55 protein-coding genes and 1 pseudogene (1 of these 56 running past the window's edge) are annotated in these 53,394 nt (G+C 73.7%); 34 read left to right on the top strand and 22 right to left on the bottom strand.

Annotated elements, in window-relative coordinates; all coding sequences use genetic code 11:
• Positions 1-974: glycine/sarcosine N-methyltransferase (locus D450_RS0111750; RefSeq protein WP_017538860.1), on the bottom strand; the 974-nt coding region annotated here is incomplete at its 3' end.
• Positions 975-1,484: 510 nt separating this feature from the next.
• On the opposite strand from D450_RS0111750, the gene D450_RS0111745 reads away from it, so the two are divergent.
• Positions 1,485-2,801: an aminotransferase class I/II-fold pyridoxal phosphate-dependent enzyme gene (locus tag D450_RS0111745; RefSeq protein WP_017538859.1), complete on the top strand. Its 1,317-nt coding sequence runs from the start codon at positions 1,485-1,487 to the stop codon at positions 2,799-2,801.
• A 122-nt stretch (positions 2,802-2,923) separates the two neighbouring features.
• On the opposite strand, the gene D450_RS0111740 is transcribed toward D450_RS0111745, so the two are convergent.
• The 3 genes from D450_RS0111740 to D450_RS0111730 all read right to left on the bottom strand — a co-directional run bounded on the left by D450_RS0111740 (position 2,924) and on the right by D450_RS0111730 (position 6,349).
• Positions 2,924-3,556: an AAA family ATPase gene (locus D450_RS0111740; RefSeq protein ID WP_026128500.1), complete on the bottom strand. Its 633-nt coding sequence runs from the start codon at positions 3,554-3,556 to the stop codon at positions 2,924-2,926.
• A complete protein-coding gene (locus D450_RS0111735) occupies positions 3,553-3,969 on the bottom strand; it encodes a TFIIB-type zinc ribbon-containing protein (RefSeq protein WP_083932608.1) in 417 nt (138 codons plus the stop codon). Before D450_RS0111735 ends, D450_RS0111740 begins: the two co-directional genes overlap by 4 nt.
• A gap of 73 nt (positions 3,970-4,042) precedes the next feature.
• A complete protein-coding gene (locus D450_RS0111730; RefSeq protein WP_017538856.1) occupies positions 4,043-6,349 on the bottom strand; it encodes a glycosyl hydrolase in 2,307 nt (768 codons plus the stop codon).
• A 292-nt stretch (positions 6,350-6,641) separates the two neighbouring features.
• On the opposite strand from D450_RS0111730, the gene D450_RS0111725 reads away from it, so the two are divergent.
• Entirely contained in the window at positions 6,642-7,328 is a 687-nt protein-coding gene (locus D450_RS0111725; RefSeq protein ID WP_026128499.1) for a hypothetical protein, read from the top strand.
• Positions 7,329-7,445: 117 nt separating this feature from the next.
• Positions 7,446-8,081 (top strand): hypothetical protein, encoded by a 636-nt coding sequence (locus tag D450_RS0111720; RefSeq protein ID WP_017538854.1) that lies wholly within the window; start codon positions 7,446-7,448, stop codon positions 8,079-8,081.
• Positions 8,082-8,105: 24 nt separating this feature from the next.
• Here D450_RS0111720 and D450_RS0111715 read toward each other — a convergent pair whose 3' ends face one another.
• Positions 8,106-8,759 carry a CAP family protein gene (locus tag D450_RS0111715; RefSeq protein ID WP_017538853.1) on the bottom strand — a complete coding sequence of 218 codons (654 nt, stop codon included), beginning with the start codon at positions 8,757-8,759 and terminating at the stop codon, positions 8,106-8,108.
• A gap of 297 nt (positions 8,760-9,056) precedes the next feature.
• Between D450_RS0111715 and D450_RS0111710 the strand changes: the two genes are divergently transcribed.
• Both D450_RS0111710 and D450_RS34620 read left to right on the top strand, forming a co-directional pair.
• Positions 9,057-9,983: a GH12 family glycosyl hydrolase domain-containing protein gene (locus D450_RS0111710; RefSeq protein WP_017538852.1), complete on the top strand. Its 927-nt coding sequence runs from the start codon at positions 9,057-9,059 to the stop codon at positions 9,981-9,983.
• Between the two features lie 13 nt (positions 9,984-9,996).
• Positions 9,997-10,530: a DUF6653 family protein gene (locus D450_RS34620; RefSeq protein WP_241483126.1), complete on the top strand. Its 534-nt coding sequence runs from the start codon at positions 9,997-9,999 to the stop codon at positions 10,528-10,530.
• An 88-nt stretch (positions 10,531-10,618) separates the two neighbouring features.
• On the opposite strand, the gene D450_RS0111700 is transcribed toward D450_RS34620, so the two are convergent.
• The 6 genes from D450_RS0111700 to D450_RS0111675 form a co-directional block, all read right to left on the bottom strand.
• The gene (locus D450_RS0111700) at positions 10,619-11,284 is read right to left on the bottom strand and encodes a DUF4360 domain-containing protein (protein WP_017538850.1); all 666 of its coding nucleotides are present in this window, start codon (positions 11,282-11,284) and stop codon (positions 10,619-10,621) included.
• A gap of 262 nt (positions 11,285-11,546) precedes the next feature.
• The gene (locus D450_RS0111695; RefSeq protein ID WP_017538849.1) at positions 11,547-12,356 is read right to left on the bottom strand and encodes a siderophore-interacting protein; all 810 of its coding nucleotides are present in this window, start codon (positions 12,354-12,356) and stop codon (positions 11,547-11,549) included.
• A gap of 215 nt (positions 12,357-12,571) precedes the next feature.
• Positions 12,572-13,207, bottom strand: a complete 636-nt coding sequence (locus D450_RS0111690) for a hypothetical protein (RefSeq protein ID WP_017538848.1) — start codon at positions 13,205-13,207, stop codon at positions 12,572-12,574.
• Positions 13,198-13,779, bottom strand: a complete 582-nt coding sequence (locus D450_RS0111685; protein ID WP_017538847.1) for a hypothetical protein — start codon at positions 13,777-13,779, stop codon at positions 13,198-13,200. The genes D450_RS0111690 and D450_RS0111685 overlap by 10 nt, the downstream gene beginning before the upstream one ends.
• A 97-nt stretch (positions 13,780-13,876) precedes the next feature.
• Positions 13,877-14,407, bottom strand: coding sequence for a hypothetical protein (locus D450_RS0111680; RefSeq protein ID WP_017538846.1), 531 nt, complete (start codon positions 14,405-14,407; stop codon positions 13,877-13,879).
• A 459-nt stretch (positions 14,408-14,866) separates the two neighbouring features.
• Complete coding sequence (locus D450_RS0111675) at positions 14,867-15,451, bottom strand: TetR/AcrR family transcriptional regulator (RefSeq protein ID WP_017538845.1); 585 nt, start codon at positions 15,449-15,451, stop codon at positions 14,867-14,869.
• A gap of 92 nt (positions 15,452-15,543) precedes the next feature.
• Between D450_RS0111675 and D450_RS0111670 the strand changes: the two genes are divergently transcribed.
• Positions 15,544-16,557, top strand: a complete 1,014-nt coding sequence (locus D450_RS0111670; RefSeq protein WP_017538844.1) for an alpha/beta hydrolase — start codon at positions 15,544-15,546, stop codon at positions 16,555-16,557.
• A 4-nt stretch (positions 16,558-16,561) separates the two neighbouring features.
• Here the strand turns inward: D450_RS0111670 and D450_RS34615 are convergent.
• Together D450_RS34615 and D450_RS34610 are read right to left on the bottom strand one after the other, a co-directional pair.
• A pseudogene (locus tag D450_RS34615) lies at positions 16,562-16,726 on the bottom strand (DUF397 domain-containing protein); the annotation flags it as partial.
• On the bottom strand, positions 16,723-16,878 hold the full coding sequence (locus D450_RS34610; protein WP_241483125.1) for a Scr1 family TA system antitoxin-like transcriptional regulator: 156 nt from the start codon (positions 16,876-16,878) through the stop codon (positions 16,723-16,725). The gene D450_RS34610 and the pseudogene D450_RS34615, both read right to left, overlap by 4 nt.
• On the opposite strand from D450_RS34610, the gene D450_RS34605 reads away from it, so the two are divergent.
• Together D450_RS34605 and D450_RS0111660 are read left to right on the top strand one after the other, a co-directional pair.
• Positions 16,861-17,241, top strand: a complete 381-nt coding sequence (locus tag D450_RS34605; RefSeq protein ID WP_241483124.1) for a hypothetical protein — start codon at positions 16,861-16,863, stop codon at positions 17,239-17,241. The two genes, D450_RS34610 and D450_RS34605, sit on opposite strands and share 18 nt — an antisense overlap.
• Before the next feature lie 91 nt (positions 17,242-17,332).
• A complete protein-coding gene (locus D450_RS0111660) occupies positions 17,333-18,703 on the top strand; it encodes an HNH endonuclease signature motif containing protein (RefSeq protein WP_017538842.1) in 1,371 nt (456 codons plus the stop codon).
• A 332-nt stretch (positions 18,704-19,035) separates the two neighbouring features.
• Here the strand turns inward: D450_RS0111660 and D450_RS0111655 are convergent, their stop codons facing one another.
• Positions 19,036-19,500 carry a carboxymuconolactone decarboxylase family protein gene (locus D450_RS0111655; protein ID WP_017538841.1) on the bottom strand — a complete coding sequence of 155 codons (465 nt, stop codon included), beginning with the start codon at positions 19,498-19,500 and terminating at the stop codon, positions 19,036-19,038.
• A gap of 84 nt (positions 19,501-19,584) precedes the next feature.
• On the opposite strand from D450_RS0111655, the gene D450_RS0111650 reads away from it, so the two are divergent.
• Complete coding sequence (locus tag D450_RS0111650; protein ID WP_017538840.1) at positions 19,585-20,466, top strand: sigma-70 family RNA polymerase sigma factor; 882 nt, start codon at positions 19,585-19,587, stop codon at positions 20,464-20,466.
• A gap of 109 nt (positions 20,467-20,575) precedes the next feature.
• Positions 20,576-21,493 (top strand): Vgb family protein, encoded by a 918-nt coding sequence (locus D450_RS0111645; RefSeq protein WP_017538839.1) that lies wholly within the window; start codon positions 20,576-20,578, stop codon positions 21,491-21,493.
• A gap of 18 nt (positions 21,494-21,511) precedes the next feature.
• Here D450_RS0111645 and D450_RS0111640 read toward each other — a convergent pair whose 3' ends face one another.
• Positions 21,512-21,976: an Lrp/AsnC family transcriptional regulator gene (locus D450_RS0111640; protein ID WP_017538838.1), complete on the bottom strand. Its 465-nt coding sequence runs from the start codon at positions 21,974-21,976 to the stop codon at positions 21,512-21,514.
• A 94-nt stretch (positions 21,977-22,070) separates the two neighbouring features.
• On the opposite strand from D450_RS0111640, the gene D450_RS0111635 reads away from it, so the two are divergent.
• Positions 22,071-22,556, top strand: coding sequence for a rhodanese-like domain-containing protein (locus D450_RS0111635; RefSeq protein WP_017538837.1), 486 nt, complete (start codon positions 22,071-22,073; stop codon positions 22,554-22,556).
• Here D450_RS0111635 and D450_RS0111630 read toward each other — a convergent pair.
• Positions 22,542-23,276: a winged helix-turn-helix domain-containing protein gene (locus tag D450_RS0111630; RefSeq protein WP_017538836.1), complete on the bottom strand. Its 735-nt coding sequence runs from the start codon at positions 23,274-23,276 to the stop codon at positions 22,542-22,544. The genes D450_RS0111635 and D450_RS0111630 overlap by 15 nt on opposite strands.
• A gap of 64 nt (positions 23,277-23,340) precedes the next feature.
• Between D450_RS0111630 and D450_RS0111625 the strand changes: the two genes are divergently transcribed.
• The 4 genes from D450_RS0111625 (at position 23,341) to D450_RS0111610 (ending at position 26,450) form a co-directional block, all read left to right on the top strand.
• Positions 23,341-24,252 carry a cytochrome P450 gene (locus D450_RS0111625; protein ID WP_017538835.1) on the top strand — a complete coding sequence of 304 codons (912 nt, stop codon included), beginning with the start codon at positions 23,341-23,343 and terminating at the stop codon, positions 24,250-24,252.
• Positions 24,221-25,078, top strand: coding sequence for an isocitrate lyase/PEP mutase family protein (locus tag D450_RS0111620; protein WP_017538834.1), 858 nt, complete (start codon positions 24,221-24,223; stop codon positions 25,076-25,078). Before D450_RS0111625 ends, D450_RS0111620 begins: the two co-directional genes overlap by 32 nt.
• 307 nt (positions 25,079-25,385) lie before the next feature.
• Positions 25,386-25,637, top strand: a complete 252-nt coding sequence (locus D450_RS0111615) for a hypothetical protein (RefSeq protein WP_017538833.1) — start codon at positions 25,386-25,388, stop codon at positions 25,635-25,637.
• 147 nt (positions 25,638-25,784) lie between these two features.
• Positions 25,785-26,450, top strand: coding sequence for a DUF6069 family protein (locus D450_RS0111610; protein ID WP_017538832.1), 666 nt, complete (start codon positions 25,785-25,787; stop codon positions 26,448-26,450).
• A gap of 7 nt (positions 26,451-26,457) precedes the next feature.
• On the opposite strand, the gene D450_RS0111605 is transcribed toward D450_RS0111610, so the two are convergent.
• Positions 26,458-27,687: an ROK family transcriptional regulator gene (locus tag D450_RS0111605; RefSeq protein WP_017538831.1), complete on the bottom strand. Its 1,230-nt coding sequence runs from the start codon at positions 27,685-27,687 to the stop codon at positions 26,458-26,460.
• A gap of 109 nt (positions 27,688-27,796) precedes the next feature.
• Between D450_RS0111605 and D450_RS0111600 the strand changes: the two genes are divergently transcribed.
• From D450_RS0111600 to D450_RS0111510, 19 genes are all read left to right on the top strand, one after another.
• Entirely contained in the window at positions 27,797-28,912 is a 1,116-nt protein-coding gene (locus D450_RS0111600; RefSeq protein ID WP_026128498.1) for a Gfo/Idh/MocA family protein, read from the top strand.
• Positions 28,909-30,438, top strand: coding sequence for a sugar ABC transporter ATP-binding protein (locus D450_RS0111595; protein WP_017538829.1), 1,530 nt, complete (start codon positions 28,909-28,911; stop codon positions 30,436-30,438). The genes D450_RS0111600 and D450_RS0111595 overlap by 4 nt, the downstream gene beginning before the upstream one ends.
• Positions 30,435-31,493: an ABC transporter permease gene (locus D450_RS0111590; RefSeq protein WP_017538828.1), complete on the top strand. Its 1,059-nt coding sequence runs from the start codon at positions 30,435-30,437 to the stop codon at positions 31,491-31,493. The genes D450_RS0111595 and D450_RS0111590 overlap by 4 nt, the downstream gene beginning before the upstream one ends.
• A complete protein-coding gene (locus tag D450_RS0111585; RefSeq protein ID WP_017538827.1) occupies positions 31,490-32,533 on the top strand; it encodes an ABC transporter permease in 1,044 nt (347 codons plus the stop codon). The genes D450_RS0111590 and D450_RS0111585 overlap by 4 nt, the downstream gene beginning before the upstream one ends.
• A gap of 4 nt (positions 32,534-32,537) precedes the next feature.
• On the top strand, positions 32,538-33,743 hold the full coding sequence (locus D450_RS0111580) for a substrate-binding domain-containing protein (RefSeq protein ID WP_017538826.1): 1,206 nt from the start codon (positions 32,538-32,540) through the stop codon (positions 33,741-33,743).
• The gene (locus D450_RS0111575) at positions 33,743-34,651 is read left to right on the top strand and encodes a sugar phosphate isomerase/epimerase family protein (protein WP_017538825.1); all 909 of its coding nucleotides are present in this window, start codon (positions 33,743-33,745) and stop codon (positions 34,649-34,651) included. The genes D450_RS0111580 and D450_RS0111575 overlap by 1 nt, the downstream gene beginning before the upstream one ends.
• Before the next feature lie 133 nt (positions 34,652-34,784).
• A complete protein-coding gene (locus D450_RS0111570; protein ID WP_017538824.1) occupies positions 34,785-38,249 on the top strand; it encodes a ThuA domain-containing protein in 3,465 nt (1,154 codons plus the stop codon).
• A gap of 98 nt (positions 38,250-38,347) precedes the next feature.
• Positions 38,348-39,352, top strand: coding sequence for a sugar phosphate isomerase/epimerase family protein (locus D450_RS0111565; RefSeq protein WP_017538823.1), 1,005 nt, complete (start codon positions 38,348-38,350; stop codon positions 39,350-39,352).
• A gap of 307 nt (positions 39,353-39,659) precedes the next feature.
• Positions 39,660-40,334, top strand: coding sequence for a hypothetical protein (locus D450_RS0111560; RefSeq protein WP_017538822.1), 675 nt, complete (start codon positions 39,660-39,662; stop codon positions 40,332-40,334).
• A 108-nt stretch (positions 40,335-40,442) separates the two neighbouring features.
• Complete coding sequence (locus D450_RS0111555; protein WP_338037970.1) at positions 40,443-41,510, top strand: inositol-3-phosphate synthase; 1,068 nt, start codon at positions 40,443-40,445, stop codon at positions 41,508-41,510.
• Positions 41,510-42,370: an SCO3242 family prenyltransferase gene (locus tag D450_RS0111550; protein ID WP_017538820.1), complete on the top strand. Its 861-nt coding sequence runs from the start codon at positions 41,510-41,512 to the stop codon at positions 42,368-42,370. Before D450_RS0111555 ends, D450_RS0111550 begins: the two co-directional genes overlap by 1 nt.
• Positions 42,367-43,242 carry a sugar phosphate isomerase/epimerase family protein gene (locus tag D450_RS0111545; RefSeq protein WP_017538819.1) on the top strand — a complete coding sequence of 292 codons (876 nt, stop codon included), beginning with the start codon at positions 42,367-42,369 and terminating at the stop codon, positions 43,240-43,242. Before D450_RS0111550 ends, D450_RS0111545 begins: the two co-directional genes overlap by 4 nt.
• A gap of 173 nt (positions 43,243-43,415) precedes the next feature.
• Entirely contained in the window at positions 43,416-44,108 is a 693-nt protein-coding gene (locus D450_RS0111540) for an EboA domain-containing protein (protein ID WP_017538818.1), read from the top strand.
• A complete protein-coding gene (locus tag D450_RS0111535) occupies positions 44,108-45,001 on the top strand; it encodes a TatD family hydrolase (RefSeq protein ID WP_017538817.1) in 894 nt (297 codons plus the stop codon). Before D450_RS0111540 ends, D450_RS0111535 begins: the two co-directional genes overlap by 1 nt.
• A 5-nt stretch (positions 45,002-45,006) precedes the next feature.
• Positions 45,007-46,200, top strand: a complete 1,194-nt coding sequence (eboE, locus tag D450_RS0111530; protein ID WP_017538816.1) for a metabolite traffic protein EboE — start codon at positions 45,007-45,009, stop codon at positions 46,198-46,200.
• Complete coding sequence (locus tag D450_RS0111525; RefSeq protein WP_017538815.1) at positions 46,200-47,600, top strand: alkaline phosphatase family protein; 1,401 nt, start codon at positions 46,200-46,202, stop codon at positions 47,598-47,600. Before eboE ends, D450_RS0111525 begins: the two co-directional genes overlap by 1 nt.
• A 35-nt stretch (positions 47,601-47,635) precedes the next feature.
• A complete protein-coding gene (locus D450_RS0111520) occupies positions 47,636-48,658 on the top strand; it encodes a sugar phosphate isomerase/epimerase family protein (protein WP_017538814.1) in 1,023 nt (340 codons plus the stop codon).
• A gap of 151 nt (positions 48,659-48,809) precedes the next feature.
• Positions 48,810-49,757, top strand: coding sequence for a beta-ketoacyl-ACP synthase III (locus tag D450_RS0111515; protein WP_017538813.1), 948 nt, complete (start codon positions 48,810-48,812; stop codon positions 49,755-49,757).
• 104 nt (positions 49,758-49,861) lie between these two features.
• Positions 49,862-50,437: a hypothetical protein gene (locus D450_RS0111510; protein ID WP_152520826.1), complete on the top strand. Its 576-nt coding sequence runs from the start codon at positions 49,862-49,864 to the stop codon at positions 50,435-50,437.
• A gap of 13 nt (positions 50,438-50,450) precedes the next feature.
• Here D450_RS0111510 and paaE read toward each other — a convergent pair whose 3' ends face one another.
• The 5 genes from paaE to paaA all read right to left on the bottom strand — a co-directional run.
• A complete protein-coding gene (paaE, locus tag D450_RS0111505; RefSeq protein ID WP_017538811.1) occupies positions 50,451-51,560 on the bottom strand; it encodes a 1,2-phenylacetyl-CoA epoxidase subunit PaaE in 1,110 nt (369 codons plus the stop codon).
• An 86-nt stretch (positions 51,561-51,646) separates the two neighbouring features.
• The gene (gene paaD / locus D450_RS0111500) at positions 51,647-52,153 is read right to left on the bottom strand and encodes a 1,2-phenylacetyl-CoA epoxidase subunit PaaD (RefSeq protein ID WP_017538810.1); all 507 of its coding nucleotides are present in this window, start codon (positions 52,151-52,153) and stop codon (positions 51,647-51,649) included.
• A complete protein-coding gene (gene paaC, locus D450_RS0111495) occupies positions 52,150-52,962 on the bottom strand; it encodes a 1,2-phenylacetyl-CoA epoxidase subunit PaaC (RefSeq protein WP_017538809.1) in 813 nt (270 codons plus the stop codon). The genes paaD and paaC overlap by 4 nt, the downstream gene beginning before the upstream one ends.
• On the bottom strand, positions 52,959-53,240 hold the full coding sequence (gene paaB / locus D450_RS0111490; protein WP_017538808.1) for a 1,2-phenylacetyl-CoA epoxidase subunit PaaB: 282 nt from the start codon (positions 53,238-53,240) through the stop codon (positions 52,959-52,961). The genes paaC and paaB overlap by 4 nt, the downstream gene beginning before the upstream one ends.
• Before the next feature lie 22 nt (positions 53,241-53,262).
• Positions 53,263-53,394: the 3' portion of a 1,2-phenylacetyl-CoA epoxidase subunit PaaA gene (gene paaA, locus D450_RS0111485; protein ID WP_017538807.1), read on the bottom strand. It continues 846 nt past the right edge of the window; 132 of the gene's 978 nt are visible here — the last part of the coding sequence; its start codon lies beyond the right edge, outside the window; its stop codon occupies positions 53,263-53,265.

The following is a 53,394-nucleotide window of genomic DNA, read 5'->3' as shown; positions in this document are numbered from 1 at the left end:
CGCGGGGACCCGCCGTAGCCGGCGCCCACGTCGATGACCTGGGTGTCGGGGCCGATCTCCACCTTGCCGGCCATCCGCTCCACGGTGCGGCGGCTCGCCTCGGCGATGTCGCCGTCCGGGGAGTCGTACAGGCCGACGTGGATGTCGGTGCCGCCCCAGATCGTGTGGTAGAAGGTGTCGGCGTCCGAGGAGTTGTAGTACTCCCGGGCGGTGCGCACCGCCGCCGAGTAGTTCCCGGAGAGGTCGTCCTCCCGCAGGTAGGCCTTCTCGGCGATGTGGATGAAGAAGTCCGGCTCCTCACCCTGGTGGGTCTCCTGGAAGTCCCCGTAGGTGTCCACCTTCTGGAAGCCCACCTCGCGCAGGAGCCGCCGCGTGTAGTTCTTGCGCAGCGGGAACATGTTGAGGTGGTACTCGGACTTGTCCGGGAACCGGTAGACGAAGCGCGCGAGGCCCTCGTCGACGTGCTCCGGCTCGGCGGACACCTCCTCACCGCAGTAGTAGTACGTGTGCTTGTTCCCGTACTTGCCGTCCAGCAGGGCGTCGTAGTTGCGCTGGTCGATGATCAGTACGCCGTCGTGCTTGAGCATGGCGTAGAACTCGGCCAGGGCCTTGCGGCGGTCCCGCTCGGAGAACAGGTGGGTGAACGAATTGCCCAGACAGATGATCGCGTCATAGGTCCCGTGCACGTCGCGGTTGAGCCAACGCCAGTCGGCCTGGACGACGCGCAGGATGTGCCCGCCGTAGGCCATCCCGTTGTGGAACGCCTTGGCGAGCATCTCAGGGCTTCCGTCAGCGCTGACGGTGTCGAACCCCTCTTCGACCAAGCGCACCGAGTGAAAGCCGGTTCCGGCCGCGACATCGAGCACCTCGCGGACCCCGCGCTCCTTGAGCTGGTCCACGAAGAAGCGCCCCTCGCTCTCGTAGCGGCGCTTCCAGTCGATGAGCTCGTCCCACTTGTCGACGAACCCGGTCACGTATTCGGCTTTGTAGTGGTCGGTGTCGCGAACGGCTAGCGGGTCGTCTCCAAATCGCTGCTGATCCTGCCCTTTAATAGGTCGACTCCTCACACTAGAACACCCTTCGCTCGTCCGGCACACGACGGCGAGGGTGAAACTTCGCGTATGACCCATTGAAAAGCATGACCCCACCCCCACTTCAAGTGGGCAAGACCGCGAACACGGCTTATCCGCAGGTCAGAGCGGACAAATTCGTTGAGCGAACCCCCTGCACACAGCCCCGCGGAGCCGCCCGGCGGCCACCCTGGGCGCGTAGTCGATCATTACGGGCCACCGCCGAAGAACCGCAGGACGCAACGCATTGCGCAGCACGCAATGAAGAATTGATGAAAAACACCCCGAAAATAAGAGTGAATCGCGGATGTTCTATGATCGTCCAAACGGCGCGCCGCCGTCCGTCAGGTTTTGCCGCGCACCCGCCGACGCGCCGGTGTGCCTACAGGCCCTGCGCTGCTGGATAATGCGGTCATGGTCATCACCGGACGCGGCTCGCACGAGATCGCCGACAGCGTGGAACGGGAGATCGTCGGCGGAGGGCTCCAGGCCGGGACGCTGCTGCCCCCCATCCGCGACCTCGCCGGCGACCTGGGGGTCAACCCCAACACCGTGGCCGCCGCCTACCGGCTGCTGCGCGACCGCGGCCTGGTGGAGACCGGGGGGCGGCGCGGCACCCGGGTCCGCCAGCGCCCCGCCGCCGCCCCGCGTGAGACCGGCCCCGGCGCGGTGCCCCCGGGCACCCGCGACGCCGCCACCGGCAACCCGGACCCGCGGCTGCTGCCCGACCTGGCGGCCGCCCTGGCCGCGGTCGCCCGCGACCGCCAGGGGCGCACCCCGCCGCTGTACGGGGACGCCCCGGTGCTGCCGGCCATGGCCGAGGCCGCCGCCGAGGTGTTCGGGGCCGACGGCGTGCCGACCGCCTCGCTCGGCCTGACCTCGGGCGCCCTGGACGGCATCGACCGGGTGCTCCGCTCGGCGCTGCGCCCCGGGGACACGGTGGCCCTGGAGGACCCCGGCTGGCCGAGCGAGCACGACCTGCTCGCCGCGACCGGCCTGAAGAGCGTGCCGATGGCGGTCGACGGCGAGGGGCCGCTGCCGAGCGAGCTGTCGGCGGCGCTGCGTGCGGGGGCCCGCGCGGTGGTGATCACCAACCGGGCGCAGAACCCGACCGGCGCGGCGCTGAGCCGGGAGCGCGCGACCGCCCTGCGCGGGGTGCTCTCCGAGCACCCCGCCGTGCTCACCGTCGAGGACGACCACGGGTTCGGCTGGGTGGAGCTCCCCTTCCACGGGGTGTTCGGCACCACGGACCGCTGGGCGGTGGTGCGGTCGGCCGCCAAGGGGTACGGGCCGGACCTGCGCCTGGCGATGGTCGCCGGGGACATGGTGACCGTCGACCGGGTGCGCGCCCTGATCCAGACGGGCCCGGGGTGGGTCAGCCACGTGCTCCAAGAGGCGTTCGTGCACATGTGGCGCACCGGCGCGGCGGTGCCCGAGGAGGTCGGCCGCTCCTACACCCGGCGCCGCACGGCCCTGATCGAGCACTTGGCCGCGCACGGGATCGCGGCCCGCGGCCGCTCGGGCGTGAACGTGTGGGTCCCGGTCCCCGACGAGGGCTCCGCCGTGGCGGGCCTGCTGGCACGGGGATGGGCGGTCGCCCCCGGATCGCGCTTCCGCACCGGGGCGCGCCCGGCGCTGCGGGTGACGGTCTCGGCGCTGGAGGACCGGGACATGCCCGACCTCGCGGCCGCCATCGCCGCCGCGACCCGCCACGGCGGCCCGGCGGTGTGAGGGCGGTATCCCGCTCGTACGGTCCCCCTTCGCGGAGAAGGTGTTCGGCACCGGTGTCCGGCGGATGGGGACCACTACGACGGGACCGGCTGCCGCGCCGGTTCCCTTCGACGACAGGGCTTTCAGATGCCGTGCGCCGCCTGCTCCACCCACGCTCGAACGGCCTTGGCCGTCTCCTCGGGGGGCGAAGAGCTCGTGTCCAAGAGGTCGACGGGCGGGTGCATCTCCGCCGCCGTCTCGGACACCCACTGCGCGTACTCCAGCATCTCCTCGATGCGCTCCTCGTCCCATTCCCGCCACGACGGCCGCGCGCGCAGGCGGTCGGCGAGGACGTCCGGGTCGCAGGTGAGCGCGAGGTAGTGGATGCGCGAGAACAGCACGCGCTCGGGCAGCGGTTCGAACTCGGGCGGCACCACCGTGCCGAAGAGCACCACCGGGCGCCCGTTCTGCTGGACCATCGCGGCCGTGCGCAGCCATGTGGAGCGGAACGGGCGGTGGTCGGGCGAGTCGTCGCGCAGGCCCTCGACCCACAGGACGTCCTGTTCGAGCACGACGAAGCGGTCCGCCAGCGCCTCGATGAGCAGCCGTCCCACGGTCGACTTGCCCGTGCCGCTGGGGCCGGTCACACAGAGCAGGGGTGCACGGAGGAAGGGCCGCACGTGTCCGCAGAAGCGGCAGTGCAGCCCCTCCCCCGACGGCCCGGGGCCCGGTGCCTCGTCGAGCTCACCGCACTCAGGGCAGATCAGCGGGTTCAATCGAACAGCTGCTCTAGGAAGCTCTTCTTACGCCGGCCATAGGGGCGCGGCGAGTCTTTGTAGCCGTACCCCCCGCCGTAGGGCCGCGGGGAGTCCTTGTAGCCGTGACCCTTGTGCCCGTAAGGGCTCGGCGAGTCGCGGCGGCCCTTGTTGTAACCGCGCGGCGAGTCCGGCGGAACCGGGTAGGCCCGTCCGCCGCCGTGCGGTGCGCCGTGCGACGGCCGGCCGGGGTAGGGCGGCGGGGCGCCGTAGTGGCTCTCTTCCGCAGCGACGATCTGCTCCAGCTCACCGCGGTCGAGGAAGATCCCTCGGCAGCCCATGCACTGCTCGATGTGGATCCCCTGCCGGTCGAAGGTCTGCATCTGGCCTTGGCACTTGGGACATGTCACACGCTCATCGTAGGGCGGGGACATTAAACGGGCGTGAAGACGGGAGGCCCGGCGGAGCGGGGGCAGGGCCCCGCCGGGCGTGCTCCGTCTCCGGCCGTCAGGAGGAGGCGGTCCCCAGCTCACCGGCCTCCAGGGTCATGGACGCCCCGTCGGAGAAGGAGACGTCGAGCGGCGCGGTCCCGGGGTTGTAGGCGACGTAGGTCTTCGTCCCCCCGTTGTCGAAGACCGCGTAGTGGGCGGTGTCCGCGGTGACCGACGTGTCCACGGTGCCCGCCTCGGCGAGCGTGGACACCCACTGGTAGGTGTGCGCCTTGGACTCGCCGGCCTCCGGTTCGTAGGACGTCCACTGCTCCTCGAAGCGCGCCAGCGCGGCCGGGCCGTCGGAGAGCGCCTGGTGCTCCCAGTGGACGTCCCGCCACACCTGGGGCTCGCCGCCCAGCCGGTCCTCCAGGGAGGCGTGCATCGCGGCGGCGTGTTCGGGGTCGTGGCCCAGGTAGAGCGAGGACGCGGTGATCGGCAGGTAGTTGATGCCGTAGTGCTCCTCGTCGCCGCCGTCCCACCAGATGCGGTAGTCGCCGCCGTCGCCCCAGACCATGCCGACGACGTCGTGCTCGAACCCCTCGGGGAAGGTGCCGCCCCCGTGGTCCTGCCAGTAGCGGGTCACCGTGGAGGCCTGGGTGGTGTGCAGGAAGACGCCCAGGTCCCGCAGTTCGCGGTCGCCGGTCGCGGCCCCGAACAGGGCCGTGGCGGCGGCGAAGTGCATGCCCTCGGAGGAGGACTCCTGGTTGTGGCCGGCGGCGAACCCGGCGTGGCCGGAGGCCCAGCCGTGCCCGGCGTAGGGCGAGAAGGAGCGCAGGCGGGGGAACATGTCCGATTCCGGGTCGGTCTCGGCGACGTCCCGGATGAGCAGCCGGACCATGCCTCCCCAGGCGTCCTCGGCGGCCCAGTCGCGGTCGTAGCGGGCGACGACGGCTGCGGCCTGCACGAAGTAGCCGTAGTGGAAGTCGTGGTCGTTGACCTGGTCGGCGGCGCCGAAGGAGTCGGGGTAGCCGAGCATGGTGCCCCAGGCGGAGTCGTAGTGGAACTGGCGCGCGCCCCCGGCGGTCAGCCACCCCTCCAGCCGGCCCTTGACCAGCTCCAGCAGCCCGTCCCGGCCCTCGGTGTAGCCGATCGAGTCGGCGATGGGCACCAGCTGGGCGAGCCGGCCCAGGGCCTTGCCGTTCCAGTAGGTGTCGTCGCCGCCGCGGAACGGGTCCTCGTGGTGCAGCTCCTCGTCGATGAGGGCCCGCATGCGCCCCTCGTCGGCGCCGTCGGCGGTGGGCAGGCCGGGCAGCAGGCCGTGCGTGCTCAGCTCGGTGGTGAACCGCGCGCCGTCGACCACCCGCATCTCCCCGCGCGGGGAGGCGTAGGCCAGGTCGGTCAGCGGATCGGCGGCGGCGTCCCACTGGTGCGGGTAGAGCGCCATGAGCGTGCCGTCCTCGGTGCCCTCCTTCGGCTCGGTGGTCAGCCGGTACGTGGAGGTCAGCTCGGCCGCGGCCTCGTCGTAGGCGTACTCCACCCGCGAGCCGGTGACGAAGGAGTGGGCGTAGGGCGCGAACGCGTCCAGGTCGCCGGGGCCGGGCAGGACGGCGACCGAGTAGTACGAGGCGCCGGGTGCGGTGAAGGCGTTGCCCGAGCGCGTCCACTGCGCGTCGGAGGGGGCGAAGAGCGCGTAGTGGCGGCCGCCGACGGTGGCGCCGACCACGTCGCCCTCCTCGTGCCAGACCTCGGGCGGGCTCGTGAAGGAGACCTCGGGGTCGGCGCCCTCGGTCTCGGCGTAGGCGAAGGGCAGGCCCTGGCCGATCGTGGTGCGCAGGGTGCCGCCGCCCTCCCACTGGGCGGTGACGGTCCAGTCGCCGTGGTCGGCGACCTCAGTGCGCGGGGCGTCCAGGCCGGAGGCGCCCATCGTCAGGTCGGCGGTGTGGGGGTACTCGTACTTGAGCCCGTCGGCGACCAGGTTCGGCTCGTCGGGGTAGCCGACCTCCAGCCCGCCGGCGTGCGGGCGGAAGCTGAAGGGGTGGGCGTAGAGGTTCTCGCCGTAGGGGTTGCCCGGGTAGCGCTGGAAGATAAGCGAGGACCACCACTCGTTGGTGGGGGCCGGGCCCTCGAAGTCGTCGGTGACCTTGGGCGCGGCAGGGGCGCCGTTCTGGTCGCTCGGGCCGGGCTCCCCGGCGGGGCGCTCGTCGGTGTAGCCGCCGCTGCCCACGGGGACGACGGCCGCGGAACCGGCGGCGGGGTCGGCGCCGGCCGGGGCGCCGTCGGTCGCGGCGGCCGCGAGCCCGGCGGCGCCGATCACGAGGGCGGCGAGCGCTGCGGGGGCGGGGCGGACGCGCGGGAGGCGCCGTCGGTCACGGATGCGTACCATGGTCGGCCTTTCATCGGGGGGACACGGTCGGCACCGCATGTGGGAGCGCTCCCATATGCGGTGCGTGAGCCCCGAGTGTCAGCCGGTGGCCCCGTGAAGGCAATCCAGGAAAACTGGATAGTTTCCTAACTGTTACGCGGGGTGAGCGCCGGACGCGGAGGCGCCGTATGCGAGACCGCCGTGTCAGGGTTCACACCCTTCTCTGCTACCTCGCGCGAATCACCCGATTACTGTATGCGAGCATTGGAGGAAGTCCCGCCCCCTCCGTCCCTCTCCCGCCTAGGGCCACCGCATGACGTACCCGCTTCCTCCGCCCCCGCACCGTCCCGCCCGCACAGGGGTGGCCGTCGTCGCCACCGTCGCCGTGACACTGGTCGTCGCCGGCTCGCTCACCGCGACGGGCGTGTACGCCTACGAGCGCCTCACCACCGCCGGTCCGCAGACCGCCCCCGGCTTGCCGAGCGAACCGTGCGGAGCCCTGGGGGAGGACGTCCTCCGCGGCCTCGGCGCCGAGCCGGAATCCCAGAGCACGATCCGCTACGAGACCGTATGCACCTGGGACGCCGAGGTCGACGGACGAGAGGCCGCCCTGCACCTCGGCTGGTTCGCCGCCTACTCCGAGCCCGACGCCGACCTCGTGGATCAGTACGGGGACGAGGAGGCGCCCCGGGACGCCGACTCCGCCTACGAGCTGCAGATCGAGCGGGCCTCGGAGCCGGACCGCTACGCGTCCGACGACGCGGAGGCCGAGACCGAGGAAAGGGACCTCGACGTCGGCGAGGAGGGCGTGCTCATCCTCGCCTCCATCGACGACGGCCTCGCCTACACCGAAGACGCGGACCAGCGCGCGAGCGTCGTCGTCCGCGAAGGAGAGGTCGTGGGGACGCTCGTCCTCTCCCTCTCCGACGACGCCGAGGCGATCGACATCGACGATGCCGAGGACCTTCTCGGCGACGCCGCCGCCGCGGCGTTCGGCTGACCCGGAAGGAGCACGGCCGTGTACACAGGCCCCCCGAACGTCCCCCCGCCAGGCCCTCCGCCCGGTCCTCCGCCGCAGCCCCCGCGGCCTCCGCGGAGCGGCGGGACCGCTCGCACCGTGGCCATCACGGCGGTGATCACCCTGGGCGCCTATGCGGTGGTCGCAGGGACCGCCGGGACCGTGCTCGCCCTCCGGACCCCGTCCGCGCCCGACGGGGCCGCCCCCCGGAACGAGGACCTGCCGGAGCCCCCGTGCGGCGTCCCGAGCCGCGACCAGCTGGACCGGGTCGGCGCCGAGCTGCCGAACGCGTTGTTCAGCGAGAGCGACTCGACCTGCTCCTGGTACGGCGAGTTCTCCGACGGGACCCTGGGGTGGCTGGACGTCTCCTACAGCCTGCCGACCGATGAGGACGGCGAGCCCGAGCGCGGAACGCGGGCCGCCGAAGAGGAGTTCGAGGCGGAGTCGGACGACCTTCTCGAAGAGTCGGACGACACGTACTGGACCTCAGAGGTGGTCGACTCCCACGAGCCCGACCTCGGGGACGAGGCGCTGGTGGTCCACTACCGCTGGGGCGACCCGGACGAGGGCCTGACCTCGTCGAGCCGGGTCGTGGTGCGCGTGGGCGAGGTGCTGGTGCAGGTCTCCGCGAACGAGGCCCGCGACGCGCGGGGCGACTCCGGGGAGGCCGGCCTCACCGGGGACGAGGAGACCCTGCTCGGGATCACCGAACGCGCCGTCTCCGCACTGGACTGACCCGGAGGGGCCCGCAGGCGGCGCTCATCCCGCCGGCGGCAGCACGTTCTCCCCGTACTCGCCGCGGATGTTGCCGGGCGGCGCGTAGACGAGGACCACGTAGTGCTCGCGCCAGGTGTCCTGTGAGGACTCCGGCTCGCTGACGCGCGCCACACCCACCTTGGTGGTCGCCTTCCAGACGAGCTGGGTGAACGCTCCGGTCTGCGGGGAGAAGCCCGGGGCCTGGTAGTCGTACTCCTCGCTCCCGGCGTACCAGTGGTCGACGGCGTCGGCCCCGCTCGGCTCGGTGGCGGGGTCGGTCGAGGCGGAGTAGTGGACGGTCTCGCCGTGCCCCGGCTCCCGCCCGCGGTGGCCCTCGTCCAGGCCCTCGTATTCGGAGAACTCCCGAGCCCGCTCAAGGGCAAGGGCGTTCAGTTCTCCGTCCGGTTCGAGCGGGGGCGCGCCGTGCCGCGCACGGTGGACGTCGGCGGCCTCGATCACCTCGCCCAGGAACACGTCGTCGGTGTTGTCGGGGAACGGCGGGCGTACAGGCCCTGAGCCGCTCTCGGTCTCGGCCCGGCCGGCGGTGTCGGCGGAGGGTGCGGAGCCGTCGGAACGGACGGGCTCGGCGTTCGCGGGGGCGGGCACGGGGCCGACGAGGACGGCCGCGACGAAGAGCGAGAGGAATCGGGAGCGCATCGGTCTCCTGGCGTGTTCGGGAGGACATCGGGTTCGGAGGGCCCTGTGGGGAGGCCGCCCGCACGGGACTCTAACTCAGAATCATCACTCCTTTACGTGGAGTGATGAAATTCCGGGGTCGTGCGACCGCCCCGCCACCCGTCGCCGCGCGAACACGGACCTTCGGGGGCCATTGCCGCACGCGCCACCCCTCCGTAGAGTCGGCCGTCCACCGGGGCGGACCACAGACCAGGAAAGCGCTTCCCCCTCCGCCCGTCCCTTCCTCCCGTCCTCCTCCCCAAGAACAGGAGAACCGCCATGGAGCCGACCCCCCGTACCCCCGCCCGCCTCGGTGGCGCGGCGGCCGCGCTGCTCCTCACCGCCGCCGCGTTCTCCACGGGCGCGGCCCACCCGGCCACGGCGACCACCGTCTGCGAACCGTTCGGCGAGATCCCCATGGGCGAGTACTGGCTCAACAACAACGTGTGGGGGCAGGACGCCGGCTCGGGCTCCCAGTGCGTCGAGGACCTGTACCAGGACGGCGACACCATCGGCTGGCGCACCGAGTGGGACTGGGAGGGCGACCCGTACCAGGTCAAGTCCTATGTCAGCTCGGTCCTGGGGTGGCACTGGGGATGGAACTCGGACGAGGACACCGGGCTCCCGGTCCGGCTCTCGTCCGGACGGGCCCTCGAGACCGCTTGGGAGTACGACCTCCGGACCGAGGGGACCGTCGCGGTCGCCTACGACCTGTGGCTGCACGACATCGCCGACCCCGGCTGGAGCGACGACCCCGCCGACGAGGTCATGGTCTGGCTGTCGGCCCGCGGGGGCGCCGGCCCGCTGGGCGAGCGGATCGACACGGTGGAGGTCGGCGGCGAGCGGTGGGACCTGTACCAGGGGGCGGTCGAGGACGACGACGGGCAGCTCCTCTGGGACGTCCACTCGTTCGTGCACACCGGCGGGACGCGCTCCTTCGAAGGCGACCTGACCGGGTTCACGGACCACCTGGCCGACCGCGGCGCACTGGAGCCCGACCAGTACCTGTCCAGTGTCCAGGCGGGGATCGAGGTCTTCCAAGGCACCGGTGTGCTGGAGACCACCGCCTACCGCGTCACCCGGGGGGTGACCGGTGGCCGATCGCGGCACCACGGTGTCATTGCCTCCGCGCGGGGAACGGGCGTAGCGTCACCGTCGGTGAGCCGGGAAGCCTGGTCGGCGTGCACCGTTCTGGAACGACGATGATCGGAGTCCGGCGATGGCGGACCCCTCCGCCCCTGTCCCCTCACCCGCTTCCGCGGCCGACGGCCGTGCGCCCACGAGCCTCATCGCCCGCGCGGGGCGGGCCGTGTTCGCCCGGCACTCCAACCCGCGGAGCGCTTGGAGCCGCTGGGCGACCACGCCTCTCGTCCTCGTCCCGGCGTGGACGCGGAACTGGAAGCACGCGGTGGCGGTGGGCACATGGTTCGCGGTGAATCCGGTGCTCTTCCCGGAGCCGAAGGACGACTCCGACTGGGCGACCCGCGCGATGCTCGGCGAGGAGCAGTGGATCGACGACGGCCCCAAGGACGCCGCCTTCGCGGTGCAGATCGCCGCCTCGGCCGCCAGCACCGTCGCGGTGGCCTCCGCCTGGCGCCGCAAGGCGGCCCCGGCGGTGGTCGGGACGGCGGTGACGATGGGTCTGACGATGGTCTACTGGAGCCAGATGGTCCGCTACTACGAGGCGAACAAGCGCCGGACCGCCGAGCAGGACACCCGGGACGCCGCCGGAGAGGCGGACCCGAAGGCGTGAGGCCGGTTCCGGCGTCCGCGCCCGAGCGGACCCGGCGGACGGAGGCGCCCGGCCTGTGCAGGGCCGGGCGCGCACGGAGCCGGGGCGGTCAGTCGCACTTCTTCCAGGAGAAGACGTAGGTGGTGGTGATGCTGGCGTCGGTGGAGTCCATCGCCATGAAGCTCAGCTCGTCGGGGTCGGAGTCGCCGGCGTCCACGCGCAGCTCGGTGTTGATGTTGAAGTTGCGCTCGGCGTTGCAGGGCGCGTAGATCGCCACGTTGGCGCGGTCGTTGAACTGCCAGTTGTCCTGGTACGGCCCGGGCAGCTCGTGGGTGACGGCCTCGGTCTCGGGCATGCCCTGGAAGTAGTAGCTCGCCTTCTGGGTGCCCTCGGCCCCGTCCGCGAGGTCGGCGTATCCCCGGTACTCGGCGCGGGCGATGGCGTAGGTGTAGCCCTGCGGGACGCTGACCAGGACCGCGAGCTGGCAGTTCTTCCGGCTGTCGATCGGGCTCGACCCGCCGCCCGCCTGGGCCAGGTACTCGCTGTAGGTCACGGTGAAGGCGGTCTTGTCCGGGGCCACGGAGGTGGCGGTGGTGCCGGGCGCGCACCCGGAGCCGTTGGCGTTGACCAGGTCGATCTCCACCTTCCCGGGGGGCGGGGGGTCTTCCGGCCACCAGGAGGGGCCGCCGGAAGCGGCCGCCGGGGAGGCGGACAGGGCGAGGGCCGCTGCGGACACGGCGGCCGCCGCGCTGAGGAGGGTGCGGGGTCTGCGCATGGGGGACCAACCTTCGGTGGGGGATGCGGTACGGACCGGGTGGGGGCCGGTCCGAGCGGCGTCCGCCTCACCGGGCGGACGCTTCCCCTGGAAGGTAGGCATGCCACTACGCAGGGTCAATCCCCCTGCTCGTGATCGTTCTTCCCAGTCGACGGGAAAGATGAATGTGAATGTCTGGGGTCAATCTCTCATGGGATGACATTCAATGGGATGACACCCTCTTTGCGGACGCGGACGGACCGCCGGGGCCGGTGGGGCGGCGTCAGTGGGAGACGCCCTGCTTCCAGTAGCCGCAGAAGAAGACGCGCTCCTTGTCCATGCCCCGGCCGGTGACCAGGTGGCGGCGGACAGAGGTCGCCAGGGTCGATTCGCCGGAGATCCAGGCGTAGTCGAGGGCCCCGAGGTCGCGGGGCTCCAGGTGGGCGAGGGCCGCCTCGCCGGGGGCGGCGCCCGGGGACGGGTGGAGGTGGACGCACTCGACGCCGGGGCGGGCGGGCAGTTCGGGCGCCGTTCCCGGCTTGTACTCCAGGACCGCCAGCGCGCGCACATCGGCCGGGAGCGACTCGATGACGGCGGCGAGGGCGGGCTGCGCCGTCTCGTCGGCGACGAGGAGGAGGGACCGGGCGCCGGCGGGCGGCGCGTAGCCCGCGCGGTCGCTCAGGACCCCGATCTCGTCGCCGGGGCGGACCTGGGCGGCCCAGGCGGCGGCGGGGCCGGCGTTGTCCATGTGGAGGACGAAGTCGACGTCGATCTCGCCGAGGCCGCGGTCGATCCGGCGCACGGTGTAGTTGCGCACGCGGGGCCGGTCGGCCTCGTCCATGGCCTGGACCTCCTTCCACCAGCCCGCCGAGGACCGGGGGAGGTTCAGCGCCCCGGTCGGTCCGGGGAGGAAGAGCCGGACGAGGTGGTCGGGGCCGTGGTAGGGGAAGCGGACCGCGTCGGCGAAGTCGGGGTGGGCCAGGGTCACCCGGACCATGTGGTCGGCGATCCGCCGCGAGCGGCGCGCATGGGCGGCGACGGCAGTGACGCCGTGGCGCTCGGCGGTTCTCTCCGTACGGGTCTGCGCGGGCATGCGGTCCACTCCTCGTCCCCGGGCTCCGGTGGCCCCCGGGGACGGATCCGGCCCATGGCAGTAGGGCCCGCCCCCGGGACATCACCGCTGCGATGCACACCCTAAGGTAAGGCTTACTTTAACGTCAGCGCAATGGGGGCGGAGGAACGCGCTTTCGCCGCCCCGGCCCTCCGGTCCGCGTTCACCCGGGGCCGGGCGCCCGGCCCCGGTGCGGATCAGCAGTATGCGGCTCTCTCCTCGGAGGTCATGGGCCGCGTCGACTGGGTGATGGTTCCGCTCTGGTCATCGGTCGGGCCGGTGGCCTCGAAGGGTGCGTACCAGTAGTAGTGGCCGTAGTAGCGGTCGGGGAAGTGCAGCTCATAGGTGCCCTTCACGGTCTGCATCCTCGGCCCGACATAGACCCGCCCGACCTCACCGGGCCCCGTGGCGACCGTCGTGGTCTGGGACTCCGTGTGCGAGTTCGTCCACTCGTGCCCGTAGGTCACCTTGAAGGAGACCGTGAAGACCTCGGCGAACCCGTACTCTCCTCCCAGCGACAGGCCGACGCTGTTGGACTCGCTGGTGGTGTCGGACCAGCCGACCGACATCAGCTGCTCCCGGTCGGTGCAGTTGTAGACCGGGGCGCCGACCGCGTGGCGGGCCGCCTGGTGTTCCCGCACCGGACCCTCGGGGTGGAAGTCGCAGACGTCGGTGCCGTTGTCGCACTTCTCCAGGAGCTGGCGCACGGTGGGCGTGTCCTCGTGGTCGGCGTGGGCCGGCGCGGCGGGCCCGGCCGCGAGAACGAAGGCCGCCGCGGCGGAGCCGCAGGCGAGCATGGTCCGGCGGAGCGGCGCTGGCATGGTCACGGGCACGCGTTCCTCTCCGCCTCGGTCATGGGACGGGTCTTCTGCACGATCGCCTCGTCGCCGCCCGGCGCGGGCCCGGTGGCCTCGAAGGGCACGTACCAGTAGTAATGGCCGTAGTAGCGGTCGGGGAAGTGCAGCTCATAGGTGCCGCCGACCCGCTCCATCCGCGGCCGGCGCTCCACCCGGCCCACTTCGCCGGGGCCGGTGAAGACGTAGGTGGTCTGGCTCTCGGTGTGCGAGTTCGTCCACGTGTGGCCGTAGGTCGCCTCGAAGGTGCTCGTGAACACCTCGGCGAAGCCGTATTCGGCGCTCAGGGACAGGCCGATGCTGTTGGACTCGGAGGTGGTGTCGGACCAGCCGACCTCGAACCGCTGCTCCCGGTCGGTGCAGTTATAGACCTCCTTGCCGACCTGCCGTTTCGGGCCGGCGACGTATTCGGGACGGCCTTCGGGGTGGAAGACGCAGACGTCGGTGCCGTTGTCGCACTTCTCCAGGAGCTGGCGCGAGGTCGGCGTGTCCTCGTGGTCGGCGTAGGCCGGTGCGGGAAAGAACCCCACCATGAGCGACGCGGCGGTCATGGCGGCGGGGAGGGTCCATCGTTTTCGCATAGGGGGATTCCGTCTTCCTCTCAGAAGTGGGGGGCACGTGGGGCGCTTCAGAGGCAGGGGAAGGCGCTCAGCTGAACCCGATCGAGACGGTGCGGTCGTTCATGAAGTCGCCGACATAGGCGGTGTTCTCCTTGTACGGGCCGTCGCGGTCCCCGCCGAGGTCGGCCTCGGGATAGAGCCAGATCCAGCAGTTGGCCCACGGCTGGGCCGAGGTGATGTCGTCGGCCCAGTCCGCGAAGTCTCCGGTCAGGTTGAACTGGTAGTCCACCCAGCCGTCCTTGACGCAGGGGGCCTCGGCCGTGACCGTCAGGGAGTTTCCGCCGTAGCCCCGTTCAGTGAAGAAGGTGCCCACGATGACGTCGTTCTGGGCGTTCGTTTCCGCGCCCAGGGCAGTGGGGCCGGAGGGACCGGTCTCCGCCTCGGCGGCGGAGAGCGCTGCGTCCAGGGTGGCGAAGCACGTCTGCTCGCCGGTGTCCATGTCGGCGACACAGTGCTCTTCGGGCTCTTCGGCTTCGGCGGCCGCCGTCCCGGAGGTGAGCACCGTGCCCAGCAGCAGGGTCGCGCCGCCGACCGCGGCACGGGGAAGCGTTTTCTTCACCTGGTCACTCCTTTGGTTCGTTTGGAGGACGAAATGGCGCGGTCAGCCTAGCTTCGCTGTGAGTGACGGGGAACGGGGGTAAAGGGAGGCACGATTCAACGCTCGTTTCGCCGTTGCATCCGGTGTCCGAAGATGCGCCGGTCAAGAGCGGAGTGAAGGACTACTCCTCCGTATACTCATGAGTAGAGTGAGCGCCGACACAAGCCACACCCGTGATATCCCCGCTATTCGGACAACACATAAGTCCATAGGTTCGTCCGAATCCCGTTGCCGAGAGCGGAGAACCGCCCCCGCGAACGAACGGATCCGCCTTTCGTCCTGAGCGCTTCGGCCGAGGCCACTGCCGAGATCAGGATCAATGGCGGCGGCCATGGAGAACCGCGAGGGAGTCGACCTGTTTCGGTCCGAGCACCGCAGAAGAGTCGGCGATCTCAGCGCCGTGAACCTCTGGCCCCGGTATCAGTCCGTCGCCCGGTCCACCTCGGCGCGCAGGGTGCGTTCCGCCTCAGCGACCGACAACCCTCCGATCAGCACCCGCATGGTCAGCCCGTCGGCGGTCGCCATGAGGGACCGTGCGGTCCTGCGGGGATCCGCGGTTCCGGGGGCGATCCGGGCGAGCAGCCTCGCCGTCTCGACCTCCGCGCCCTCCTTGGCCTCCACCAGCACCTCGGCCAGCCCTGGATGGCTGATACCGGCGGCCACGTACTGATGGAACACCGACACCATCGCCCGCGACGACTCCGCCAGCGGGATCGGGGCCGCGATGAGGCGCCACAGCGCCTCGCGGTCGCCGACCCCCTCGGTCGCCGCGGAGTGGAGATCGTCCGCCCACGCCACCATCGCCTCCAGGCTGGCCCGCAGCAACTCGTCCTTGCTGCGGAACCGGTACTGGATCCTGCCCACCGACACCCCCGCGGCCGCCGCCACGTTGCGCATCGACACCGCGCCCATGCCGCTCTCGGCGATCACCTGCCACACCGCGTGGATGATCGCCGTCCGGCGGTCGTCGGGGTCCGTGGTGTCCAAGCTGTCCATGCCGTCCATACCCCCACCCTAGCGGCGGTGAATACGGCCGTATTGACAGGCGGGTACACTCGCATCCAGCGATCAATACGACTGTATTTACGGGGGTCTCCATGAGCACCGAACCGAACCGCCGGCCCCGGCGGCGCCGTGCCCTCACGGTGCTCAAGGTCCTCGCGGTCCTGGTCGCCGCCTGGCTGGTCGTCGACAAGGCGGCCGCCCTCGTCTCACCCGAGCCGCAGGTCGGCCACTGGCGCGGCCAAAAGGGGTACGCCTCCTACCGGGCCGCCTACGACGCCGTGATGGCGGACCTGCCAGAACCGACCCGCACCCACGACGTCCGCACGGAGTTCGGCACCGTGCGCGTCTACGAGTGGGCGGCCGGCGACGACGCGGAAACCCGCCTGCCGGTCGTGCTCCTGCCGGGGGCGGGCTCCGGCGCGCCGATGTGGGGCGACAACCTCCCCTCCTGGATCGGCGACCGCACCCTGTACGCCATGGACGCGATCGGCGACTCCGGGATGTCCACCCAGTCGGTCCCCTTCACCTCGTTCGACGATCGGGCGGAGTGGGTCGAGCAGATGCTCGCGGGCCTGGACATCGACCGCGCGCACATGGTGGGGCACTCCTTCGGCGGGGCCGTCGCCGCCGTCCATGCCCTCGACCGCCCCGGACGGGTGGCCTCTCTGACACTGCTCGAACCGGTGATGGTGCTCGAAGCGCTGCCCGCCTCGGTGTACCTGTGGTCGTCGCTGCTGGTCCTGCCCGCGCCCCAGGCCTGGAAGGACCGAGCGATGGCGGAGATCGGCGGCACCACGGTCGAGGAGGTACGGGAGCGCACGCCGATGTCGGTGATGGTGGACGAGGGGTCCGAGCACTACGCCGCCCCCACTCAGGTCCCGCGCACGCTCACGGACGACGAGTGGCGGTCGATGGAGATGCCGGTCCGCGTCGACATCGCCGCCGACAAGTCGCTGGCAGGCGGCCGGGAGGCGGCCGACCGCGCCCGGAGCCTCGGCAAGGACCCGGTCACCGTGTGGCCCGAGACCACCCATTCCCTGCCGATGCAGGCCGCCGACCGACTCGGCCCGGAGCTGGAGGGGTACTGGGCCACGCACGACAGGTGACGGTGTCGACGAAGGCCCGCCACTCGGGAGAACTGAAGAGCAGAGCGCCGAAGTCGCGGTGCTTGGTATCGCGCACGGCACTGGTCCCAGGGCAGTCGGCGACCTCGACACACTCTCCACGGTCCGTGCTGTGGGTCGATGTACGCCAGGCCCAATCCGCACCGGTCATCGGAACTCTCCTCTTATTTCCTCGACCAGTTTCCGCGACTCCGGTGGCGGCAGCGCCACTCCTCGGAGGTCGGCGAAGCGTTCGCTGAACTCTTTGAGGTCTGCGGAATCCTGGATCAGGATGCCAGCTTGCGCATGTTCCAGATACAGCACGTCGGTACCGTCGTCCGCCCGTACGCCGGCACCCCTGCTCCCGCCGAGCGTCGCCCCGCCCCCGTCCTGCGCCTGGCCAACGACGGCATCGGTGACGACCGCGCGCTCCCACCATGGCTGGCCCGCATGCGCACCGAACTCGCACCCCGGGAGCAGAGAGAGACGCCTCCCCGCCCTTCACCCGAAGAGCGCGGGCCGGTTCCCCGGTCGATCACGCGCCCCGCTCCGGTGGCGAAGAAGAGGAAGAGAAGCATTATCCGTGGCCCCCTCGACGAGTCCGCCCGCCGCTGGGAGAGCGCCCGGCACGCGTGCACGGTCCTGGGCATGCTCCTCGCCGCCTACGCCATCGGCCTCTCCGGCTGAGCCCTGAATCATCTGACCTGGGGTTTCGCGGTTTCTCCACATCTTTGAGATCCGTCCCCGCCTTGTCGTACCCCTGTTCTAACGTAGGAACATGGCAAGCGAGCAGCCCACCAACGGGCCCCCGCCCGGATCGCGCGCCGAGCGCATCCAGGCCGGTCTGGCCGGTGTGCTGAGCCAGGCCCAGGAAGCCGTCGCCGAGGACCTGCCGACCGGCGCCCAGCACCTGCTCTGCGACCTGCTCGCCGTGCTCGCGGCCGGGGCGGGCTCGCTCGACCTGGCACTGGCCCGCCTGGCCGCCCGCATCCACGCCACCGGCGCCCTGGCCGGGTCCGGCCGCACCACCGTGGCCGGCCTCCTGCGCGAGCACGGCCGCTCCAGCGCCCAGGCCGGTGCGATCACCACCGTTGCCGACCACCTGGACCACTACCCCCGGGCGGTCGCTGCGGCCGAGGAGGGGCGGATCGGCTTCGCCCAGCTCGCCCTGGTCATGGAACTCTCCGAGAAGGCCGTGGCCGGGCGGTGCACCGAGCTGCACCCGGACGCCGGAGACTACCGGTCCAAAGCCGAGCACATCATGGTCCAAGCCGCCCAGGGCGGCGTCGCCGACCGCACCCTCAAGCGCATCGGCAACCGGCTCCCCCAACGCATCGACCCGGGGGAGCACGAGGACCGCCACCGCGAGGCCTACGACGACCGCGGCGCCCGCTACACCACGGACGCCTTCGGATTCACCCTCCAGGCGTGGGGCGATGCCGCCTCAGAGGAGATCATCCGCACCGCCATCGACGCCCACACCACCCCGCCCGACGGGCGCACCATCGCCCAGGCGCGCTTCGACGCCCTGGTCCAGCTCTGCGAGAACCGCCTCATCGCCGAAGGCCTCCCGGTGCCCACCCCTGAGGAGGGCTCCGACGCGGCCGCTTCCCTGACGGCTCCGCGCCCCGACGCGGAGGCCGCCGGGAAGCGGCGCCGCGGCATGAGCCGCCCGCAGGTGAACCTGGTGGTCTCCCTGGACTCCCTGCTCCTTGAGGCAGGGGCCGAGCCCGCCACCACCGACCGGGGCCGCCTCCTCCCCCCGTCCGCCGCGCGGGCGTTCTCCTCGGACTGTGTGCTGCGGCGGGTGGTCACCGACCCGGTCAAGGGCCTGGTGGACATCGGGCGGGCCCGCCGGACCTTCCCCGCCCCCATCCGCGAAGCCCTCGGCGCCACCGCGGGGACCTGCCAGTGGGAGGAGGGGTGCTCGGTCCCGGCCCGCTGGTGCCAGGGCGACCACCGCACCGAATGGTGGGAAGGCGGCACCACCACCCCCGCCAACGCCCAGCTGCTGTGCGGGCGCCACAACCGCGCGAAGCACATGCGCCGCATGCAGGCCCACTACCGGGCCCGCCGCCACCAGGCCCGCACCGGCAAGCGGGACTCGGGCGGGGACGACGGGGACGGTTCTCTATCCCGGGCCGCCTGACCCGTGTCGATCTCGGGGAAGCCGGCCTTGTACCGGCGGGTATCACCCCGGCTGCCCCGAGATCGACAGCACAGCACCGCCTTCCTCCCGTGGGCGCCGGGCCCGAGCAGGCCCGGTCCTAGGCCGGGGGCTCGAACATGCCCGGTGCGCGGTCGAGCCGTCGGGAAGGGCCGACCGCCTCCGTCGTCGCCGCTCCCCGACCTGGAATCCGGCCGCGACACGGAAACGGCGGCGGTGGCTTCCCCTCCCACCGCCGCCGTTCGGTCCTGATCACCGGGCCCCGGCCGCCGTCCTTCGGCCCGGACCCGGTGGCCTTCGCCGGGTCCTCGGGGTCAGGCGGGCATCGGGGTCCCGGCCGGGATCTGCACCGTGGCGTTGACCCGGTTGAAGAAGTTGGTCAGGCCGACCATCAGCACGATCGAGCCGAGCTGGCGCTCGTCGAAGTGCTTCGCCGCCTCGTTCCACACCTCGTCCGGGACGGCCTGGCCGTTGTGGTCGGCGAGCCGGGTCGCCTCCTCGGTCAGGGCCAGTGCCGCGCGCTCGGCCTCGGTGAAGAACGGCGACTCGGCCCAGGCCGCGACCGTGCCGAGGCGGTCGTCGGTCTCGCCGGCCTTCCTCATCTGCTCGACGCCCATATGGACACAGAAGCTGCACCCGTTGATCTGGCTGGCCCTCAAGTGCACCAGTTCCAGCGTGCTCGTGGGGACCCCGCCCTGGTGGACGACCTTCAGCATCGGCTGCACGGCCTCGTACATGCCCGGCATGGCCGTCGCGGGGTTGTCGAAGCGCATCTCCATCGGCTCTCCTCAGGGGTGCCCGCCGCGAAGGCGGGGGGTCGGTCCGTCGCCCATGAAGACGGACGCCGATGGTGAGGTGTGACAGTGGACGACCAAGATCTTCTGGCCCGGCGGTTCGAGCGGCACCGCCCGCGGCTCACCTCCGTCGCCTACCGCATGCTCGGCTCCCTCTCCGAGTCCGAGGACGCGGTGCAGGAGGCGTGGCTGCGCCTGTCCCGCACCGGCGACGCCTCCATCGACGACCTGGCCGCGTGGCTGACCACCGTGGTGGGCCGCATCTGCCTGGACATGCTCCGCTCGCGCACCTCCCGGCGCGAGGACCCCCTCCCCGACCGCCTGCCCGACCCCGTGGTCGCCCCCGCGGACGCGGTGGGCCCCGAGCAGCAGGCCGAGCTGGCCGACACGGTGGGGTACGCGCTCCTCGTCGTCCTCCAGCGCCTCGCCCCGGCCGAGCGCCTGGCCTTCGTGCTGCACGACATGTTCGCGGTGCCCTTCGAGGAGATCGCCCCGGTGGTCGAACGGTCGGCCCCGGCCGCGCGCCAGCTGGCCAGCCGCGCGCGCCGCAGGGTCAAGGAGTCCTCCGCCGCACCCGACCCGGACCCGGCGGCGCAGCGCCGGGCGGTCGACGCGTTCCTCGCCGCCGCGCGCGGCGGCGACACCGAGGCCCTGATGAGCATGCTCGACCCCGACCTCGAACTCCGCCACGACGACGGCGTCCGCCCGCTGCGGGTGGTGCACGGCGCCGCCCGGATCGCCCGCCAGGCGGCCGGCTTCCACCGGGCCTTCGGCCCGGTGGAGGTCGTCCCGGTCCTGGTCAACGGCTGCGCCGGCTTCGTGGACGTGACCGGCGGCCGGCCGCGGAGCCTGGCCTGCCACACGATCGTCGGCGGCCGGGTGCGCCACTTCGACCTGATCACCGACCCCGAGCGCCTGGCGAGGCTCCTGCCCGCCGGTCTCACCGCCTGACGGTCGGAGCCCGGTGGCTCCGACGGCTGCGAAAAGGAGTGGCCGACGGGGCCCAACAGGTGTAGGGATCAGGACGGTCCCCGTCCAGATCCACCGAGAGCGGAGCACAATGCAGAACACCGAACGCCCTGCCGTGCGGGAGTTTCCGGTCGGAGCCCCCGGGGCGGGCCCGTACGGGATCACGAACGGCCCGGGCGGCGCCCTCTGGGTGACCCTGGTCGACTCCGCCGGTATCGCGCGCCTGGAGGCCGACGGCACCGTGGTCCTCCACCGCGCCGGCCCCGAGGGCTCCCGCCCGACGGTCATCACCGAGGGCGCCGACGGGGCCCTGTGGTTCACCCGGTACGGCGACCACCGCATCGGGCGCCTCACCGCGGACGGGGACCTCACGGAGCTGCCCGGTTCCACGCCCGACTGCGGTCCCTACGGCATCTGCACCGGCCCGGACGGCGCCGTCCGGTTCACCGAGATGAACACCGACCGGATCGGGCGCGTGGCCCCGGACGGCTCGGTCACCCACATCGACCTTCCCGTCCGGGGCGGGTTCCCGGCCGCGATCACCACCGGGCCCGACGGCGCCCTCTGGTTCACACTCAACCAGGGCGACGCGATCGGACGGCTCACCCTCGACGGAGAGGTGACCGTCCATCCGCTGCCCACCGACGACGCCGCCCCGGTCGGAATCGCCTCCGGCCCGGACGGGAACGTGTGGTTCACCGAGATCGGCGCCGGAGGCATCGGGCGCATCACCCCCGGCGGCGAGGTGACGGAGTTCCCCCTGCCCGACCCGTCGGCCCGGCCGCACGCGATCGCCCCCTCGCGGGACGGGAGGTACTGGTTCACCGAGTGGGGCGCGAACCGGATCGGCGCCATCGACGGTGACGGGAAGGTCGCCGAGTACGACCTCCCCGCGCCGGACTCGGAGCCGCACGGCATCACCGTCCGAGGGGACGGAACCGTGTGGGCGGCTCTGCAGTCGGGGGCGGTCGCCCGGCTCGCCACGGCGGGGACGGGCCAGGGCGGGTGAGACGGGCGGGGCCGTCCGTCAGGGCGAGGTGTTCAACGCGTCCGTGGGCGGCCGCCCCTCCAGCGGGCTGGAGAAGACCACGCTGGTCGTGACGGGGCCCAGGCTCGCGATGCGGCCGACGACCTCCTCCAGGTGGCGCATCGACCGGGTGCGCACCTTGAGGATGAAGCACTCCTCCCCCGTCACGTGGTGCGCCTCGGCGATCTCCGGCGTCTTGTCGATCAGCTCGTGGCAGGGCCGGTAGTTGTTGGTCGGGTACCGCAGGCGGACGAACGCCATCACCGGCAGCCCGACCCGCTCGGGGTCCACCACCGCCCGGTACCCGGAGACGACCCCGGACGCCTCCAGGCGCCGCACCCGTTCGGCGACGGCGCTCGGGGACATGGACACGGTGCGCGCGAGCTCGGCATACCCGGCGCGCCCGTCGGCCTGGAGCGCCTCCAACAGGCGCAGATCGGTAGCGTCCAGCGATTCAACGGTCATGGACCACCAATACCGTGCCTTCCACGGCGAAAAGGCCCGAGTGCCGTTGAACGCACCTGGTCTTCGCAGGTCAGACGGACATATCTTCTTCAGCATGACGAACACCGCCGCCACGCCGCCCGCCGAGAACCCGGTCCTGCGCACCCCCGCCGCCGCCCCCTCCGCGGCCGAGGCCCACTTCGCCGCCCGCCTGTCCCTGTACACCGACCCGAGCGACGTGCACGCCGCCATGGCGGCGGACGCCCCGGGCTTCACCGTGGTGGACGTGCGCGACCGGACCGCCTGGGACCACGGGCACGTCCCCGGCGCCGTGCACATCCCCTACGCGCAGGCGGCCGACCTCGCCCCCGGCCTCATCGGCCGGGACACCCCGGTGGTCGTGTACTGCTGGAGCCCCGCCTGCGACGGGGGCGCGCGGGGCGCGCTCGCCTTCGCGCGGCTCGGCTACCGTGTCAAGGAGATGATCGGCGGCATGGAGTACTGGGCCCGCGAAGGGTTCCCCGTGGAGACCGCGGACGGGACCGGGAGGCGTCCGGCCGACCCGCTGGTCGCCCCCGCCGGGGTCTCATGCGCCTGCTGACTCCAGGACCTCGTCGGGGACGCCCAGCGTCCCGGCGAGGACGGTGCGGCCTTCGGCCGTGACCCGTACGGCGCGCCCGCCCCCTGGGCGGACGAGCCAGCCCGCCTCCAGCGCGCGCGAGCACAGGGCCGCCCCCACGGCCCCGGCCACATGCGGGCGCCGCTCGGTCCAGTCCAGGCAGGACCGGACGAGCGGGCGCCGGGTCCGGGCGGGGAGTTCCGCGCCGAGGGCGGCGAGGCCGGTTCGTCCCTCGGCCGTCAGGGAGGGGCCGTCCTCCCAGGCGATCCACCCTTGCCGGGTCACCGCGTCGGCGACGGCCACCCCGAGCGCTCCGGCGAGGTGGTCGTAGCAGGTCCGGCCGCGCGCGAGGGCGTTCGACCGGTGCACCGCCCTGAGCCCGCGCGGCGGCGCGGCCTTGGGCGCCGCCGCCGACATGGCCTCGATGAGTTCGGCGGTCTCGCGCGAGGCCAGCCGCACGTACCGGTGCCTCCCCTGGCGCACCTCGGCCAGCAGCCCCGCCTCGACGAGGGCGGTCAGGTGCTCGCTGGCGGTCGACGGTGCGACGCCCGCGTGCCGGGCGAGCTCCCCCGCCGTCCAGGCCCGCCCGTCCAGGAGAGCGGTGCAGAAGGCCGCCCTGGTGCGGTCCGCGAGGAGGGAGGCCAGAGCGGCGAGGTCGGGCTGGGCGCCCTCTCCCGTGGTGGGACGCGTCGTGGTAAGCACACTCCACGCTAACCGGCGCACGTTTCGGCGGCCGCCGAAACGTGCCGCGCCTAGCGTCGCCGCCATGACGACCACCATCCGTGTCGTGCGCCATGCCGACGTCCGTGCCGTCCTGAGCGACCCCGGCTTCGTGGTGCCCGCTCCCCCGGAGGCGTCGGACGGCGCCGCCCCTCTGCCGTCCGTACCGTCGCTCGCCTGGCTGCGCAGGCGCGCCACCCGGTTCAGCACGGGGGCCGACCACCGCCGGCGCCGGGCGCTCGCCTCTGCGCTCCTCACCGGCCTCCCACCGGTCGAGCTCCGGAGTGCGGCCGCCGACCGCGCGCGCTCGGCGGGCCCCGACGAGGCGCCCTATGTTCCCGTCGCCGTCCTCGCCGAAGCCCTCGGTGTTCCCCGGTCCGATGTGCCGAACGCCGTGGCGGCGGTCCGGGACGTCGCCCCCGCCTACTTCCCCGGGGCGGGGGCGGGGAGCGAGCGCCGCGCGGACACCGGGGTGCGCACCTTGGTGGGGATGCTCCCCGACGTCGCGCCCGAGGAGACCGCCCAGCGGGTCTGTCTGCTGGTCCAGACGTGCGACGCGACGGCCGGCCTCATCCGGGCGGCCCTTGAGCACGGTGTGCCGCAGGACGATGACGGGGCCCTGTCCAAGGCGTCCGTGACAGCCCTGCTTTCCGAGGCGCTGCGGTTCTCTCCCCCGGCACCGCTGATACGCCGGGTGGCCGAACGCGGGACACGGATCCGCGGCGCCCCGGTCGCCGCGGGGAGCGAGGTCGTGCTGGACCTCGCGGCGGCCAATCGGGACCCGGACGTGTACGCCTCGCCGGACCGGTTCGTCCCCCACCGCTTCTCCGGCACTCGCCCCGCTCCGCCCGCACTGTCCTTCGGATACGGCGAGCGCCCCTGCCCCGGGTCCGACCACGCCCTCGCCATGGCGACAGGAGTCCTCCATGCCCACGCCGTCCCTGCACGAGCGCGCTGAGACCTTCCGCTCCCTGCACCGGCCCGGGCACCCCTTCGTCCTCCCGAACGCCTGGGACCTGGCCTCGGCCGCCGCGCTCGCCCGCGCCGGGTTCCCGGCGATCGGAACGACCAGCCTGGGCGTCGCCTCGGCCGCCGGGAGGCCCGACGCGTCCGGGTGCACCCGGTCCGAGACCCTCGCCCTCGCACAGGGGATGGCGCGGCTCGACGCCCCGGTGACCGTGGACGTCGAATCGGGTTTCGGCGGTGGCGCGTCCGGCGCCGCCGGACTGGCCGCGCACCTGGCATCACTGGGGATCGCGGGCGTCAACATCGAGGACGGGCGCGGCGGGGCGGCACTCGCGCCGGCAGACGAGCAGTGCGCGCTCATCCGCGCCATGAAGGACGCCGCCCCCGCGCTCTTCGTCAATGCCCGGATCGACACCTATTGGCTCTCCCGGCACCTGTTCCGCCCGGGCTCGGGCGCCGAGCGCGCCTCGGCGACCTTGGAGCGCGCCCGCGCCTACCGGGACGCGGGCGCCGACGGGGTCTTCGTCCCCGGGCTGGAGGACACGGCGGTGATGGCGGATCTGGCCGAGCGGGTCGGGCTCCCGCTGAACGTCCTCGCGCCGCGTTCCCCGGACGGCATCGCCCCGCTCGCCCGGGCGGGCGTGGCCCGGGTAAGCACCGGGTCGCTGCTGTTCCGGGCGGCGCTGCACAGCGCCGTGCGGACCGCCGTCGCGACGGCGGGCGGACGCGGGGCCGATGGCGGCCAGGCCGCGTCGGGAATCCCCGGATACGACGACGTCGAATCACTCGCGACCCTTTACCGCGACGCGGACGGGTGACCGCCTTCTTTTTATCGGGGGGTCTAATAAAAGGACCACTAGGTTCTTCCGCGAAACACCTTCAAGGGGAGGGAAAAGTCACGAGCCGCGCCCCCGCATTGATCTCGGGGAAGTCGGGCTTAAGAGGGCCGCCATAAGGCCGACTCCCCCGAGATCAACAAGGCGGGGGGAGGGCCGGACAGGCGCTTCCGTGGCGCGACCACCTCTTTTCGTTCCTGGTGGAAAAAGGTGGATACCTCCCTCGCTCCTCCCCCAGGATCGGAACCCGTCGATATCCGACGGACACCCGATTCCTGATGGAGGATGAATGATTCGCACCGCCAGTCGCGTCGCCGCCGTCTCCGCCGCCCTCGGCGGGGCGCTCGCCGGGAGCCTGGCCCTCGCCGGGCCGGCCAGCGCCGAGATGATCCTCGAGGGCTACTACGACACGGCCATCGGATGCGACAAGGCCGGCCGGGCCGCGGTCGCCTCCGACGACTGGACGATCGGCTGGGAGTGCGACCGCCTGTCGTCCGACACCTGGATCCTCTACCTGGAGAAGGGCCCCTCCCCGAAGTAGCGGGGGCCTGCGGCGCCCCGCCGATCGGGGGCCGGGGCGCCGCACGGCCGGCGCCCCGGCCCCCTCGTGCGCCCCTGGCCCCCCACGGGCCACGACGGACCGTGACGGCGCGGTCCGGCCTCGTGTTTTCGACGGTGACCTGCGGGTATGGGCACCGTGACCGAGTTCGGTGCCGTATCGGGGGGTTCGGCGATGAGCGGATACGACAACGGCCGGAGCGTCAACGTCTCGCGGCTCTGGTCCGGCGGTCTGGCGACCGCCGTCGTCGCCGGCCTGGTCATCCTCGTGGGCGCGCTCATCGTGCGCGGCGTCCTCGGGATCCCGGTGCTGGCGCCGGAGGAGGCCGGCTACCTGGGCGACGCGACCACCGGTGTGTACGCGGCCACGGCCGCGGTGGCGGCGCTGATCGCCACCGCCCTGCTGCACCTGCTCATGCTGAGCGCGCCGCGCCCCATGACCTTCTTCGGGTGGATCGTGGGCCTGGCCACGGTGGTCGCCGCAGTCACCCCGTTCACCCAGACGGCGCCGCTGCCGAGCCAGATCGCCACCTGCCTGATCAACGCGGTGTGCGGGATCGCCATCGTGTCCCTGCTGGCCAGCGTCGGCGCCAGCGCCCTGCGGCGCTCATCGCCGGGGCGGCCGCGGCTGCACGGCGAGGGCGCGCTTCCCGACACCGGCTTCGACCCGGGCTACTCCGCCGACGACTACGAGAGCGGCTACCGGGACGCCTTCCCCGACCAGCCCCGGCGCCGCTACGACGGCCGCCACCGCGCCTACGACCCCGACGCCCGCACCCGGCCCGACCGGGACTAGCGGGCGTTCAGCCCGCCAGCAGCGCGTCCACGCGCTGGGGGGCCAGCCCGTGCTCGATCACCATCACGGCCGCGCCGATCACCCCCGCACGCTCGCCCACCTGGGACGACACGATGCTCAGGCCCTCGGTGGCCAGCGGTAGCGAGCGCTGGTAGATCACCTCGCGCACGCCCGCCAGCAGGTGGTCGCCGGCCTGGGACAGCGACCCGCCGATCACGATGATCGACGGGTTCAGCATGTTCACCGAGGCCGCCAGTACCTCGCCGATGTCGCGGCCGGCCTGCCGCAGGGCGCGCAGCACCGGCAGCCCGCCCGCGCGCGCCAGCTCCACCACGTCCAGCGCCCCGTGCGCCTCGATCCCCTGCGCGGTCAGGGCCGCCGCGATCGCCGACCCGCTGGCCACCGCCTCCAGGCACCCGCTGTTGCCGCACCGGCAGGGCACGTCGGCCCCGTGCGGCACCTGGATGTGCCCCATGTCCCCGGCCGCCCCCTTGGCGCCCCGGTAGACGGCGCCGTCGGCGATGATGCCGCAGCCGATGCCGGTGGCGACCTTGACGAAGAGCAGGTGCCGGGCGTCGCTCCAGCGGGCGAAGTGCTCCCCCACCGCCATGATGTTGACGTCGTTGTCGACCAGGACCGACCCGGGCAGCAGCCCGCCGATGAACCCGGGGACGTCGAAGCCGTCCCAGCCGGGCATGATCGGCGGGTTGACCGCCCGGCCGGTGTCGTGCTCGACCGGCCCCGGAAGCCCGATGCCGGTGCCCATCAGCTCCTCGGGGGCGCGCCCGGCCTCGGCCAGCAGCGCGCGGCCGTGTTCGGCCACCCAGCCCAGCACCTCGGTCGGGCCGCGGTCGATCTCGATGTCGGCGGCGGTGTCGGCCAGCACCTGCCCGGACAGGTCGGTCAGGGCCAGCCGGGCGTAGGTGGCCCCCAGGTCGGCGGCGAGCACCACCCGCGCCCCGGGGTCGAACACGAAGGTCGTCGGCGGCCGTCCGCCGGTGGAGGCGGCCTCCCCCGCGGGGCCGATGAGCCCCCCGGCGAGCAGGGCGTCCACGCGCTGGGTGACGGTGGAGCGCGCTAAGCCGGTGACCGACGCCAGCTCGGCCCGGGTGCGGGGCCGGCCGTCGCGGAGCAGGCGCAGCAGGGTGCCGGCGCCGGGCGGGACGGGCGGGGCGGGGGCCACGGAACCGGCGTCGCGCCGCCGGTCCTGCGTCTTGGTCAGCGCGTCTTCTGTCACACGACAAGTGAAGCACACGGGACTAAGTCACGGTGATCGCTCGACTATTTTGGTCCGATTCGGCAACTTATGCTTGACCTTCGACAGAAGTGCCGTCTACCTTCCTCGTATGCGAGTGAGTCAGGTCACAGCGCGCGGCTACCGGGCCGCGGTCATCGGAGCCGGGTTCATGGGGCGCGTCCACGCCCGCGCGATCCGGGCCTGCGGCGGCCGCGTGGTGGGCGTCGCGGCCTCCACCCCCGAACGCGCCCGCGCCGCGGCCGGCCCCCTGGGGGCCGAGCGGGCGTTCGACGACGCCGCGGCCCTGGTCTCCGACGACGAGGTCGACGTGGTGCACGTGTGCACCCCCAACCACCTGCACGCGCCGCTGACCCTGGCCGCGCTGGACGCCGGCCGCCACGTGGTCTGCGAGAAGCCCCTGGCCACCGACGCCGCCGTGGCCGCCCGGATGGCGGCCGCCGCCGACGCCGCCGGATCCCGGGTGGCCGCCGTCCCCTTCGTCTACCGCTTCCACCCGATGGTGCGCCAGGCCCGCGCCCTGGTCGCCCAGGGCGCCGTGGGCCGGGTGCACCTGGCCCACGGCGGCTACCTGCAGGACTGGCTGCTGCGCCCCGGCGACGACAACTGGCGCGTCGACCCCGAGCTGGGCGGGGCGATGCGCGCCTTCGGCGACATCGGCTCGCACTGGTGCGACCTGCTGGAGTTCGTGCTGGGCGAGCCGATCACCGCGGTCAGCGCGCAGACCAGCACCCCCGTGCCCCGGCGCGGCCCCGGCGAGGGCGCCCCGGTCTCCACCGAGGACCTGGTGGTGCTGCAGTTCCGCACCGGCGCCGGGGTGATCGGCACCGGCGTGGTCAGCCAGGTCTCGGCCGGCCGCAAGAACCGGCTGTCGCTGGAGGTCTCCGGCTCCGAGCACACCCTCGCCTTCGACCAGGAGCAGCCCGAGCTGCTGTGGAAGGGCGGGCGCGAGCGCACCGAGCTGCTCATGCGCGACCCCGACACCCTGCTGCCCGACGCCGCCCGGCTGGCCCGGGTCCCCGCCGGGCACCCGCAGGGCTACCAGGAGTGCTTCGAATCCTTCGTCGGCGACACCGGGGAGGCGATCGCCTCCGGCACCGCCCCCGACGGGCTGCCCGTCTTCGCCGACGGGCTGCGGGCCGCCCGGATCGCCGAGGCCGTGCTGGCCTCGGCCCGCTCCGGCGAATGGCAGGAGGTCGCCCGGTGACCGGGACGGCGCAGGCGCCGCTGCTGCGGATGCGCGGCGTGGGCAAGTCCTTCCTGGGCGTCCCGGTGCTGCGGGACGTGGACCTGCAGGTGCGCGCGGGCGAGGTGCACGCGCTGGTCGGGGAGAACGGCGCCGGGAAGTCGACGCTGATGAAGATCCTGGCCGGGGTGCACCGCGCCGACGCCGGGACGGTGGAGCTCGGCGGCGCGCGGGTCGACTTCGACCACCCGGTGCGCGCCCGCGAGGCCGGGGTGGCCACCGTCTTCCAGGAGTTCAACCTGCTGCCCGAGCGCACCGTGGCCGAGAACGTCTTCCTGGGCCGCGAACCGCGCGGGCGCGGGCTGCGCGCCGGGGTGGACGCGCGCGCGATGGAGGAGGAGACCGGGCGCCTGCTGGAAGAGCTCGGCCTGACGGCCCTCTCCCCCCGCACGCCCGTGCGCGCGCTGTCCGTCGCCGAGCAGCAGATCGTCGAGGTCGTCAAGGCGATGGCCCAGAGCGCGCGGATCATCACCATGGACGAGCCCACGGCCGCACTGGCCGGGGCCGAGGTCGAGCTGCTGTACCGGCTGGTGCGCCGGCTCCAGGAGCGCGGGACGGCGGTGCTGTACGTCTCGCACCGGCTCCAGGAGATCTTCGACCTGTCCGACCGCATCACCGTCCTCAAGGACGGCGCCCTGGCCGGCACGGTCGACACCGGCGCCACCGGGCACGCCGGACTGATCCGGATGATGGTCGGCCGGCCCGTCAGCGCGGTGTTCCCCCCGAAGGCCGAGGGGACCCGCACCGGCGGCGTCCGCCTGGAGGTGTCCGGCGGCGGCAACAGGTGGCTGGACGGGATCGACCTGCGGGTGCGCGCCGGGGAGATCGTCGGCCTGGCCGGGCTCCAGGGCAGCGGCCGCACCGAGGTGGCGCACGCCCTGTTCGGCATCGACCGGTTCACCCGGGGCGAGCTGCGCATCGACGGCGAACGGGTCGCGGTGCGCTCCCCCCGCCGCGCGGTGCGCTCGGGCCTGGCCCTGGTCAGCGAGGACCGCAAGACGCAGGGCCTGGCCCTGCACCGGTCGGTCCTGGACAACGGGCGCCTGGTGCTCGACGCGGTGATGCCGCTGCGCTCCCGGGAGCGCGCCCGCCGCCTGCCCGGGCTCTTCTCCTCCCTGGAGCTGGTGGCCCGCTCCCCCGCCCAGGAGGTGCGCTTCCTGTCCGGCGGCAACCAGCAGAAGGTGGTGCTGGCCAAGTGGCTGGCGGCCGCCCCCTCGGTGGTGGTCCTGGACGAGCCCACCCGCGGCATCGACGTCGGCGCCAAGCACGCCGTGTACACGCTGGTCCGGCGGCTGGCCGCCGAGGGCGCGGCGATCGTGCTCATCTCCTCGGAGCTGCCCGAGGTCATCGGGCTGGCCGACCGGGTGCTGGTGCTGCGCGACGGGCGGATCGCCGGGGAGCTGCCCGGCGGCGCGGCCGAGGAGTCCGTGATGGGGCTGGCCGTGGGCGCCGCCCCGGCCCGGGCCGGCGGGGAGGCGGACCGGTGAGCGCCCCCGCCGCCCAGCGGCCCACGGCCCGCCCGGGCCTCCCCCGCCCGGGCACCACGGGGCTGGTGTACCTGGCGCTGCTGGCCGTCCTGCTCGCCGGGGCCGCCTTGGCCGCCGCGCGCGGCCAGGAGCTGCTGACCACCGCCAACACGGTCGACCTGCTGACCCGGTCCAGCCTGCTGGGGCTGGTCGCGATCGGGCAGACCCTGGTGATCCTGTGCCGGTCGCTGGACCTGTCGGTGGGCTACGTGATGGCGCTGTCCAGCGTGGTCGGCGCCACCGCCATGGCCGGGCAGGGGTCGAGGATCTGGCTGGGCGTGGCCGCGGTGGTCCTGGTGGCGGGGCTGGTCGGGCTGGCCAACGGGCTCATCGTGACCCGGCTGAAGGTCAATCCCTTCATCACCACCCTGGGCATGGGCCTGATCATCAAGGGCTACCTGGACACCCGGTACAAGGGGCCGGCCGGGGACGTGCCCGCCGAGTTCCAGCTCTTCGGCTACACCCGGATCGGCGTGGTGCCGCTGTCGTTCGCGGTGATGGCCGCCGTGGCGGTGCTGGCGGTGGTGTTCCTGCGCCGCACCCGCACCGGGGTGCACATGTACGCGGTGGGCGGGGACGCCGAGGTGGCCCGGATGTCCGGGGTGCGAGCGGACCGGCCGCTGCTGGCCGCGCACGTGCTGTGCGCGGTCACCGCCGGGCTGGCCGGGCTGCTGATCGCCGCACGCTTCGGCACCGGCAGCACCCTGGTCTACTCCTCCGGCTACGAGCTGGAGTCCATCGCCGCGGTGGTGCTCGGCGGCACCTACCTGCTCGGCGGGCGCGGCGGGGTGGGCGGCACCGTCGCCGGGGTGCTCGTGCTGGCCACCCTGGACACCGTCTTCAACGTCCTGGGGGTCGACCCGTTCTTCAAGGACGTGCTGCGCGGGACGGTCGTCATCGCCGCGGTAGCGCTCTACGCCCGGCGCCAGGTCGACCGGGCCGCCACGCCCCCGCGCTTTCCGCCCCCGCCGCTGCTGCCCCCGCTGCTGCACCGACGGACAGGAGGCCGGCCATGACCGCGACCGGAGTCCCCGGCACCCTGCGCCGGACGGGGGCCGCCCTGGCCGGGGGCGGCAGCGGGACCGTGTACGCCCTGCTCGCCCTGGTGTTCGCGGTGGTCTTCGCGATCAACCCCTCCTTCGCCCAGCCGCCCTCGCTGCTGGCCTTCGCCCAGCAGGCCGCCCCGCTGGTGGTGCTGGCGGTGGGCCAGTACCTGGTGATCGTCGCCGGGGAGCTGGACCTGTCGGTGGGCTCCCTGGTCGGCGCCCAGGTGGTGATCGCCGCCCGGCTGATCGACGGCCAGGAGTCGGCGACGCTGCCGGTGCTGCTGCTCATGGTCGCCTTCGGCGCGGCGGTGGGCCTGGTCAACGGCCTGGTCACCACGGTGCTCAAGGTGCCCTCGATCATCGCGACGCTGGGCATGATGCTGGTGCTCTACGGGGCGGTGCGGCTGTGGACCGGCGGCGCTCCCACCGGTGCCCTGTCCGAGGCCTTCCGCACCGCCGGCCGGGGCGACGCGGTGGAGCTGCCCCTGCTCGGCGGCGTCCCCTGGGCGCTGCTGATCGCGGCGGCGGCGGGCGCGGCCGCCGTCGCGCTGATGCGCGCACCGCAGGGGCGCACCCTGGTCGCGGTCGGCGACAACGCCACCGCCGCGGCGTTCTCCGGCGCCCGGGTGTGGCGGGTGCGCACCCTGGCCTTCGTCGGCTCCGGCGTCCTGGCCACCCTGGCCGCGATCCTCATCGGGGGCTTCGCCGGGGTGACCGCCCAGGTCGGTGAGGGGCTGGAGTTCTCGGCCATCACCGCGGTGGTGCTGGGCGGGGTGGTGCTGGGCGGCGGGCGCGGCACCGTGGTGGCCGCGATCGGCGGCGCGCTGGCCGTCGAGGCGCTGTTCACCCTGTTCAACCAGCTGTACCTGCCCTCAACGATCCAGCCCGCCGTCCAGGGCCTCATCATCATCGCCGCGGTGGCCTACGCCTCCCGCGAGCGGTCCCGCAGATCCCCCCGGGCGCCGGCGGACGCCGGCGGCCCGGAGAAGTCCCCCCGCGAGGAGGTCTGACACCATGCGCCGATCCCGCGCCCTACTGGCCGCCGGCGCCGCGCTGAGCCTGGTGCTCACCGCGTGCACGACCGACGCCCCCACCGACGGCGCCCCCGACGAGGGGGCCGAGACCGGCACCGGCGGCGACTGGTTCGACGCCGAGGAGTACGAGGCCCAGCTCGCCCAGCGCGACATCGAGCCCGAGGGGCCCGAGGACGAGCCCTGGCTCCAGGCGATCGACCCCGAGTACGCCGACACCTCCGAGCACGCGCTGGAGGGCGCGGAGCGCGAGGACCCCACCGTCTGCTTCTCCAACGCCTCGGTGTCCAACCCCTGGCGGGTCACCGGGTGGATCACCATGCAGCAGCAGGTGGAGGTGCTGCAGGAGAGCGGGGACATCGGCGAGTTCCGCGTCTCCGACGCCGCCGACGACGACAACCAGCAGATCTCCGACATCCAGGCGTTCGTGGACTCCGGGGACTGCGACGCGATCATCATCTCCCCCTCCACCACCGCCACGCTCACCCCCGCGGTGGAGACCGCCTGCGAGAGCGGCGCCCCGGTGATCGTCTTCGACCGCGGGGTCAACACCGACTGCATGGTCAGCTTCATCCACCCCATCGGCGGCTACGCCTACGGCGCCGACGCCGCCGAGTTCCTGGTCGAGGAGCTGGAGCCGGGATCGAAGGTGCTGGCGCTGCGCATCCTGCCCGGGGTGGACGTGCTGGAGCACCGGTGGGCCGCGGCTCAGCGGGTGTTCGGGGACAGCGACGTGGAGGTGCTGGGCCACGAGTTCACCGAGGGCGACGGCGCCACCATCAAGGACCTGGTCACCCAGCACCTGCAGCGCGGCGAGGTCGACGGCATCTGGATGGACGCCGGGGACGGCGCGGTGGCCGCGCTGGAGGCGTTCGAGGACGCCGGCCGCCCCTACCCGGTGATCTCCGGCGAGGACGAGCTGAGCTTCATGCGCAAGTGGGAGGAGGAGGACCTGACCGCGCTGGCCCCCGTCTACTCCAACTTCCAGTGGCGCACCCCGGTGCTGGCCGCCTCGATGGTCCTGGACGGCGAGGAGGTGCCCGAGGAGTGGGTGCTGCCCCAGGAGCCGGTCACCGAGGAGGACCTGGACGAGTACCTGGAGCGCAACGCCGAGATGCCGAGCCTGCACTACGCCAAGTTCGGCGGCGAGGACCTGCCCGGGTACCCCGAGGCCTGGCAGGACCGCTGATGCACAGGGCACTGGGCGTCAGCACCTGGGTGTGGACCTCCCCGCTGACCGACGCGGAGCTGGAGCGGATCGCCCCGCGCGCGGCCGGGTGGGGCTTCGACACCCTGGAGCTGCCGGTGGAGCGGCCGGGCGACTGGGACCCCGGCCGCGCCGCCCGGCTGCTGGAGGGCCTGGGGCTCTCGGCGACGGTGTGCCTGGTCATGGGGCCGGGCCGGGAGCTGGTCGCGGCCGACCGGGCCACCGTCGCCGCCACCCGGGACCACCTGCGCCGCACGGTGGACGCGGCGGCCGAGGTCGGCTCCCCGGTCATCGCCGGCCCGGCCTACGCCTCGGTCGGGCGCACCTGGCGGATGGGCCCCGGCGAGCGCGAGGCCCGCTTCGCCGAGCTGGCCGAGGCGCTGGGCCCGGTGGTCGGGCACGCCGCCCAGGCCGGAGTGAAGGTCGCCCTGGAACCGCTGAACCGCTACGAGACCAGCCTGGTCAACACCGTGGAGCAGGGGCTCCGGGCCGTCGAGGCGCTGCCCGCCGAGCACTGCGGGCTGGCGCTGGACGTGTACCACATGAACATCGAGGAGACCGACCCCCCGGCCGCGATCCGCGGCGCGGCCGGGCGCATCGCCCACGTGCAGGTGTGCGGCAACGACCGGGGCTCCCCCGGCCGGGACCACCTGGACTGGCCGGCGATCCTCGGCGCCCTCGACGGCGCCGGGTACGCCGGGCCCCTGGTGATCGAGTCGTTCACCGCCGACAACGACGCCATCGCCACCGCCGCTTCGGTGTGGCGTCCCCTCGCTCCGGACCAGGACACCCTGGCCCGGGACGGGCTGGCCTTCCTGCGCCGCGCGCAGCGGGGCCGCCCCGCGTCCGCCCCGCCCGACGACGGAAGGAGCGCCCCCGCGCCCCCTTGAACGGGTTCCCCCCGGACGCAGGACGCGGCCCCGCGCCGCCGAACGCGTCCGCCCGTCGGCGCCGGCACGCCGCACGGACGACCCTTGCCCGACGTCTCCAAGCCCTGGACACACGACCGGTGAGGTTATCTCCATGAGCGCACGCAACCGGCGCCTGCGAAGACTCGGCGCCGTGCTCTCCTCGCTGCTGCTCGCCCTCTCACTGGCGGCCGCCCCCGCGGCCGCCGACGCCGAGGCGGCGCACGAGGAGTTCAACGCCCTGCTGTTCACCAAGACCGCCGGATACCGGCACGACTCGATCCCCTCGGGGATCGCCCTGTTCGAGCGCCTGGCCGAGGAGAACCACTTCGGCCTGGAGCACACCGAGGACTCCTCGGTCTTCAACGACGAGGACCTGGACCGCTTCGACGTCGTCATCATGTTCCAGACCTCGGGCATGGTGTGGGAGGACGACGCCCAGCGCCAGGCCGTGCAGGACTACGCGGCCGACGGCGGCGGCATCGCCGCGATCCACAACGCCACCGACATGAACATCGAGGGCGAGTTCGCCTGGTGGGACGACCACGTCAACGCCGGGGCGCACATGCCCACCCACTCCCCCGGGGTGCTGGAGGGCACCGCCCAGGTCACCGACCCCGCGCACCCCTCCACCGACGGGCTGCCGGCCCGCTGGCAGCGCTCGGAGGAGTGGTACAACTTCGACACCAGCGTGCGGGGCGACGCCCACGTGCTGGTCAGCGCGGACGAGACCACCTACGACCCGGGCCCCGACGCGATGGGGCACGACCACCCGGTCTCCTGGTGCCGGGACGTGGACGGGGCCCCCGTGTGGGCCACCGCGATGGGCCACCCCGCCGCCGCCTACAGCGAGCCGGAGTTCATCGACCACCTGCTGGGCGGCGTGCGCAGCGCCGCCGGGGCGGCCGAGGCCGACTGCGGCGGAACGGTGTGGGACGACTACGAGAAGGTCACCCTGGACGGCGACGCCTACGACCCGCTGGAGCTGGGCGTGGCCGACGACGGCCGGGTGTTCTACGTCCAGCGCCAGGGCGAGGTGAAGGTCTTCGACCCGACCACCAACCGCACCCGCACCACCGGGAAGCTGGACACCTACACCGGCGGCGAGGACGGCCTGGTCGGCATGGCCCTGGACCCGGACTTCGCCGACAACGGGTGGATCTACCTGTACTACGCCCCGGCGTCCGAGGACGACACCGACCCGGAGAACATGCACAACCGGGTCTCCCGGTTCACCGTCACCGAGGAGGCGGGCGGCACCCTCGACCCGGACTCGGAGAAGGTGCTGATGGAGGTCCCGGCGTCGCGCGTCAACGAGCCGGGGCACACCGGAGGGGCGCTGGAGTTCGGCCCGGGCGGCGAGCTGTACATCGGCGTCGGGGACGACACCAACCCCTTCGCCTCCGACGGCTACACGCCCATCGACGAGCGCGACGGGCGCGCGTCCTGGGACGCCCAGCGCACCGCGGCCAACACCGCCGACCTGCGCGGCAAGCTGCTGCGGATCGTCCCGCAGGACGACGGCACCTACACCGTCCCCGACGACAACCTGTTCAACGGCGGGCAGTGGGACGAGCTGTTCCCCGACGGGACCTACGACCCGGACCTGGCGCTGCCGGAGATCTACGCGATGGGCTTCCGCAACCCGTTCCGGTTCGCGGTCGACCCGGGGACCGGGCACGTCATGACGGCCGACTACGGCCCCGACGCCGCGGAGGGCGACCCCGACCGCGGGCCGGAGGGCCTGGTGGAATGGATGGCCATCGAGGGGCCCGGCAACTTCGGCTGGCCCTACTGCCACGGCCCCAACGAGCCCTACATCGACTACGACTTCGCCACCGGGGAGTCCGGCGGGGCCTTCGACTGCGAGAACCCCGTCAACGACTCGCCCAACAACACCGGTCTGACGGACCTGCCGCCGTCGGTCCCCCCGGACTTCCACTACGGCTACGGCCCCTCCGAGCAGTGGCCGGAACTGGGCGAGGGGCCCGCCGCGCCGATGGCCGGGCCGGTCTACCACTACGACCCCGGCCTGGAGTCGCCCACCAAGTTCCCCGCCTCCATGGACGGCAAGCCCATGTTCTACGAGTGGGGGCGCTACTACCTGAAGGAGGTCGCGCTCGACGGCGAGGGGGACGTGCTCGACATCGGGTCCTTCCTGCCCGAGACCGAGTTCGACTACCCGATGGACATGGAGTACGGCCCGGACGGCTCGCTGTACCTGCTGGAGTGGGGCGCGGGCTTCGGCACCGGCGGCGACGCCGGCCTGTACCGGATCGACTACACCGGCGGGGAGCAGTACCCGGTCGCCGAGGCCTCCGCCGAGCCGGACGACGGGCCGGCGCCGCTGGAGGCGGCGTTCTCCTCCGAGGGCACCGGCCACCCCGACCCCGACGAGGACCTGGAGCTGAGCTGGGACTTCGGTGACGGGGCCACCTCGGAGGAGGCGAACCCGACGCACACCTACACCGAGGTGGGCGACTACGTCGCCCAGCTCACGGCCACCGACTCCCAGGGGCGCACGGCCACCGCCAACGTCCCGGTCGCGGTGGGCAACACCGCGCCGGAGGTGGAGATCACCGCGCCGCCGGACGGGTCGGTGTTCGAATTCGGCGACACGGTGCCCGTCGAGGTGTCGGTCACCGACGCCGAGGACGGGTCCACCGCGGACGGGGGCATCGAATGCGCCGACGTGACCATCACGGCCTCGCTCGGCCATGACGAGCACGCCCACCTGGTGGACCGGGTGCAGGGGTGCGAGGCCGAGATCGAGACGCTGGCCGACGACGGGCACGGGGCCGAGGCGAACCTGTTCTACGTCATCGCCGCCGAGTACACCGACTCCGGCGGCGCGGACGGGCAGGTGGACCCGCTGCCCGGGCGCACCGACACGCTCCTGCAGCCCAAACGGAAGCAGGCGCAGTACACCTCGTCGGCCGAGGGGGTCTCGGCGGAGGAGACCACCGATCCCGAGGGCGGGCTGGAGCACCTGACCGCCATCGGCGACGGGGACCACGTCTCCTACTCCCCGGTGAGCCTGGCCGGCGTGGAGTCGCTCGGCCTCCGGGCGGCCTCCGGCGGGTCCGGGGGCACCGTGGAGCTGCGCGCCGACGCCCCGGACGGGGAGCTGATCGGCACCGCCGAGGTGGAGCCCACCGGCGGGTGGGACTCCTGGACCGACGTGCCGGTGGAGTTCACCGACCCGGGCCGGCCCGTGGAGCTGTTCCTGGTGTTCACGGGCGACGGGGACGACCTGTTCGATCTGAACTACCTGCAGTTCCGGGGACCCGGAGCCGCCGACCCCGGCGGGGGCGACGACGGCGGACCGGAGGCCCCGGGCACCTTCGGGGAGGCGCGGAGCCTGCTCGACGGCTACGGGGAGGACGGCGTCCTCACCACCTCGCAGTCGGCCCGGTTGAACGCCCACCTGGACACGGCCGAGAGGCACGCCGACAAGGACAGGCACAAGCAGGCGGGCAAGGCGCTCGACCGGTTCGCCGACGTGGCGGAGGAGGTCGAGGACGAGGAGGCGCGCGAGCTGCTGCTCGACACCGCCGAGGCCTTGCGCACCGATCCGTAGCGGCCCCTGAGGGCCCATCCGTTCCGGCGGGGCGCCCCTCTCGGGCGCCCCGCCCCTACCCCACCCATCCCCCTACGTGACCGGAGACGGGAGCGGACATGGCACGGATCGATTTCGACAGACGAGGCTTCCTGGGCACCGTGGCGGCGGGGACCGTCGCCGTCGGCGCCGGGACGCTGGCGGGCGCGGCCCCGGCGGGCGCCGCAGGTGCTTCGGACGCCGCGGGTGCCGCGGGCGGGGGCTGCGTCTTCCCCAAGGGCCGCATCGGCATCCAGCTGTACAGCATCCGGGACAAGGTGGCCGAGCTCGGCTTCGCCCGCGTCTTCGAGGAGCTGTCGCGGATCGGCTACGCCGAGGTGGAGCTGGCCGGGTACACCCAGCCGGGGGTCGGCCCCATCACGGTGCAGGAGATCCGGCGGCTGCTGGACGAGAACGGGCTGCGGGCGGCCGGCACCCACGTCGGCCTGGGCGCATGGCGGGAGGACCCCGAGCGGGAGCTGGACAGCGCCGAGATCCTCGGGGCGCCGTACGCGGGGACGGCCGACGCGCCCTCGGACGACACCACCGTGGACGGGTACCGCAGGGCGGCCGGGGAGTTCGACCGGATCGGCGCGCTCGCCGCCGAGCGGGGCATCGGCTTCTACCAGCACAACCACCACTGGGAGTTCGCCTTCGCCGACGACGCCCCGGACACCCGGCTCTACGACGTGTTCCTGGAGCACACCGACCCCGCACTGGTGTTCCTGGAGATGGACGTCTACTGGGCCTATGTCGGGCAGCACGTCTACCCCGGGTTCGACCCGGTGGAGTACGTGCTGGCGCACCCGGAGCGCTACCCGCTCTTCCACGTCAAGGACGGCAAGGAGAACGAGGACAACCCGCTCGGCTACGACATCATCGAGTTCGGCGAGGGCGACCTGCGCTACGCCGACTTCTTCTCCCGGGTCCGGGGCCGCCCGCACGCGCTGTGGGAGCAGGACAACGCGCCCGACTCGGCGGTGCCCCCGCACCCGGTGGACTCGCTGGGCAACGCCGAGCGGAGCTACCGGGCCATGCGCAGGCTGCGCCGCCCCCACCCGGGGCGGGGACCGTACGGGCACTGAGCCGGTGCCGCCCCTTCGGCGGGCCCCGCCGCCCGCCGGAGGGGCGCGACCGCCGCCTCCGTCCCGGCCCGGACCGACCGAACCGACTGACCAGCACTTTCCCCCGAACGCAGGATCATCCGCGCAATCCGCCGTCACCGACCGCTTCCCTACCACTCGGTAGGAACTGAGACTCCTGCCCCACCGAGGGCAGAGGTGACGGGGGTCACACCAGAAAGGTGGCGCCGTGCCCAGTCGGCCGACCGACGCGACACCCCGCAGGAGCCGATCGTCCTCCCCGAACCCCCCGCCCGGGCCCGCCCGGCCGGTGCGGCGCGCGCTGCTGGCCGTCGCCGCGGCGCTGGCCGTCTCCGGCGCCTCCGTCGGGGGCTACTACCTGTTCCTGCGCGAGCCGCCGCCCGGCCCCGACCCCGACCGGGTCGCCGAGCTGGAGGCCTCCGAGAGCGCGCGCGGCGTCGAGCAGGCGGGCGCGCTCATCGACACCACCCGCGACGCCTATGACGAGCTGCTCCCCGTCGTCGAGGGGCTGGACACCGCCCTTCCCGCCGACGGGTCCGAGCCGGGGGAGGCGCCCTCCGGCGGCGAGGTCGACGGCTGGGCGGACGCCGTCGACGGCGTCTCCGAGGAGCTGAGCGCCTCCCCCTCCGGCGGCACCGGCTACAACGTGGCCCGCGGCGGAATGCGGTCGGCCGTGGACCTGCTCGGGTCGTCGGTGGAGGCCTACGGGGCCGCCCTGGAGGCCGACGGCGGCGGGCGCGAGCGGCTGGAGGCCCTCGCCTCCGACCTGCGCACCCAGGCCGTGCGGGCGTGGTCGGTGGCCGCTACCCAGCTCGACGCGGTCGCCCTGGAGGCCGGCCACGGGCACGTGCACATCTACCTGCCGGCCGCGCCCGGGAGCGGAGCGCTGGCGCCGGACTCCGCCCCCGAGGGCTCCCAGGCCCACGGCGGGCAGGGCGGCGACGGCGGAGAGGACGGCCACTGATGCGGACCGGGGTATGGCTGATCGGCGCCCGCGGATCGGTGGCGGCGACCACCGTGGNNNNCCGGGGCGCTGGCGCTGCGCGCGGGCGCGGCCGAGCCGGTGGGCTGCGTGGCCGACCTGCCCGGCCCGGACCGGGCCGGGGCGCCCGGCGTGGGCGACCTGGTGTTCGGCGGCCACGACGTGGCCGGGCCGCCGCTGCCCAAGCGGGTGGCGATGCTGGCCGAGGGCGGCGTCGTCCCGGCCGGGCTGCCCGGCGTGCTGGAGGAGGAGCTGGCGGCGGTCGAAGCGCGGATCCGGCCGGGCGCGGCACCGTCGCGGGGCCGGGCGCAGCGGGAGGCGGCCGCGCGGATCGAGGAGGACCTGCGGCGCTTCCGGGAGGAGGAGGGCCTGGACCGGGTCGTGGTGGTGGACGTGTCCAGCACCGGGCCGCCGCTGCCGCCGGACGGGCCCGCGGCCGCGGCGGCCGCCTCGGCGGACCTGCTGGAGGAGGCCCTGGACCGGGGCGGGGCCCCGCTGCCGGCCAGCTCGCTGTACGCCTACGCGGCCTTCCGCGCGGGGTGCCCGGTGGCCTCGTTCACCCCCGGCCCCGGGCCGTGCCTGCCCGCGCTGGAGGAGGCCGCCCTGCGGGAGGGGCTGTGCTGGGCGGGCTCGGACGGCAAGACCGGGGAGACCCTGCTCAAGAGCGTGCTCGCACCGATGTTCGCGCAGCGTGCGCTGCGGGTGCGGTCGTGGTCGTCGGTGAACCTGCTCGGCGGCGGCGACGGCGAGACACTGTCGGACCCCGCCAGCGCGGGAAGCAAGACCGCCTCCAAGGGGCGGGGGCTGCGCTCGATGCTCGGCACGGACGTGGCAGGTCCCCTGCACATCGACTACGTGCCGGACCTGGGGGACTTCAAGACGGCGTGGGACCACGTGTCGTTCGAGGGGTTCCTGGGTGTACGGATGAGCCTGCAGTTCACCTGGGCCGGGTGCGACTCGGCGCTGGCGGCGCCCCTGGTGCTGGACATCGCCCGCCTGACAGCGCGCGCCAACCAGGTCGGCGAGACCGGGCCCTTGGGGGCGCTGGCGTTCTTCTTCAAGGACCCCGTGGGTTCACAGGAGCACGCCCTGTCGGCGCAGTGGGACGCCCTCGTCGAATGGTGCGCCCGGCTGGGCCGCGAAGGCGAGGGGGCGTGATGGGACGGCTTCGCGCCTTCGCCGAGCTGGTCCGGCTCCCGGCCGCCCTGTCCGTGCCCGGGGACACGCTCGCCGGGGCCGCCGCTGCCGGATGGCCGCACGGGCGGCGCACCTGGGCCATGCCCGTGGCGTCGGCCTGCCTGTACTGGGCCGGGATGGCGCTCAACGACTACGCGGACCGGGAGCTCGACGCGCGGGAGCGCCCTGAGCGCCCCCTGCCGTCGGGGCGTGTGCGCCCTTGGGAAGCGCTCGCCGCGGCCGCCGGGTTCACCGGTGCGGGCATCGGTGCCGCCGCCTTCGCCGGAGGGCGGGGGAGCGCGGTGACAGCATCACTGCTCGCCGCCGGTGTGTGGACGTACGACCTGCTGCTCAAACCCACCCCCATGGCCCCGCTGGGGATGGCGTTCAACCGCGGGATGGACGTGGTCATGGGGGCAGGGCCCCGTCCGCGCGCGGCGGCGCTGCCGGCGCTCGGGCTGGCCGTCCACACCTTCGGGGTGACCCTGCTGAGCCGCGGTGAGGTGCACGGCACCGACAGGCCGACGGCCCGGACGGTCGTCGCGGGAACGGCGGCCGGGGTCCTGCTCCCCCTCGCCCCGCCGTGGAAGGCGGATCGTGCGCGCCTGGCCGCCGGAGCGTTCGGCGCCTGGTACAGCGCGTCGGTCGGCGCCGCCCAGGCTGCGGCGGTCCGATGCCCTGAGGCCCCGACGGTCATGGCGGCCACGGGTGCGGGCATCCGGGGGATGATCCCGCTTCAGGCCGCCTACATCGCCCGAGCGGGGGCGCCCGTGACCGCGGCGGCGCTCTCGGGCGCGGTCCCCGCGGCACGGGCCGGCTTCAAGGCGGTGTCGGCGACATGACGGACGGGACGGCCCTGCGGTTCGGGTACGGCACCAACGGGTTCGGGGACCACCGGCTCGACCAGGCCCTGGAGGTCATCGCCGGACTGGGCTACGACGGGGTCGGGCTGACCCTGGACCACCCGCACCTGGACCCGTTCGCGCCGGACGCCCCCGCCCGCACCGCCGCCGTGGGACGGGTCCTGGACCGGCTGGGGCTGGCGGTGGTCATCGAGACCGGGGCCCGCTACCTCATGGACCCCTGGCGCAAGCACGAGCCCACGCTGGTCTCCGACACCGGCCGGGAGCGGCGGGTCGACCTCCTCCACCGGGCCGTGCGCATCGCCGCCGACCTGGGGGCCGAGGCCGTCTCCTTCTGGTCGGGCGTCCTGGCGCCCGGGGTCCCCGCGGCGGTCGGGTGGAGCCGTCTGACCGCGGGGGTCGGCCAGGTCCTGGAGGAGGCCGAGCGCCACGGGGTCACCTGCGCGTTCGAGCCCGAGCCGGGGATGTTCTGCGCCCGGCTGGCCGACGTGCACGAGCTGCGGGAGCGCCTCGGCCGGCCCGAACGCCTGCGCGTGACCCTCGACGTCGGCCACTGCGTGTGCAACGAGCCGCTCGACGCCGCCGCAACCGTGTCCGAGGCGGGGCCGCTGCTGGCCAACGTGCAACTGGACGACATGCGGCCGGGCGTCCACGAGCACCTGGAGTTCGGCGACGGCGGACTCGACCTGCCCGCCGCGCTCGGGGCGCTCGTCGACGCGGGGTACCGGGGGCTGGCCTCGGTGGAGCTGCCCCGGCACGGCCACGCCGCCCCGCAGGTCGCCGCCGGTTCCCTGCAGGCCCTGCGCGCCGCCGAGCGCCAGGCCCGGAAAGACCGGAGGGAGGCCCGGTGACCGACCACGACATCCTGCCGCCTGCCGGGCGGCCGGGACCGAACGTCCCGTTGGCCCGCCCCGCCGACCGGGCACCAGAGCGGGGGCACCAGCCCGCCCGCGCCGGGTACGGCAGCCCGTTCCCCCACGGCGGTAACGGCTCCGGCGGGGCGGCGGAAAGGAGCGTTCCCTCCATGAACGGCACCGACGGCACCGGAGTCACCGACCGCCTCACCGCCCTCGTCGAACGGGTGCGCCGCGACCCCGGGGCGGTCGGATGGCTCTTCCCCGCGGTCAGCAGGAGGGTCGGGCGCGGCCCCGGCCCGTCCGGCGATCCCGAAGGGGTCCTCGGGCCCACATTCCAGGACGGTGCGCGGGCCGCCGTGGTCGCCGCGCTCCGCGACACCGTCGGCCCCGAACGGTTCGCCGAGGAGGTCGAGGCCCTCTACCGGTTCGGCGACGCCGAGGAGAAGCGCGCCGTGCTGCGCTCCCTGCCCCTCCTGGGCCGGGGCGGGGACGCCGACCGGCTCGCCGCCGGGCTCATCGCGGACGCGCTGCGCGGCAACGACCCCCGGCTCATCGCGGCCGCCCTCGGCACCCCGGCGGCCGCCGCCCTCGACGACCACGCCTGGCGGCACGGCGTGCTCAAGTGCCTGTTCAGCGACGTCCCGCTGGCCGCCGTGCACGGCCTGGCCGAGCGCGCCGACGCCGAGCTCGGCCGGATGGCCGCCGGGTACGCCGCCGAGCGCGAGGCCGCGGGGCGGGAGGTGCCGGCCGACGCCCGGCGGCTGATCGCCCTCTCTCCGCACCCGGCCGACTCCCCCGGCACCGACGACGGCACCGGAGCCGGTCCCTCCGCTCCGCCCACCACCGGCCAGGAGGCGTGATGCGCATCTTCGACCCGCACGTCCACATGACCTCCCGCACCACCGACGACTACCGGCGGATGTACGAGGCGGGGGTCCGGGCCCTCGTGGAGCCCGCGTTCTGGCTCGGCCAGCCGCGCACGAACCCCGGATCCTTCCACGACTACTTCGACGGCCTCGTGGGCTGGGAGCGCTTCCGCGCCTCCCGCTACGGGATCCGGCACCACTGCGCCATCGCCCTCAACCCCAAGGAGGCCAACGACCCCCGCTGCACCGAGGTGCTGCGCACCCTGCCCCGCTACCTCGCCAAGGACGGGGTGGTGGCGGTGGGCGAGGTGGGTTTCGACGCCCTGACGGCCGAGGAGGAGAAGGCCTTCCGGCACCAGCTCGCCCTGGCCGCCGAGCACGGCCTGCCGGTGCTGGTGCACACCCCGCACCGGGACAAGGCGGCCGGGACCCGGCGCACGCTCGAACTGGTCGCCGAGTCGGGCCTGCCGCCCGAGCGGGTGCTGGTGGACCACCTCAACGAGACCACCGTGGACCTGGTCGACGGCTCCGGCTGCACCCTCGGGTTCTCCATCTACCCCGACACCAAGATGGACCCCGTCCGCATGGTGCGCATCCTCCAGGAGCGCGGCCTGGAGCGGGTGGTGGTGAACTCCGCCGCCGACTGGGGCCACAGCGACCCGCTGTCCACCGCGCACACGGGCGAACAGATGCTGCGCGCCGGGTTCACCGAGGACGACGTGGACCGGGTGCTCTGGCGCAACCCCGTGGAGTTCTTCGCCCGCAGCGGGCGCCTGCTGCTGGAGGAGGCCGTCCCCGACACCGGCGGCGCGTTCGCCGGCAACTCCGTCCTGCGGGGCCGGCACGCCGAACCCGATCCCCCCGCCACCGAGCCCCGAGAGGACTGACGCGCGTGCGCATGCGGCACCCCGACGGCACCACCGTCCACATCGCCTACTGCACCAACGTGCACCCGGCCGAGGACGTCGACGGCCTCATCGCCCAGATCCGCCGCTACGGCTCCGGGGTCCGGCGGGCCCTGGACACCGGGCGGCTCGGCCTGGGCCTGTGGCTGCCCGCCCCGGCCGCACGCGAGCTGGCCGCGTCGGCCGCCGAGACCAAGCGCCTGCGCGCCGCCCTGGACGCCGCCGGCTGCGAGGTCGTCACCCTGAACGCCTTCCCCTACGCGCGCTTCCACGCCCCGCGGGTCAAGCACGACGTGTTCACCCCCGACTGGACCGCGCCCGAGCGGCTGGAGTACACCCTGGACTGCGCCCGCGTGCTGGCGCGGCTGATGCCCGACGACGCGGTGCGGGGCAGCGTCTCCACCGTGCCGCTGGGCCGGCGCGAGGGCTGGGGGCCGGAGAGCACCGCCCGCGCCCTGGCCAACCTCGACCGGCTCGCCGGCGGGCTGGACGGGCTGGCCGCCGAGGAGGGGCGCACCGTCCGCGTCGGCCTGGAGCCCGAACCGGGCTGCGCGGTGGAGACCGCAGACGACGCCGCCGCGCACCTCGGCGGCCGCTCCGGGGCCTCCCGAGTGGGACCGCGGGTGGGCGTGTGCCTGGACACGTGCCACCTCGCCGTCGGCTTCGAGGAGCCCGGCGAGGCGCTGGAGCGCGTGCGCGGCGCGGGCCTGCCGATCGTCAAACTACAGGCCTCGGCGGCGGTCGAGGCGCCCCGCCCCGGGGACCCCGGGCAGCGCGCGGCGCTGCGGGCGTTCGCCGAGGACCGCTTCCTGCACCAGGTGCGGGAGGGGCCCGCGAAGGGCGGCGGCCCGGGGGCCAGGGACGACCTGCCCGATGCGCTGGACGGGGCCGACCCGCTGCCCGGCGCGGCCCCCTGGCGCGTCCACTTCCACGTGCCCGTGCACCGTCCGCCCGCCGCACCGCTGCTCGGGACCGGGGACCACCTCTCCGCGGTCCTGCTCCACGCCTTCGGCGGCGCCGCTCCGCTCACCGACCACGTGGAGGTGGAGACCTACACCTGGTCCGTGCTGCCCGAGCGGGAGCGCCCCGCCGGCGACGACGGGCTGATCGCGGGGATCGCCGCCGAGATCGCCTGGACCCGCGACCGGCTCACCGCGCTCGGCCTGGAGGTGGCGTCCTGATGCCCGCCCCGCACCCGGTCCTGGTGGTCGACGCCGTCGGCCTCACCCCGCGCCTGCTGGAGCACGCGCCCCGCCTGAAGGCGCTGGCCGACCAGGGGTGGCAGGCGCCCCTGGACACGGTGCTGCCCGCGGTGACCTGCCCGGTGCAGTCGACCTTCCTCACCGGGGGCCTCCCCCGCGACCACGGCATCGTCGGCAACGGGTGGTTCTTCCGCGACCTCGGCGAGGTCATGCTCTGGCGCCAGCACAACCGCCTGGTGCAGGGGGAGAAGGCGTGGGAGACGGCCCGCCGCGCCTTCCCCGGCTACACGGCGGCCAATGTGTGCTGGTGGTACGCCATGGGGGCGAGCACCGACTGGACGGTCACCCCGCGCCCCGTCTACCACGCCGACGGCCGCAAGTCCCCCGACTGCTACGCCCGGCCGCCCGCCCTGCACGAGGAGCTGACGTCCTCGCTGGGGCCCTTCCCGCTGTTCGACTACTGGGGGCCGACCGCGTCGCTGCGCTCCACCGCGTGGATCGTCGCCGCGACGCGCGCCCTGCTCCCCCGGGCCGACATGACCCTGTGCTACATCCCGCACCTCGACTACGACCTGCAGCGCCACGGTCCGCACTCCGAGCAGGCCCGGACCGCCGTGCGGGACATGGACGCCGCGCTGGCGCCCCTGCTCGACGACGCGGCCGAGCGCGGGACGCGGGTGCTGGTGGTGAGCGAGTACGGGATCACCCCGGCGAGCCGCCCGGTGCACGTCAACCGGGCGCTGCGCGAGGCGGGCCTGCTGGAGGTCTACACCCAGCACGGCATGGAGTACCTGGACCCGTGGGCCTCGCGCGCGTTCGCCGTGGCCGACCACCAGGCGGCACACGTCTACGTCGCCGACCCCGCCGACGTTCCGCACGTGGCGTCCCTGGCCTCCTCGCTGCCCGGTGTGGACCTGGTGCTCGACAAGGCGGCCCAGGCCGACCACGGGCTGGACCACGAACGCTCCGGCGAGCTGCTGCTGGTCGCCGGGCCGGAGGCCTGGTTCACCTACTACTACTGGCTGGACGACGCTTCGGCGCCCGACTTCGCGCGCGGCGTGGAGATCCACCGCAAGCCCGGATTCGACCCCGCCGAGCTGTTCCTCGACCCCGCCGCCCCGAACGCCGCCAAAGCGCGCGCCGCGCTCAACCTGGCGAAGAAGAAGGCCGGCCTGCGCTACACGATGAACGTCGTGCCGACCGACGCCCGATGGGTCCGCGGCACGCACGGGCGCATGCCGGACGACCCCTTGGACGGTCCGGTCGCCGTCTGCGGCGACCCGTCCTTCTCCCGGGACAGGATCGCCGCGACCGACGTCCGCGACCTCATGCTCGGCCTCGCCGGTGTGCCGGCGCCGGCGAGGCCGACCCGCCCGTGACCCCTGAGGCCCCGACCCCCTAAGGAGCCGACACCATGCCCCGACCCGTCACCCTGTTCACCGGCCAGTGGGCCGACCTGCCGTTCGAGGAGGTGTGCCGCCTGGCCTCCTCCTGGGGCTACGACGGCCTGGAGATCGCCTGCTGGGGCGACCACTTCGACGTCCGCCAGGCGGTGGAGGACCCGTCCTACGTCGACGCCAAGCGCGCGGTGCTCGGCAAGTACGACCTGAAGGTGTGGGCGATCTCCAACCACCTCACCGGGCAGGCCGTGTGCGACGACCCGATCGACCACCGGCACAAGGACATCCTGCGCCCGCGCATCTGGGGCGACGGCGACCCCGAGGGCGTGCGGGGGCGCGCGGCCGAGGAGATGAAGCTGACCGCGCGCGCGGCCGCCCGGCTCGGTGTGGACACCGTGGTCGGCTTCACCGGGTCGCCGATCTGGAAGTACGTGGCGATGTTCCCTCCGGTGGGAGCGGACGTCATCGAGGCCGGGTACGCCGAGTTCGCCGAGCGCTGGAACCCGATCCTGGACGTTTTCGACGAGGTGGGGGTGCGCTTCGCCCACGAGGTGCACCCCTCCGAGATCGCCTACGACCATTGGACCACCGAGCGCGCGCTGGAGGCCGTGGGGCACCGCGAGGCGTTCGGGCTGAACTGGGACCCCAGCCACATGGTCTGGCAGGACATCGACCCCGCCGCCTTCCTGTGGGACTTCCGCGACCGCATCTACCACGTGGACTGCAAGGACACCCGCAAACGCGTGGGCGGCGGCCGCAACGGCCGGCTGGGCTCGCACCTGCCCTGGGGCGACCCCCGCCGGGGGTGGGACTTCGTCTCCACAGGCAGGGGCGACGTGCCGTGGGAGGACTGCTTCCGCACGCTCAACCGGATCGGCTACCACGGGCCGGTCTCCATCGAGTGGGAGGACGCCGGGATGGACCGGCTGGAGGGGGCGGCCGAAGCGGTGGCGTTCGTGCGCTCCAACCTGTTCGACGCCCCGGACGCCTCCTTCGACGCGGCGTTCGGCTCCGCCGAGGAGGAGGCCGAGCAGTAGTCGTCCGAGGAGGGGATCCCCGTCCCCGGCAGGCCGTTCCCGCCTGCCGGGGACGGCCTCCGCTTGTGCGACTGGCCAGTAGCCCTAAGACTGGCGTGGCTTACACATGCCAAGGCCCAGAAGGCCTGACATAGCGGGGGAAAGACGAAACATGACCGGGTCGCGGATCGTGGCGCTCGGCCACTACCAGCCCAGCACCGTGCTCACGAACGACGACGTGGCCCGGCTCACCGACACCAGCGACGAATGGATCCGCAGCCGCGTGGGCATCCGCACCCGCCACGTGGCCGCGCCCGGCGAGACCGTGGACGAGATGGCCGCGAACGCCGCCGCCAAGGCGCTGGCCAACGCCGGGACCGAGGCCGCCGACGTGGACATGGTCGTGGTGGCCACCTCCACGGCCGTGGACCGGAGCCCGAACATGGCCGCGCGGGTGGCGGCCCGGATCGGCGCCCCGGCCCCGGCCGTGCTGGACGTGAACGTGGTCTGCTCTGGCTACCCGCACGCCCTGGCCACCGCCGACCACGCCGTGCGGGCCGGGGCCGCGCGCACCGCCCTGGTGGTGGGCGCGGACAAGATGACCGACGTCGTGGAGTGGGCCGAGCGCTCCACCTCGGTCCTCGTCGGCGACGGCGCCGGGGCGGCGGTTCTGGCCGCCTGCCCGGACGGGGCCGAACCGGGGGTGGGCCCGGTGCTGTGGGGCTCCTTCCCCGAGATGGGCGACGCGATCCGGATCGGCGGCACGCCCACCCGCTTCGTGCAGGAGGGCCAGGCCGTCTACCGGTGGACCACCACCCGCCTGCCCGCGCTGGCGCGCGCGGCGTGCGAGCGCGGCGGCGTGGCGCCCGAGGAGCTGGGGGCGCTGGTCATGCACCAGGCGAACCTGCGCATCATCGAGTCCATCGCCCGCGGCATGGGCGCCCCGCAGGCGGTCCTGGCGCGGGACGTGGTGGAGTCGGGCAACACCTCGGCGGCGAGCATCCCGCTGGCCTTCTCCAAGCTCCTGGAACGGGGCGAGGTGGAGAGCGGCGTCCCGGTCCTGCTCTTCGGTTTCGGCGGCAACCTCTCCTACGCGGGCCAGGTCGTCCGCTGCCCCTGACGCCGGGTCGGCCTTCGGGCCCGATGGTCTCCGGAAGGGGTGGATTCTTCTCAGGGGTGGGAAAGTGAAGCGTGCTCCCGCCCCCGGACACGACGAGGATCCCCATGAGAGTCCCCCTTTCCACGGTGAGGGCCGCAGCGCTGAGGACCGCGGCGCTGGCGTCGGCCCTCGCGCTGGTCACCGCCGGCTGTTCCGCCGCCGGCAACGCCCCGCGTGTGGCCGCGCTCGTCCCTGAAGGGGGCGTCGACGACGACGCCTACCCGACGATCCTGATCGCCTGGTGCGACGCCGTGCCGCGGCAGGTCGACATCGGCGAGGAGTACCGGTACCGGACCGAGGCCGAGTTCGACGACCACCTCCTGGAGGTCGACCTGGGGGACCCGGGCGAGGACTGGTCGGTCTCGTTCGTGAACGGCGACGGCTCCCTCACCGAACTCCCCGGCGGCCCGGTGGTGGACCCCATGGGCATGCAGGTTCTGGCCGTCGGCGTCGGCTCCCAGGCCACCGAGGGAGGCGCCGCCGCCGAACACGACCTCGGGACCGTGCACGTCTCGGCGGACCGCCTCACCCGGCAGGCCGAAGAGTACGAGGGAGGGCTGCCGGCGGCGCTGGTCACCGAGTCCAGCCGCCACGACGCACAGGAGACCGTCCCCCTCGACGACGTCGAGCCCGACTGCTGAGGGGCAGGGCGCCTCAGGCGTCGTAGTCGACGGCCACCTCGGCTCCCATGGGGCGGGACTGGCAGGTGAGGATGTAGCCCGCCTCGATCTCGGCGGGTTCCAGGGCGTAGTTGACCGGCATGTCCACCTCGCCCTCGCACAGTTTCGCCCGGCAGGTGCCGCAGACCCCGCCCCGGCAGGCGAAGGGGGCGTCGGCCCGGACCCGCAGGGCCGCCCCCAGCAGGGGTTCGGCGTCGCCGTCGGTGTCCACCGTGCTGGTGCGGCCGTCCAGGGTGAAGGTGAACCGCGTCGACGCCGCGGGGGCCGGGCCGCCCGCCGCGCCTCCCGCCTCGGAGGTGCGGCGCCTGCGCGGCGGCGGGGCCCCCTCGACGTGGAACAGCTCGAAGTGCACGCGCTCCCGGGGCACCCCCCGGTCGGTCAGCACCTCCGTCACCGTCTCCACCATCTCCTGCGGACCGCACAGGTACCAGTGGGCGACGCCTGCGGTGTCCGGGAGCACGCCCAGCAGCTCCCCCATGCGCTCGGCGTCGATGCGCCCGCTGGTCAGCGGGGCCTCTCCCTGCTCGCGGCTGAGCACGTGCAGCAGCTGGAAGCGCGCGGGACGGCGGTCCTTCAGGTCGTTCAGCTCCTCCAGGAACATCACGTCCCGGGAGGTCCGGTTGGCGTAGACCAGGGTGAAGGTGCTCTCCGGCTCCCGGGCCAGCGTGGTCGCGGCCAGGGAGAGCACCGGGGTGATGCCGCTGCCGGCCGCGACGGCGACGTGCGCCCGGGCGGCGCCGGGGTCGAGCGGGACGTTGAAGCCGCCCAGCGGAGGCATCGCCTCCAGGGCGTCCCCCGGCTTGAGGGCGTCGTTGGCGAAGCAGGAGAACGCGCCGCCCTCCAAGCGCTTGACGCCGATCCGCAGCGGCCCGTCGGGAGCCGGGGAGCAGATCGAGTAGGTGCGCCGCACCTCCTCCGCCCCGCCGGGGCGGCGCACCGTCAGGTGCTGCCCCTGCACGAACCGGAACTCCTCGGCATGCTCGGGCGGGACATCCAAGGTCACCGCCACCGCGTCGTCGGTCAGCCGCTCCACGGCGGACACCGTCAGCGTGCGGAAGGCGGCCCTGCGGCGGCCTGCGGTCATGACTCTCCCGTCTGGTCCGTGCCGGCACTGTGCTTGTGCGGACCGTGTGCGGACCTGCGCACCTCCGCCCGGCCCTCTCCGGCGCCCTACAGCGGTTTGACGTGGTCGAAGGGCTCCTTGCACGACGTGCACACCCGCAGCTCCTTACAGGCGGTGGAGCCGAAGCGGCTGAGCGTCCGGGTCTCGGGCGAACCGCAGCGCGGGCACTTCACGCTCAGCCGGACCGGGACCGGCCCCACGGGCGCGGACCCGCTCGGCGGAGCGATCCCGTGCTCGGCGAGCTTGCGCCGCCCCTCCTCGGTGATCCAGTCGGTGCTCCACGCCGGCGACAGCACGGTGCGCACCTCGGCGTCCTCGTGGCCCAGCCGCGCCAGCCGCTCGCGCACGTCCTCGCGGATCGCCTCCATCGCCGGGCAGCCCGAGTAGGTCGGGGTGATCACCACCACCGGCCGCCCGTCCGCGCCGCGCTCCACCCCGCGCAGGATGCCCAGGTCGCGCAGGGTGAGCATGGGCATCTCGGGGTCGGGCACCGCGGCCGCCTCCTCGGCGACGCGCTCCAGCGCGGCGTCCCGGGTGCGGACCGGCCCGGTCACCAGAGTGCTCCCGGGTGCGACCGGTGCAGGTGCTGCATCTCGGCCAGCAGGTAGCCGAAGGCCTCGGTGTGCACGCCCTGCCGGCCGCCCCTCCCGGCGGGGCCGGTGACCGGCGGCACCTCCGGGCGGGCCAGGCCCGCCTCGGCCAGCACCCCGTCAACGCAGGCCTCCCAGGCCGGGCGCAGCTCGGGCGGGTCGGCGCCGAGCCCGGCCGCGGCGACCGCGGCGAACACCGGGTCGGAGGCGAAGAGCTCCGCGGTGGAGGGCCAGGCCGCCTCCAGCGCCGCCGCCATCCGCTCGCTGCTCTCCTCGGTGCCGTCGCCCAGCCGCACGGTCCACCCGGCGGCGTGGTCGCGGTGGTAGGCCACCTCCTTGACCGCCTTGCCGGCGATCCCGGCCAGGGTCGCGTCGGCCGAGCCCGCCAGCCGCGAGTAGAGCTCGAACTGGTAGGCGGAGAACAGCAGCTGACGGGCGACGGTGTGCGCGAAGTCGGTGTTGGGCAGCTCCACCAGCAGGCAGTTGGCGAACTGGTCCTCGCCCCGCAGGAACGCCAGGTCGTCCTCGGTGCGCAGGACGCCGGTGAGCCGCTCCTCCAGGGAGCCGGCGTAGGTCAGCAGGGAGCGCGCCTGGCCGAGCAGGTCCAGGGCGGTGTTGGCCAGCGCCACGTCCTCCTCCAGCTGCGGCCCGCGGGCGGCCAGCTCGGCCAGCCGGTGGGAGGCGACGAGCGCGTCGTCGCCCAGCCGCAGCACGTAGGCGGCGAGCGCGGTGTCCGGCCCGGCGTGGGCCGATCCCCTCTCCTGGCCGCTCACAGGTGCTCCACCCCCTCGGGGACCGGGTAGAAGGTGGGATGCCGGTAGACCTTGTCCTCGGCCGGGTCGAAGAACGCGTCCTTGTCCTCGGGCGCCGATGCGCTGATCTCCGCCGCCGGGACCACCCACACGCTGACGCCCTCCTGCCGCCGGGTGTACAGGTCCCGCGCGTTGTGCAGTGCGTGCTCGGCGTCGGCGGCGTGCAGGCTGCCGACGTGCACGTGGGACAGTCCGCGCCGGGCGCGGACGAAGACCTCCCACAGGGGCTGGTCCGCCATCGTGTCTCTCCCGCCTCTCACCTCAGGCCGCCGCGGTCCGGCTCCGGGCCCGGCTCTTGGCCGCGTGCGCACGGGCCGCCTCGCGCACCCAGGCCCCTTCGCGGTGGGCGTCGCGCCGGTGCTCGATGCGCTGCTTGTTGCAGGGCCCGTTCCC

The organism is Nocardiopsis halophila DSM 44494 (assembly GCF_000341245.1).
Taxonomy (GTDB): domain Bacteria; phylum Actinomycetota; class Actinomycetes; order Streptosporangiales; family Streptosporangiaceae; genus Nocardiopsis_A; species Nocardiopsis_A halophila.
Note: the sequence above shows the minus strand (reverse complement) of the source record. Positions and strands in the feature narration are given on the sequence as shown.

Excerpts from the sequence above, each read along its gene's own strand:
- D450_RS0111660 (WP_017538842.1), top strand. The coding sequence starts at position 17,333 with ATGGCAAGCGAGCAGCCCACCAACGGGCCCCCGCCCGGATCGCGCGCC.
- D450_RS0111620 (WP_017538834.1), top strand. The coding sequence starts at position 24,221 with ATGCCCACGCCGTCCCTGCACGAGCGCGCTGAGACCTTCCGCTCCCTG.
- D450_RS0111685 (WP_017538847.1), bottom strand. The coding sequence starts at position 13,779 with ATGACCGCCGCGTCGCTCATGGTGGGGTTCTTTCCCGCACCGGCCTAC.
- D450_RS0111585 (WP_017538827.1), top strand. The coding sequence starts at position 31,490 with ATGACCGCGACCGGAGTCCCCGGCACCCTGCGCCGGACGGGGGCCGCC.
- D450_RS0111570 (WP_017538824.1), top strand. The coding sequence starts at position 34,785 with ATGAGCGCACGCAACCGGCGCCTGCGAAGACTCGGCGCCGTGCTCTCC.
- D450_RS0111635 (WP_017538837.1), top strand. The coding sequence starts at position 22,071 with ATGACGAACACCGCCGCCACGCCGCCCGCCGAGAACCCGGTCCTGCGC.
- D450_RS0111580 (WP_017538826.1), top strand. The coding sequence starts at position 32,538 with ATGCGCCGATCCCGCGCCCTACTGGCCGCCGGCGCCGCGCTGAGCCTG.
- D450_RS0111525 (WP_017538815.1), top strand. The coding sequence starts at position 46,200 with ATGCCCGCCCCGCACCCGGTCCTGGTGGTCGACGCCGTCGGCCTCACC.
- D450_RS0111715 (WP_017538853.1), bottom strand. The coding sequence starts at position 8,759 with ATGCGCTCCCGATTCCTCTCGCTCTTCGTCGCGGCCGTCCTCGTCGGC.
- D450_RS0111550 (WP_017538820.1), top strand. The coding sequence starts at position 41,510 with ATGGGACGGCTTCGCGCCTTCGCCGAGCTGGTCCGGCTCCCGGCCGCC.
- D450_RS0111575 (WP_017538825.1), top strand. The coding sequence starts at position 33,743 with ATGCACAGGGCACTGGGCGTCAGCACCTGGGTGTGGACCTCCCCGCTG.
- D450_RS0111540 (WP_017538818.1), top strand. The coding sequence starts at position 43,416 with ATGAACGGCACCGACGGCACCGGAGTCACCGACCGCCTCACCGCCCTC.
- D450_RS34605 (WP_241483124.1), top strand. The coding sequence starts at position 16,861 with ATGTTCCAGATACAGCACGTCGGTACCGTCGTCCGCCCGTACGCCGGC.
- D450_RS0111655 (WP_017538841.1), bottom strand. The coding sequence starts at position 19,500 with ATGGAGATGCGCTTCGACAACCCCGCGACGGCCATGCCGGGCATGTAC.
- D450_RS0111625 (WP_017538835.1), top strand. The coding sequence starts at position 23,341 with ATGACGACCACCATCCGTGTCGTGCGCCATGCCGACGTCCGTGCCGTC.
- D450_RS0111670 (WP_017538844.1), top strand. The coding sequence starts at position 15,544 with ATGAGCACCGAACCGAACCGCCGGCCCCGGCGGCGCCGTGCCCTCACG.
- D450_RS0111645 (WP_017538839.1), top strand. The coding sequence starts at position 20,576 with ATGCAGAACACCGAACGCCCTGCCGTGCGGGAGTTTCCGGTCGGAGCC.
- D450_RS0111615 (WP_017538833.1), top strand. The coding sequence starts at position 25,386 with ATGATTCGCACCGCCAGTCGCGTCGCCGCCGTCTCCGCCGCCCTCGGC.
- D450_RS0111515 (WP_017538813.1), top strand. The coding sequence starts at position 48,810 with ATGACCGGGTCGCGGATCGTGGCGCTCGGCCACTACCAGCCCAGCACC.
- paaB (WP_017538808.1), bottom strand. The coding sequence starts at position 53,240 with ATGGCGGACCAGCCCCTGTGGGAGGTCTTCGTCCGCGCCCGGCGCGGA.
- D450_RS0111745 (WP_017538859.1), top strand. The coding sequence starts at position 1,485 with ATGGTCATCACCGGACGCGGCTCGCACGAGATCGCCGACAGCGTGGAA.
- D450_RS0111725 (WP_026128499.1), top strand. The coding sequence starts at position 6,642 with ATGACGTACCCGCTTCCTCCGCCCCCGCACCGTCCCGCCCGCACAGGG.
- D450_RS0111520 (WP_017538814.1), top strand. The coding sequence starts at position 47,636 with ATGCCCCGACCCGTCACCCTGTTCACCGGCCAGTGGGCCGACCTGCCG.
- D450_RS34620 (WP_241483126.1), top strand. The coding sequence starts at position 9,997 with ATGGCGGACCCCTCCGCCCCTGTCCCCTCACCCGCTTCCGCGGCCGAC.
- D450_RS0111565 (WP_017538823.1), top strand. The coding sequence starts at position 38,348 with ATGGCACGGATCGATTTCGACAGACGAGGCTTCCTGGGCACCGTGGCG.
- D450_RS0111600 (WP_026128498.1), top strand. The coding sequence starts at position 27,797 with ATGCGAGTGAGTCAGGTCACAGCGCGCGGCTACCGGGCCGCGGTCATC.
- D450_RS0111700 (WP_017538850.1), bottom strand. The coding sequence starts at position 11,284 with ATGCGCAGACCCCGCACCCTCCTCAGCGCGGCGGCCGCCGTGTCCGCA.
- D450_RS0111610 (WP_017538832.1), top strand. The coding sequence starts at position 25,785 with ATGGGCACCGTGACCGAGTTCGGTGCCGTATCGGGGGGTTCGGCGATG.
- D450_RS0111510 (WP_152520826.1), top strand. The coding sequence starts at position 49,862 with ATGAGAGTCCCCCTTTCCACGGTGAGGGCCGCAGCGCTGAGGACCGCG.
- D450_RS0111535 (WP_017538817.1), top strand. The coding sequence starts at position 44,108 with ATGCGCATCTTCGACCCGCACGTCCACATGACCTCCCGCACCACCGAC.
- D450_RS0111710 (WP_017538852.1), top strand. The coding sequence starts at position 9,057 with ATGGAGCCGACCCCCCGTACCCCCGCCCGCCTCGGTGGCGCGGCGGCC.
- D450_RS0111695 (WP_017538849.1), bottom strand. The coding sequence starts at position 12,356 with ATGCCCGCGCAGACCCGTACGGAGAGAACCGCCGAGCGCCACGGCGTC.
- D450_RS0111640 (WP_017538838.1), bottom strand. The coding sequence starts at position 21,976 with ATGACCGTTGAATCGCTGGACGCTACCGATCTGCGCCTGTTGGAGGCG.
- D450_RS0111735 (WP_083932608.1), bottom strand. The coding sequence starts at position 3,969 with ATGTCCCCGCCCTACGATGAGCGTGTGACATGTCCCAAGTGCCAAGGC.
- paaE (WP_017538811.1), bottom strand. The coding sequence starts at position 51,560 with ATGACCGCAGGCCGCCGCAGGGCCGCCTTCCGCACGCTGACGGTGTCC.
- D450_RS0111545 (WP_017538819.1), top strand. The coding sequence starts at position 42,367 with ATGACGGACGGGACGGCCCTGCGGTTCGGGTACGGCACCAACGGGTTC.
- D450_RS0111675 (WP_017538845.1), bottom strand. The coding sequence starts at position 15,451 with ATGGACGGCATGGACAGCTTGGACACCACGGACCCCGACGACCGCCGG.
- D450_RS0111730 (WP_017538856.1), bottom strand. The coding sequence starts at position 6,349 with ATGGTACGCATCCGTGACCGACGGCGCCTCCCGCGCGTCCGCCCCGCC.